Annotated in this window: 45 protein-coding genes; 23 read left to right on the forward strand and 22 right to left on the reverse strand. The window is 71.6% G+C overall.

Going from position 1 to position 57,671, the window contains the following annotated elements:
• The coding region (locus tag ACTOQ3_RS31880; RefSeq protein WP_440087151.1) for an ABC transporter permease at window positions 1-1,043 on the reverse strand (1,043 nt) is incomplete at its 3' end.
• The gene (locus tag ACTOQ3_RS31885) at window positions 1,040-1,930 is read right to left on the reverse strand and encodes an ABC transporter ATP-binding protein (RefSeq protein ID WP_440087152.1); all 891 of its coding nucleotides are present in this window, start codon (window positions 1,928-1,930) and stop codon (window positions 1,040-1,042) included. The genes ACTOQ3_RS31880 and ACTOQ3_RS31885, both read right to left, overlap by 4 nt.
• A 270-nt stretch (window positions 1,931-2,200) precedes the next feature.
• On the opposite strand from ACTOQ3_RS31885, the gene ACTOQ3_RS31890 reads away from it, so the two are divergent.
• The 4 genes from ACTOQ3_RS31890 to ACTOQ3_RS31905 all read left to right on the forward strand — a co-directional run bounded on the left by ACTOQ3_RS31890 (window position 2,201) and on the right by ACTOQ3_RS31905 (window position 5,975).
• A complete protein-coding gene (locus tag ACTOQ3_RS31890; protein WP_440087153.1) occupies window positions 2,201-3,712 on the forward strand; it encodes a sensor histidine kinase in 1,512 nt (503 codons plus the stop codon).
• Complete coding sequence (locus ACTOQ3_RS31895; RefSeq protein WP_440087154.1) at window positions 3,709-4,380, forward strand: response regulator; 672 nt, start codon at window positions 3,709-3,711, stop codon at window positions 4,378-4,380. Before ACTOQ3_RS31890 ends, ACTOQ3_RS31895 begins: the two co-directional genes overlap by 4 nt.
• 233 nt (window positions 4,381-4,613) lie before the next feature.
• Entirely contained in the window at window positions 4,614-5,240 is a 627-nt protein-coding gene (locus ACTOQ3_RS31900; protein WP_440087155.1) for a class I SAM-dependent methyltransferase, read from the forward strand.
• A gap of 123 nt (window positions 5,241-5,363) precedes the next feature.
• Window positions 5,364-5,975 (forward strand): AAA family ATPase, encoded by a 612-nt coding sequence (locus ACTOQ3_RS31905; RefSeq protein WP_440087156.1) that lies wholly within the window; start codon window positions 5,364-5,366, stop codon window positions 5,973-5,975.
• A gap of 124 nt (window positions 5,976-6,099) precedes the next feature.
• Here ACTOQ3_RS31905 and ACTOQ3_RS31910 read toward each other — a convergent pair whose 3' ends face one another.
• Window positions 6,100-6,885 carry a DeoR/GlpR family DNA-binding transcription regulator gene (locus ACTOQ3_RS31910; protein ID WP_440087157.1) on the reverse strand — a complete coding sequence of 262 codons (786 nt, stop codon included), beginning with the start codon at window positions 6,883-6,885 and terminating at the stop codon, window positions 6,100-6,102.
• Window positions 6,886-7,157: 272 nt separating this feature from the next.
• On the opposite strand from ACTOQ3_RS31910, the gene ACTOQ3_RS31915 reads away from it, so the two are divergent.
• Window positions 7,158-8,027, forward strand: a complete 870-nt coding sequence (locus ACTOQ3_RS31915; RefSeq protein ID WP_440087158.1) for an SIS domain-containing protein — start codon at window positions 7,158-7,160, stop codon at window positions 8,025-8,027.
• 82 nt (window positions 8,028-8,109) lie between these two features.
• Here ACTOQ3_RS31915 and ACTOQ3_RS31920 read toward each other — a convergent pair whose 3' ends face one another.
• The 3 genes from ACTOQ3_RS31920 to ACTOQ3_RS31930 all read right to left on the reverse strand — a co-directional run bounded on the left by ACTOQ3_RS31920 (window position 8,110) and on the right by ACTOQ3_RS31930 (window position 11,800).
• On the reverse strand, window positions 8,110-9,258 hold the full coding sequence (locus tag ACTOQ3_RS31920; protein ID WP_440087159.1) for an NAD(P)/FAD-dependent oxidoreductase: 1,149 nt from the start codon (window positions 9,256-9,258) through the stop codon (window positions 8,110-8,112).
• A gap of 73 nt (window positions 9,259-9,331) precedes the next feature.
• A complete protein-coding gene (locus ACTOQ3_RS31925; protein WP_440087160.1) occupies window positions 9,332-10,297 on the reverse strand; it encodes an LLM class F420-dependent oxidoreductase in 966 nt (321 codons plus the stop codon).
• Between the two features lie 114 nt (window positions 10,298-10,411).
• Window positions 10,412-11,800 carry an NAD(P)/FAD-dependent oxidoreductase gene (locus ACTOQ3_RS31930; protein ID WP_440087161.1) on the reverse strand — a complete coding sequence of 463 codons (1,389 nt, stop codon included), beginning with the start codon at window positions 11,798-11,800 and terminating at the stop codon, window positions 10,412-10,414.
• Window positions 11,801-12,250: 450 nt separating this feature from the next.
• Here ACTOQ3_RS31930 and ctaD point away from each other — a divergent pair, with 450 nt between their 5' ends.
• Window positions 12,251-13,918, forward strand: a complete 1,668-nt coding sequence (ctaD, locus tag ACTOQ3_RS31935) for an aa3-type cytochrome oxidase subunit I (protein ID WP_440087281.1) — start codon at window positions 12,251-12,253, stop codon at window positions 13,916-13,918.
• Window positions 13,919-14,050: 132 nt separating this feature from the next.
• Here ctaD and mshB read toward each other — a convergent pair whose 3' ends face one another.
• Entirely contained in the window at window positions 14,051-14,902 is an 852-nt protein-coding gene (mshB, locus tag ACTOQ3_RS31940) for an N-acetyl-1-D-myo-inositol-2-amino-2-deoxy-alpha-D-glucopyranoside deacetylase (RefSeq protein ID WP_440087162.1), read from the reverse strand.
• 73 nt (window positions 14,903-14,975) lie between these two features.
• Window positions 14,976-15,986, reverse strand: coding sequence for a hypothetical protein (locus ACTOQ3_RS31945; RefSeq protein WP_440087163.1), 1,011 nt, complete (start codon window positions 15,984-15,986; stop codon window positions 14,976-14,978).
• A gap of 592 nt (window positions 15,987-16,578) precedes the next feature.
• Here ACTOQ3_RS31945 and mshA point away from each other — a divergent pair.
• Window positions 16,579-17,904 (forward strand): D-inositol-3-phosphate glycosyltransferase, encoded by a 1,326-nt coding sequence (gene mshA, locus ACTOQ3_RS31950; RefSeq protein ID WP_440087165.1) that lies wholly within the window; start codon window positions 16,579-16,581, stop codon window positions 17,902-17,904.
• On the opposite strand, the gene ACTOQ3_RS31955 is transcribed toward mshA, so the two are convergent.
• Together ACTOQ3_RS31955 and ACTOQ3_RS31960 are read right to left on the reverse strand one after the other, a co-directional pair.
• Window positions 17,829-18,611, reverse strand: coding sequence for a tyrosine-protein phosphatase (locus ACTOQ3_RS31955; RefSeq protein WP_440087166.1), 783 nt, complete (start codon window positions 18,609-18,611; stop codon window positions 17,829-17,831). The two genes, mshA and ACTOQ3_RS31955, sit on opposite strands and share 76 nt — an antisense overlap.
• A gap of 67 nt (window positions 18,612-18,678) precedes the next feature.
• Window positions 18,679-20,142, reverse strand: coding sequence for a hypothetical protein (locus tag ACTOQ3_RS31960; protein WP_440087167.1), 1,464 nt, complete (start codon window positions 20,140-20,142; stop codon window positions 18,679-18,681).
• Window positions 20,143-20,623: 481 nt separating this feature from the next.
• On the opposite strand from ACTOQ3_RS31960, the gene ACTOQ3_RS31965 reads away from it, so the two are divergent.
• Window positions 20,624-27,226, forward strand: coding sequence for an amino acid adenylation domain-containing protein (locus ACTOQ3_RS31965; RefSeq protein WP_440087168.1), 6,603 nt, complete (start codon window positions 20,624-20,626; stop codon window positions 27,224-27,226).
• 95 nt (window positions 27,227-27,321) lie between these two features.
• Complete coding sequence (locus tag ACTOQ3_RS31970) at window positions 27,322-27,687, forward strand: phosphopantetheine-binding protein (protein WP_440087170.1); 366 nt, start codon at window positions 27,322-27,324, stop codon at window positions 27,685-27,687.
• Between the two features lie 84 nt (window positions 27,688-27,771).
• Here ACTOQ3_RS31970 and ACTOQ3_RS31975 read toward each other — a convergent pair whose 3' ends face one another.
• A complete protein-coding gene (locus ACTOQ3_RS31975) occupies window positions 27,772-28,596 on the reverse strand; it encodes an MBL fold metallo-hydrolase (RefSeq protein ID WP_440087171.1) in 825 nt (274 codons plus the stop codon).
• A gap of 50 nt (window positions 28,597-28,646) precedes the next feature.
• Entirely contained in the window at window positions 28,647-29,528 is an 882-nt protein-coding gene (locus tag ACTOQ3_RS31980; protein ID WP_440087172.1) for a LysR family transcriptional regulator, read from the reverse strand.
• Between the two features lie 124 nt (window positions 29,529-29,652).
• Between ACTOQ3_RS31980 and ACTOQ3_RS31985 the strand changes: the two genes are divergently transcribed.
• Window positions 29,653-30,354, forward strand: coding sequence for a hypothetical protein (locus ACTOQ3_RS31985; protein ID WP_440087173.1), 702 nt, complete (start codon window positions 29,653-29,655; stop codon window positions 30,352-30,354).
• Between the two features lie 117 nt (window positions 30,355-30,471).
• Here ACTOQ3_RS31985 and ACTOQ3_RS31990 read toward each other — a convergent pair whose 3' ends face one another.
• The gene (locus ACTOQ3_RS31990; RefSeq protein WP_440087174.1) at window positions 30,472-31,365 is read right to left on the reverse strand and encodes a serine/threonine-protein kinase; all 894 of its coding nucleotides are present in this window, start codon (window positions 31,363-31,365) and stop codon (window positions 30,472-30,474) included.
• A 25-nt stretch (window positions 31,366-31,390) separates the two neighbouring features.
• Window positions 31,391-33,355 carry an HsdM family class I SAM-dependent methyltransferase gene (locus ACTOQ3_RS31995; RefSeq protein WP_440087176.1) on the reverse strand — a complete coding sequence of 655 codons (1,965 nt, stop codon included), beginning with the start codon at window positions 33,353-33,355 and terminating at the stop codon, window positions 31,391-31,393.
• Between the two features lie 84 nt (window positions 33,356-33,439).
• Between ACTOQ3_RS31995 and ACTOQ3_RS32000 the strand changes: the two genes are divergently transcribed.
• Complete coding sequence (locus ACTOQ3_RS32000; RefSeq protein WP_362679730.1) at window positions 33,440-34,243, forward strand: PP2C family protein-serine/threonine phosphatase; 804 nt, start codon at window positions 33,440-33,442, stop codon at window positions 34,241-34,243.
• Between the two features lie 153 nt (window positions 34,244-34,396).
• Here the strand turns inward: ACTOQ3_RS32000 and ACTOQ3_RS32005 are convergent, their stop codons facing one another.
• The 6 genes from ACTOQ3_RS32005 to ACTOQ3_RS32030 all read right to left on the reverse strand — a co-directional run bounded on the left by ACTOQ3_RS32005 (window position 34,397) and on the right by ACTOQ3_RS32030 (window position 45,090).
• Window positions 34,397-35,227: a phosphoribosylaminoimidazolesuccinocarboxamide synthase gene (locus ACTOQ3_RS32005; protein ID WP_440087177.1), complete on the reverse strand. Its 831-nt coding sequence runs from the start codon at window positions 35,225-35,227 to the stop codon at window positions 34,397-34,399.
• Between the two features lie 228 nt (window positions 35,228-35,455).
• A complete protein-coding gene (locus ACTOQ3_RS32010) occupies window positions 35,456-35,818 on the reverse strand; it encodes a DUF488 domain-containing protein (RefSeq protein WP_440087178.1) in 363 nt (120 codons plus the stop codon).
• 153 nt (window positions 35,819-35,971) lie between these two features.
• Complete coding sequence (locus ACTOQ3_RS32015; RefSeq protein WP_440087179.1) at window positions 35,972-40,987, reverse strand: DNA repair ATPase; 5,016 nt, start codon at window positions 40,985-40,987, stop codon at window positions 35,972-35,974.
• Entirely contained in the window at window positions 40,984-43,134 is a 2,151-nt protein-coding gene (locus ACTOQ3_RS32020) for a flotillin family protein (protein WP_440087180.1), read from the reverse strand. Before ACTOQ3_RS32020 ends, ACTOQ3_RS32015 begins: the two co-directional genes overlap by 4 nt.
• A 13-nt stretch (window positions 43,135-43,147) precedes the next feature.
• Window positions 43,148-43,762: a hypothetical protein gene (locus tag ACTOQ3_RS32025; RefSeq protein WP_440087181.1), complete on the reverse strand. Its 615-nt coding sequence runs from the start codon at window positions 43,760-43,762 to the stop codon at window positions 43,148-43,150.
• Between the two features lie 566 nt (window positions 43,763-44,328).
• Window positions 44,329-45,090 (reverse strand): PP2C family protein-serine/threonine phosphatase, encoded by a 762-nt coding sequence (locus tag ACTOQ3_RS32030; RefSeq protein ID WP_440087283.1) that lies wholly within the window; start codon window positions 45,088-45,090, stop codon window positions 44,329-44,331.
• 252 nt (window positions 45,091-45,342) lie between these two features.
• On the opposite strand from ACTOQ3_RS32030, the gene ACTOQ3_RS32035 reads away from it, so the two are divergent.
• The 8 genes from ACTOQ3_RS32035 to ACTOQ3_RS32070 all read left to right on the forward strand — a co-directional run bounded on the left by ACTOQ3_RS32035 (window position 45,343) and on the right by ACTOQ3_RS32070 (window position 53,660).
• A complete protein-coding gene (locus ACTOQ3_RS32035; protein WP_440087182.1) occupies window positions 45,343-46,926 on the forward strand; it encodes a peptide chain release factor 3 in 1,584 nt (527 codons plus the stop codon).
• Between the two features lie 114 nt (window positions 46,927-47,040).
• Complete coding sequence (locus ACTOQ3_RS32040; protein ID WP_440087183.1) at window positions 47,041-48,021, forward strand: Gfo/Idh/MocA family protein; 981 nt, start codon at window positions 47,041-47,043, stop codon at window positions 48,019-48,021.
• A gap of 582 nt (window positions 48,022-48,603) precedes the next feature.
• A complete protein-coding gene (locus ACTOQ3_RS32045; RefSeq protein ID WP_440087184.1) occupies window positions 48,604-49,788 on the forward strand; it encodes an amidohydrolase family protein in 1,185 nt (394 codons plus the stop codon).
• A 44-nt stretch (window positions 49,789-49,832) separates the two neighbouring features.
• Entirely contained in the window at window positions 49,833-50,030 is a 198-nt protein-coding gene (locus ACTOQ3_RS32050) for a hypothetical protein (RefSeq protein ID WP_440087185.1), read from the forward strand.
• A 1,001-nt stretch (window positions 50,031-51,031) separates the two neighbouring features.
• A complete protein-coding gene (locus ACTOQ3_RS32055) occupies window positions 51,032-52,033 on the forward strand; it encodes a magnesium and cobalt transport protein CorA (RefSeq protein ID WP_440087186.1) in 1,002 nt (333 codons plus the stop codon).
• Entirely contained in the window at window positions 52,024-52,161 is a 138-nt protein-coding gene (locus ACTOQ3_RS32060) for a hypothetical protein (protein ID WP_440087187.1), read from the forward strand. The genes ACTOQ3_RS32055 and ACTOQ3_RS32060 overlap by 10 nt, the downstream gene beginning before the upstream one ends.
• 297 nt (window positions 52,162-52,458) lie before the next feature.
• Complete coding sequence (locus tag ACTOQ3_RS32065) at window positions 52,459-52,950, forward strand: SigE family RNA polymerase sigma factor (protein ID WP_440087188.1); 492 nt, start codon at window positions 52,459-52,461, stop codon at window positions 52,948-52,950.
• Complete coding sequence (locus ACTOQ3_RS32070; RefSeq protein ID WP_440087189.1) at window positions 52,947-53,660, forward strand: hypothetical protein; 714 nt, start codon at window positions 52,947-52,949, stop codon at window positions 53,658-53,660. Before ACTOQ3_RS32065 ends, ACTOQ3_RS32070 begins: the two co-directional genes overlap by 4 nt.
• Before the next feature lie 116 nt (window positions 53,661-53,776).
• On the opposite strand, the gene ACTOQ3_RS32075 is transcribed toward ACTOQ3_RS32070, so the two are convergent.
• Entirely contained in the window at window positions 53,777-54,232 is a 456-nt protein-coding gene (locus ACTOQ3_RS32075; protein ID WP_440087191.1) for an STAS domain-containing protein, read from the reverse strand.
• A gap of 177 nt (window positions 54,233-54,409) precedes the next feature.
• The gene (locus tag ACTOQ3_RS32080) at window positions 54,410-54,874 is read right to left on the reverse strand and encodes an STAS domain-containing protein (protein WP_440087192.1); all 465 of its coding nucleotides are present in this window, start codon (window positions 54,872-54,874) and stop codon (window positions 54,410-54,412) included.
• A 170-nt stretch (window positions 54,875-55,044) separates the two neighbouring features.
• On the opposite strand from ACTOQ3_RS32080, the gene ACTOQ3_RS32085 reads away from it, so the two are divergent.
• From ACTOQ3_RS32085 to ACTOQ3_RS32100, 4 genes are all read left to right on the forward strand, one after another.
• A complete protein-coding gene (locus ACTOQ3_RS32085; protein ID WP_440087193.1) occupies window positions 55,045-55,386 on the forward strand; it encodes a helix-turn-helix transcriptional regulator in 342 nt (113 codons plus the stop codon).
• A 356-nt stretch (window positions 55,387-55,742) separates the two neighbouring features.
• Complete coding sequence (locus ACTOQ3_RS32090) at window positions 55,743-56,303, forward strand: Chromate resistance protein ChrB (protein WP_440087194.1); 561 nt, start codon at window positions 55,743-55,745, stop codon at window positions 56,301-56,303.
• Window positions 56,300-57,496, forward strand: a complete 1,197-nt coding sequence (locus tag ACTOQ3_RS32095) for an MFS transporter (RefSeq protein ID WP_440087195.1) — start codon at window positions 56,300-56,302, stop codon at window positions 57,494-57,496. The genes ACTOQ3_RS32090 and ACTOQ3_RS32095 overlap by 4 nt, the downstream gene beginning before the upstream one ends.
• Complete coding sequence (locus ACTOQ3_RS32100) at window positions 57,493-57,651, forward strand: hypothetical protein (protein ID WP_440087196.1); 159 nt, start codon at window positions 57,493-57,495, stop codon at window positions 57,649-57,651. Before ACTOQ3_RS32095 ends, ACTOQ3_RS32100 begins: the two co-directional genes overlap by 4 nt.
• Window positions 57,652-57,671 lie beyond the last annotated feature (20 nt).

Genomic DNA, 57,671 nt, shown 5'->3' on the forward strand with positions numbered 1-57,671 from the left:
CAGAAGCAGAACCAGGTCAGGCCGGCGGTGAGCAGGGCGTAGATGCCGGTCTCGATCCACTGGAAGGGCCAGAAGCGCTCCAGGGGCTGGTAGGTCGCCTGCTGCCGGTAACCGAGCCGGTTGATCTCGGCTATGCACCCCCCTGCGGGTAGTCCCTGCGGTGAGCAGGGGCCCGACGTCGTGGAGACCGGGACGGCCCGCACGATCGTCGACGACGGTCCCGAGCCTCCATCTCCGCTGGAGATCGTACGTCCGGACGGATCGACCAGCTTGCTGGACAGGACCCAGGCGCCCGCGTGGCCGGGAACGGCCGACGTCCTCAGGAAGATGTGCAGGGATCCGCCTTGCGGCGCGCCGAGGCCGTCCATGTTCTCCCGGCCCAGCTCGAAGGTCCCGGCGACCGGGGGCATCAGGTGGGGACGGACCAGCAACGGCATGGCGAGCTGGATCGCGACGAAGACGGCCAGGGTGAGGGCCATGGCGGCCAGGGTGCGGCGCACCAGCATGCCCACGGTCACCCCGAGGACGAAGGCGAAGGCCGCGTACCCCATCGGCGCGATGCCGCGCGCGCCGAACACCACGGGAGCCATCTGCGCCATTTCCGGAACGGCCGACTTGTCCAGGGGAGCGGACCACCAGGTCACCGCGAGGCCGCACACGCCGGCGGCGACCACGGCCGCCAGGCCGGTGAGCCCGAGCTTGACCGCCAGCCAGCGGCCGCGGGTGATGCTCTGGTTCCACACCAGCAGGTGCGTGCCCGTCTCCAGCTCACGGGTGATCAACGGCGCTCCCCAGAAGAGCCCGACCAGTGCCGGCAGGATCAGCACGACGAGGGTGAGGGCCAGGAAGAGGAGGTCGTACTCGCCGAAGAACCGGTCGAAGAAGTCGAGGCAGGTGTTGTCCGGGGTGCAGTCCGCGATCCCGGCGGAGTAGCCGGAGGCCAGATTCGGGCCGGTCAGGGCCAGGGTGGCGGTGAGAACCACGAGGGCGGCGGCCACCATCGCGGCCGAGCCGCGGAACTGGCGCCAGGTCAGCCAGATCATCGCCGCACCTCCGCGGCGGCCCGCCGGTTCTCCGCGGTGCGCTTCTCCATGTAGGCCAGGACGAGGTCCTCCAGGCCGAGCCGGCTGACCGTCCAGGCGGGGTCGTGGATCGGGGCGTCGGTACGGACCACGTACGTGCTCTGCCGGTCGGTGTGGCCGGCGGAGACGACGTGCCAGCCGGCGGGGAGGCGGTCGGGATCGCGGCGCGGGCCGGTGAGCCGGTGATGGGCGGCCAGTAACCGGTCGACCTCACCGGCCATCTGGACGCGGGAGTCGGCGAGCACGATCACGTAGTCGCAGGTCCGTTCCAGGTCGGAGACCAGGTGAGAGGAGAGCACGACGCTCAGCTTGTGCGCGACGGCGGCCTCCATCAGCCCCTGCATGAACTCGCGGCGGGCCAGCGGGTCCAGCGCGGCGACCGGCTCGTCCAGGATCAGCAGTTCGGGCCGTTTGGCCAGGCCGAGGGTGAGGGCGAGCTGGGCGCGCTCGCCGCCGGACAGCCTGCCCGCCCGCTGGGTGGGGACGAGACCGAGCCGCGCGATGCGCTCCCGTGCCATCGCGGCGTCCCAGCGGGGGTTGAGCCGGGCGCCCAGCCGCAGGTGTTCGGCGACGGTCAGCCCCGCGTAGACGGGGGTGTCCTGGGCGACGAACCCGACCCTTGCCAGCTGCGCGGGCGTGCCCCCGGGCCGCCCGCCCAGCACGGTGATGTGGCCTGCCGTCGGCTCCAGCTGGCCGCCGGCCAGCTTCAGCAGCGTGGTCTTGCCGGCTCCGTTGGGGCCAACCAGCCCGACGACATGGCCCGCCGGGATGTCGATGGTGCACTCGCGCAGCGCCCAGCGCCTGCCGTATTTCCTGCCCAGTGCCTGGGCTTCCAGGACAGCGGTCACGCTATGTCCTCCTGAGAGGTGATCCGAAAGGTGGTCATGAACAGCGCCTCGGTGCTTCGTCGAGGTCGCGGTCGCGGCTCTGAAGCGGTGTGATGGCGGGAACGAAACTAGGCACTGCCCATACCGGTGCGCGTCGGCCGTCCTACCGAGATCGCGTACCTCCGGAGAACGAGGGGTCACCAGGTCATCCCTGCGATGTACTCCCCAGGACCGTGGACTCCCGTCACAACGGCCGATGCGGGACGGACGGGCAGACGTGACAATGTGCCGGTGGAAACCGGTGAACGACGGCCGTGGTGGCGGCATGTGCTCGACCTGGACGGCGGGCCGGACGAGGACTACCTGGACCGGCGCGGCGTCCGGGACGCGCCGGGGCCGAGGCGCGACGGACCCCCGAGGCCGTCTCGCGGAGCACTCGCCGTCGACGTGGCGATCGCGCTCGTCCTGACGGTCATCGCGGTGACCGTGTCGGTGAGGTATCCGGTGACCGGCCCTGTCACGGATCAGCCCGAAGTGATCGAGTACCTGCGGCTACGGCCTACCGACTCGTCTCTGTCGCCGATGCCCGATCTCCCGGACATGCCCGATCTCCCGGACATGCCCGATCTCCCGGACATGCCTGACTCCCCGGCGGTGCCTGATTTCTCGCTCGGTCATCCACCACCTTCCGGCGTCCTGTCCAACGTCCCGTTCCCACCCTCCGGCAACCCGGCCGGCAACGTGTCGGCCCGGCCCCTGCCCGACAATCCGTCCCCGTTCCTCGTGGCACTGACGACGTTGCCGCTGGCGGTGCGGCGCCGGTACCCGCTCATCACCTTCTGGGTGGTGCTGCTGGCGGCGCGGGCCACACACGACGGTGCGACCTGGATCACCGTCCTGGCCTGCGCCGTCGCCGCGTACGGTGCCGTCGTCCACAGCCGTCACCGAATCCTGGCGATGGGGGGTCTCGTGTGCGCGGCCGGGCTCGCCGGCGCCGGGTTCGGGAACATCACGCCCGCGCTGCCGGGTTGGATGGGGCCGTTCGTCGTCCTGCTGAGCGTCGGTGTGTTCGGGAGCTTCGTCCGTTTCTGGCGACGGCAGCTGGGAGCCAGCCGGCATCGGCTCGCCGAGCTGCAGCAGGCGCAGGAGAACGCCATGCGCAGGGCTGTCGCGGAGGAGCGCTCCCGGATCGCCGCCGAGCTCCACGATGTGGTGACCCACAATGTCAGCGTGATGGTGATCCAGGCCGGTGCGGCACGCAAGGTCATGGACGTGGAGCCGGAGCAGTCGAAGCAGGCTCTGCTCGCGATCGAGTCCGGCGGCCGGGCCGCCATGGCCGAACTGCGCAACGTCATGGGGTTGCTCGCCGGCCCGGGCGGCGAGCGTCTCGACGGGCCCTCCGACGGGCTCGAACCCCAACCGGGGCTCGACCAGCTCGACGCCCTGGTGGAACGGGTCCGCGCCGCCGGTGTGCCGGTGAGCGTCGAGGTGTCGCCGCCCGGGCCGCTGCCTCCCGGGGTCGATCTCGCCGCCTACCGCGTCGTGCAGGAGGCCCTCACCAACACGATCAAGCACGCGGCCGGGGCCGCCGCGTTCGTGACGATCGGTCATGACGGCGACCGGCTGGAGATCGAGGTGACCGACACCGGCGGGGCGCGGAGCGTAGGGCCGCGGACCGGCGACGGCAGGGGGCTGATCGGGTTGCGCGAGCGGCTCGCCGTCTACGGTGGGACCCTGGACGCCGGGCAGATGGCCGGAGGCGGATTCCGGATCAAGGCCCGCGTCCCGTGGAGGACCGCATGACCGAGCGGTTGCGCGCCGTCATCGCCGACGACCAGGCACTGGTACGCACGGGATTCCGCATGATCCTCGCCGCCGACGGCATCGAGGTGGCGGCGGAGGCCGCCGACGGGGAGGAAGCCGTCGCCGCGGTCCGCCGTACCAGGCCCGACGTCGTGCTCATGGACATCCGGATGCCGCGGATGGACGGCCTCGAAGCCACCCGGCGGATCCTCACCGGTGGCGCCGAGGGCACTCGCGTGCTGATCCTGACCACCTACGACCTCGACCACTACGTGTACGCGGCGCTCGCCGCGGGGGCGAGCGGGTTCCTGCTCAAGGACGTCACCCCCGAACACCTGGTGGCCGCGGTACGCCTGGTGCGCTCCGGCGACGCCCTGCTCGCGCCCACCATCACCCGCCGCCTGGTCGAACGTTTCGCCCGCCGCGACAACGTGAAGCCCACCCTCCACCGTGATCTGTCCCGGCTGACGCCTCGGGAACTGGACGTGTTGCGCCTGCTCGCCACCGGCCTGAGCAACACCGAGCTCGCCGACCGGCTGAACCTCAGCGTGGCCACGGTGAAGACCCACGTCGCGCGCATCCTGTCCAAGCTCGGCCTGCGTGACCGTGTCCAGGCCGTGGTGGTCGCGTACGAGACCGGTCTGATCTCTCCCGGCGGCACCGGCTGACGGACGACACCTCCCGAGGCTTGAGTGATCGTCGGAGTTCGGAACGGTACCGGGGGCCGGTTCGTTACAGGGAGACCAGACATCCGGCCGATGTGGCAGGGCGTGACGACAGGCGGACAGAGTCTCAGCAGGATGACGGCGGAGGCACGGTCATCGTCTCGGTAAGGATGATCTTTCGCCGCCTCATGGCGGTGAATGATTTTGCGGAGTCCCCGTTCCGGAAAGGTTGCTCGATGCGTGCTACCACGGATGCCGACGTGCGGCGGGTGTTCGACCGGATGGCGGATCGGTACGACGACCAGATGCGGGTCTGGGAACGGCGCCTGTTTCCGGGGAGCCGTGAGTGGGCCGTCGGGCAGGCGCGCGGCCGCACCGTGGAGATCGCCGTCGGCACCGGGCTCAACCTGCCGCTGTACGGCGCCGACGTCGAGGTGGTCGGGATCGAACTGTCCGAGCGCATGCTGGAACTGGCGCGGCGGCGGGTGGCGCGGGACGGTCTCGGCGAGCGGGTGGAGCTGCGGCAGGGCGACGTGCAGCGCCTGGAGTTGCCCGACGGCCTCGCCGACACCGTGCTGTCCACGTTCACGATGTGCACCATCCCTGACCCGGCGGCCGCGGCGCGCGAGGCCTACCGCGTGCTCAAGCCGGGTGGGCGGTTCGTGCTGGCCGAGCACGGGCCGTCGAGCAACCCGATCATCCGGGCCGGGATGCGGCTGGTGGAACCGGTGTTCGTGCGGTTCGAAGCCGACTACCTCACCCGCGATCCCCGCCCGTTCCTGGAGCAGGCCGGTTTCCGGATCGAGTCGGTGTCCCGCATGACACGCGGTGTCAGCTTCCGGGTGCTGGCCGTCCGGCCGTGACCTGCCGCCCGTCCGCGGGCCGTATATCCGGAACGGCACGCCGGCTGCTCGCGGTCCGTTCCGGGCGCGGATTCCTTGCCGGTCGGCCGATGGTGGAACGCCTGCGGCCGCTAGGGTCGGATCATGGTCGCTGTGCTGGTCAACGGGCTGCCTGGAGCCGGTAAGACGACGCTCGCGCGGACGTTGGCCGACGAGTTGAGGCTTCCGCTGTTCAGCAAGGACGCCGTGAAGGAGTCGCTGGCGGACTCCATGGACGCGATGCGTCCGCGAGACTGCGCGCCGAGGGAGTGGAGCAGGGTTCTCGGCCGCGCCGCCTCCGAGATCTTGTGGACGTTGCTGGCCGACGCGCGTGGCAGGGCCGTTCTGGAGAGCCCGTGGCTGGCCCATCTGCGTCCCGCCGTCGTGGACGGGCTCCGGCGCGCGGAGGTGACCGTGGTGCACGAGGTCTGGTGCGACGTGCCGGTCGAGGTCGCCCGCGCTCGCTTCGCCGCGCGGGCCGCCGGCCGGCACGCCGTACACGTCGGGAGCGGCGGCTCTTTCGATGAGGAATGGCGATTCTGGGAGCGGGTCGCCGAGCCGCTCGGCCTGGGAGTCGTTCACCGCGTCGACACGACGAAGCCGGTCGACGTGCCGGCACTCGCCGTCCGTATCACCTCCACCGGCGGAGAGCCGGTCGCATCACCTCCGTCATCCGAGAGCGGCCGCGGCGGCGGAGGGGCTGAGGACGTTGGGTGACTGTTTCGGATGGTGAGGGTCATGTGGCCGATTTTTAATGATCGGAATGGTCGATTTTCACGCACGAGCGCGCAACTCTGCGACGACCCGGTCCGCGCCCACGGCGACCTGCTCCCCGAACTCCTCAGGCCTGGATGACCTCGATCCCGGCGTCCTCGAAGCGCCGGACCGTCACGGCGGGGGCGTCGCCGTCGGTGACGAGGACGTCGATGTCGTCGCAGGGGCAGATCCTGGCGAACGCCCGCATGCCGAGCTTGGAGGAGTCGGCCACGACGACCACCCGCTGGGCGCGGGAGGCCATCAGCCGGTTGGTCCCGGCCTCGCCCTCGTGGTGGGCGAAGGCGCCCAGCTCGGGGTCGAGCGCGTCCACGCCGAGGATCGCGATGTCGAGCGAGACCTCCCGCAGCACGCCGTCCGCGAGCGGCCCGATCAGCTCGTACGACGCGGGCATGGCGACGCCCCCGACGACCACCAGCTTGACGTGCCTGCGCACGACGAGCTCGTTGGCGATGTTGAGCGCGTTGGTGACCAGGGTGAGGCTCGGCTCGCCGCCCTGCGGGTGCAGGTCGGCGCTCGTCGCCAGGGAGCGGGCGACCTCGGTGGTCGTGGTGCCGCCGTTCAGCCCGACGACGGTGCCCGCCGACACCAGCGCCGCCGCGGCCGTGGCGATCCGGTGCTTCTCCGGCGCGTTCCGCGCCGCCTTGTACTGCAGCGGCAGGTCGTAGGAGATCGCGTTGACGACCGCGCCGCCGCGGGTCCTGGTCAGCATCTGCTGGCGGTCGAGGTGGTCGAGGTCGCGGCGGATGGTGGCCGCCGACACCCCCAGCTCACCGGCCACGGCGTCCACCTCGACCTTGCCGTCCCTCGCCAGGATCGCGAGCAGCGCGTTCCACCGGTCGTGGCTCGTCATGAGAGCTTCCTCCTCGCCGTCCCCGTGCGTCGCCCGCACGCCTCTGGCCGTTCTCGGTCGTCGAGGACCGTCCAGCGAAGCCATGGCCGTTCCGGCGAGGCCGCGGCCGTCACCGGCCGTTCCCGCCGTCCCGCCTGTTCCCGCCTGTTCCCGTCTGTTCCGGCCTGTGCCGCTCCGCGAAGCGTAGCGAGCGTTGAAACAATTACTCTTGCTCATAGATGCTCAAACATGGCATGTTGCAAGCATAAATAAGCATCCATGAGGAGGCGCGCGTGACGTACGTCCTGCGGGAGATCGCCAGCCAGCCCGCGTGCTGGCGGCGGGCGCTGGATCTCGGCGCGGCGAACCCGGCGGGCCTGCCGGAGGCGGGTGAGCGCGTCGCCGTGATCGGCTGCGGCACCTCGTACTACATGGCACAGGCCTACGCGGTCCTGCGCGAGCGGTCGGGGCAGGGGGAGACCGACGCGTTCCCCGCCTCCGAGCTGCCCGCGCGCCGCTACGACCGGCTGGTGGCGATCACCAGATCCGGGACCACGACGGAGGTGCTGCACGCCCTCGGCGCGGCCGGCGACGTCCCGACGGTCGCCGTCACCGCCGACCCCGCGACCCCGGTGACCGGCCTGGCCGGGACGGTGATCGCGCTGGAGTTCGCCGACGAGCGCTCCGTGGTGCAGACCCGGTTCGCCACCAGCGGGCTCGCCCTGCTCCGCGCGCACCTCGGGGAGGCCCCCGCCGACCTGGCGGCCCAGGCCGAGACCGCGCTCACCGCGCCGCTCCCCGAGGGGGCGGTCTCGCGGCGGCAGTTCACCTTCCTGGGCAGCGGCTGGACCAACGGCCTGGCCCAGGAGGCGGCCCTGAAGCTCAGGGAGGCCGCGCTGGCCTGGTCGGAGGCGTACCCCGCGATGGAGTACCGGCACGGGCCGATCAGCATCGCCGACGAGAACAGCCTGGTGTGGTTCTTCGGCGGCCAGGAGGAGCTGCTCGACGACGTCGCCGGCACCGGCGCCCTGACCACGGCCACCGCCCTCGACCCGCTGGCCGACCTGATCCGGGCCCAGCGGCTCGCGGTGGAGCTGGCCCGCTCGCGCGGCCTCGACCCGGACAGCCCGCGCAACCTGACCCGCTCGGTGATCCTCCGGTAGTCATGGGCGAGATCGTCACCGTCACCCCCGGCGGCTGCCGGGCAACCCAACCGGGGTCGCCGGAGCCCCCCGGAGCCCGTGTTCAACGTCGCCGGACGGCGTTCAGGAGCCAGCGGCGGACCACGGCCAGCGCCAGCGGCACCGGCACCGTGCCCGCGCCGAGCCCCACGTCGACCAGCAGGTCGAACACCTCCTTACGGCGGGCGGCGGTGTCGATCGCGGCGTCGATGAAGCCGGGGGACTGGGAGGCGAGGGCGAGCACGTCGGTGGTGCGCAGGTGCCGTCCGAGGGCCTTCCCCAGCCCGCGCCGGTACGCGGGCAGCGGGTCGCCCGCCGCCTGGACGGCGGCCTCCCCGGCGAGCCGGCCGGAGAGCAGCGCGTAGAAGATGCCCTCGCCCGTGAGCGGGTTGATGAGACCGGCGGCGTCACCGGCGAGCAACACCCGCCCGGAACCCGGCCTCGGGCGGCCGGGGGACAGGGGCAGGTGGTGGGCGCGCAGGTCACGGGCGCTCACGTGGGGCAGCAGCTCGGCGAGCCGTCCGTGCAGCACCTGGCGGCCCGGCAGGCCGGTGGCGTGCAGCCGGGGCAGCAGCATGCCGTAGCCGACGTTGGCGGTGCCGTCGCCGATCGGGAACGACCACGCGTACGCGGGCCACCCGTCCCGCTGCATGAAGATGGACTGGACGTCGTCGCCGGCGGGCACGTCGGCGTAGCCGCGCACGGCGATCGCGGTGTGCCTCTCGGGGGAGGGGGAGACGCCGATGAGGCGCCGCACGGTCGAGTTGGCCCCGTCCGCGGCGACGACGGCGCGGGCGGTGACGGTGCCGTCGAGAACCACGCGATCGCCGAGGACGGCGAGCGCGCGGACCTGGTGGCGGCGGACCTCGACGCCCCGGGCGCGGGCGGCGTCGACGAGGCGGGCGTCGAAGACCCTGCGGGGGACGACGTGGTTGGGCCGGGCGGAGGTGGCCGAGACGCGCGCGCCGCCGGGGGAGACCACCGCCAGGCGCTGCGTCGGCCGGTAGTCGGCGATGAGGTCGGGGACGCCCAGCAGGGCGAGCTCGTCGCGCCCGTGGGCGGCGATGCCGTCGCCGCAGGCCTTGTCGCGCGGGAAGTCGGCCCTGTCGAGCAGCAGGACCCGCGCCTCGGGTCTGAGCTGTCTCGCGCGCAGGGCCGCGGCCGCCCCCGCGGGCCCGCCGCCGACGACCACCAGATCCCACACGTCATCCACCCCGGTGAGCCTTCCCCCGTACGTCCGGGGGAACCGCCGCCCCCGCCGCGGATCCCCCGGCGGGGGGCGGCGGCTAGAGGCCGCTCAGGGCGGGGAGCAGTTCCTTCTCCGACCAGTCGAAGAACGCGTCCTGGTGCTCGTGGCCGATCTGGACCAGGGCGACGTGGGTGAAACCGGCGTCGGTGTAGGCGCGTACCGCCTCCACCACGGCGTCCACGTCGGAGCCGCACGGCACCTTCGCCGCGACGTCCTCGGGCCGCACGGTCTCGGTGGCGGCGGCGAAGTTGACGGGCCCGGGAAGCTCGGCCATGACCTTCCAACCGGCCACCGACCAGCGCCACAGCCGGTGTGCCCGCTCCTTGGCGGCCTCCGTGTCGGGGTCGTAGCAGATGGCGAGCTGGCCGTAGACGGGCTTGCCCGTGCCGCCCTCCCCGGAGAACAGGCGTACCAGGTCGGAGTCGGGGTCGACCGCGACCAGCGCGTCGCCGTGCTCGGCGGCGATCTTCCCCGACTGGCCTCCGGAGGCGGCGATCGCCAGCGGGACGGGCTCGTCCGGCAGGTCGAACAGCTTGGCCGAGTCGACGTCGAAGAACTCCCCGCGGTAGGTGACGTACCCGCCCTCGAACAGCTCCCTGATGATCTGCACGGCCTCGCGGAACATCCCGTGCCGGGTGTCGGCCGAAGGCCAGCCCTGGCCTGTCACGTGCTCGTTGAGGTTCTCCCCGGCGCCCAGTCCCAGCGTGAAGCGGCCCTCGCTCAGCACGCCCATGGTCGCCGCCTTCTGCGCCACCACCGCCGGGTGATAGCGCATGGTCGGGCAGGTCACGTACGTCATCAGGGGCAGCTCCCGGGTGGCCTGCGCGGCCGCGCCGAGCACCGACCAGGCGTACGGGGAGTGGCCCATCTCCTCCAGCCACGGGAAGTAGTGGTCGGAGATGACCGCGTAGTCGAAGCCGACCTGCTCGGCGGTGGTGACGTCCCTGACCAGCTGCCTGGCGGGCGTCTGCTCGCACATCATCGTGTAACCGATCTTTGCCATACCCCGCCCCCTACCCGGCTCTCCGGAAGCATCGCCGGAGGAGCCGAAAATCTCGCGGTCCTTTTACGAACCGCCGTCCTTTACGACCCGCCGTCCCTCACGAACCGCGGTGCCCTACGAATCGCCCGCCTTCGACGAGACCCCCGCCTTCGACGCCACGTCCGCCTTCCGGGAGGCGTCCGTCTCCGGCGGTTTCCCGCCCGGGCCGTGGGGGTGTTCGGGGGTGGCGTGGGTGAGCGGGACCTCCGGGCCGCGGATCAGGTCCAGCTGGACGGTCTGGCGGGGCACCAGGAGGTCCAGCAGCCAGCTTCCCGCGATGCGCGCCCGGTTGCGGGGGATGGCCAGCAGGTGGTAGCCCCGGGTGACCGCCTTGGCCACCGCGCCCGACAGCGGCACGCCCAGCGGGTTCGCGGCGGCGCCGGTCCCGCCGAGGTCGACGACGAACCCCAGGTCGTGGTGCCTGTACGGCTGGAGCTCTCCGTGACCGTAGGAGGCGGCGACGTTGCGGGCGGCGCGTTTGCCCTGGCGGCTGGCGTGCTGGGCTGTCATCGCCGTGTACTCACCCGGCCGGGTGAGGTCGGGAACCGCGGCCGCGTCGCCGCAGGCGAAGATCTCCGGGTGGCCGGGCACCCTCAGGTACTCGTCGACGAGCAGGCGCCCCTTCTCGGTCGGCAGCCCCAGGGACTCCACCATCGGGTCGGGGCGCACCCCGACGCACCAGATCAGGGATCTGGTCGTCACGAACTCCCCGTCGGAGAGCTCGACCCCCTCCGCCGTCGCCTCGGACACGCTCGTCCCGGTGCGGATCTCCACGCCTCGCTCGGACAGTGTCCGGTGCGCGATCCGGGACAGGCGCTCGTCCAGCTCGGGGAGGATGCGCGGGGCGATGTCGGCGAGGATCCAGCGCACCGGCTGGTCGCGCAGCCCCGGCCGCCGTTCGCGGATGTGGCGGGTGAGCAGCTGGCCCTGCGCCGCCACCTCGGTCCCGGTGTACCCGGCCCCCACGACCACGAACGTGCACCTGGCCCTGCGCTCCTCGGGGTCGTCGGACGCGTCGGCGAGCTCGACCTGGCGGATCAGGTGATCGCGCAGGTAGAGGGCCTCGGCGATGCTGCGGAAGCCGTGGGCGTACTCGGCGACGCCGGGTACGGGCAGCAGCTTGTTGACGCTGCCGACCGCGATCACCAGGCGGTCGTAGCCCAGCTCGCGGTGGTTGCCCTCGGTGTCGGTGCACTTCACGCGGCGCGCCTCGACGTCGACGGTGTCCACCGTGGCGAGCAGGTGCCGCACCCCGGGATGGTCGCCCGCCAGCGGGACCGCCACCTTGCGCGGATCGAGGATGCCCGCCGCGACCTCCGGCAGCAGCGGCAGGTAGAGGAAGTAGTCGGTCGGGTTGATCAGGACGATCTCGATCGCGCCCTTCGCGATCCGGGAAAGGGTGCGGACCGCGGTGAAACCCGCGAACCCTCCTCCGATCACGACGACTCGCTGTCGCTGGACCATGACGTCGCTCCTTTCCGTACTCCGTTCCCAGCGGCGTGCCCTGTCTGCCCCCGGGTCAAGCACGACGGGCCGTCCCAGGTTGCCCGGACGGCGCGTACCGCGCGGGCCGGGCCCGCGATGCCGGCCGGTGGGGCGGGGGCTGCCAGAAGGCGGACAAGAGGGATTAATCGCCAGGTCATCGCGCGGGCAAGATGACGGCGAGGGCGAGTGGGAGCCGCTTTCCCTGGGGATGGCGGGGGGAAGGCGGTGGGAATCGGATGCCGCGCCGGTTCGGGAACGGTCCGGTTCGTGGACGGACCGACCCTGTGGCCGGGCCGCTTCGTGGACGGGCCGCTTCCGAGGACGTCCGGTTCGTGGACGGGCCGGTTCGCGGGAACGGGCCGGTTCGGGGGCGAGCCGGTTCGAAGGGGGTGGGTCGTGACGACCTTCGAACAGTCGCGCGAGGAGCCGCTGACCTCACCGCTGGCACCGCGCGGGAAGGCGCAGGGCTCGATCGTCGTACGCTGGCTCACGAGCACGGACCACAAGGTCATCGGCTACATGTACCTGATAACGTCGTTCGTCTTCTTCGTGTTCGCCGGGCTGATGGCCATGGTCATCCGCGCCGAGCTCGCCCATCCGGGGCTGCAGGTGGTGAGCCAGGAGCAGTACAACCAGATGTTCACCATGCACGGCACCCTCATGCTGCTGCTGTTCGCCACCCCGCTGTTCGCCGGGTTCGCCAACGTGGTCATGCCGCTGCAGATCGGCGCGCCCGACGTGGCCTTCCCCCGGCTCAACATGGTGAGCTTCTGGCTCTTCCTGTTCGGCGGCCTCATCGCGAGCTTCGGTTTCCTCACCGACGGGGGCGCGGCCGACTTCGGCTGGACGGGGTACACGCCGCTCTCCCGCGGAACCTTCTCCCCGCAGCTCGGCGGCGACCTGTGGGTCGTGGGCCTGGTGATGGCCGGGCTCGGCACAATCCTCGGCTCGGTGAACTTCATCACCACGATCATCTGCATGCGGGCCCCCGGGATGACGATGTTCCGCATGCCGATCTTCACCTGGAACACGCTGCTGACCGGCGTGCTCGTGCTGATGGCCTTCCCGGTGCTGGCCGCCGCGCTGCTCGCCCTGCTGGCCGACCGCCGGTTCGGCGCCCACATCTACGACCCGCAGACCGGCGGGCCGATCCTGTGGCAGCACCTGTTCTGGTTCTTCGGCCATCCGGAGGTCTACGTCATCGCGCTGCCGTTCTTCGGCATCATCACCGAGGTCATCCCGGTCTTCAGCCGCAAGCCGATCTTCGGCTACATCGGCCTGATCGGCGCGACCATCGCCATCGCGGGCCTGTCGATGACGGTGTGGGCGCACCACATGTTCCCGACCGGCCAGGTGCTGCTGCCGTTCTTCTCCTTCATGTCCTTTCTGATCGCGATCCCGACGGGGGTGAAGTTCTTCAACTGGACCGGCACCATGTGGCGCGGGCACATAGTGCTCGCCACACCGATGCTGTTCGCCGTGGGGTTCCTGATCACCTTCCTGCTCGGCGGGCTGACCGGGGTCATCCTGGCCTCCCCGCCGCTGGACTTCCACGTGCACGACTCCTACTTCGTGGTCGCGCACTTCCACTACGTGGTCTTCGGCACCGTGGTGTTCGCGATGTTCGCGGGCTTCTACTTCTGGTGGCCGAAGATGACCGGCAAGATGCTGAACGAAGGGCTGGGCAAGCTGCACTTCTGGACGCTGTTCATCGGCTTCCACACCACCTTCTTCGTCCAGCACCTGCTGGGCGCGCAGGGCATGCCGCGCCGTTACGCCGACTACAGCGCGATCGACGGGTTCACCGGCCTCAACCTGATCTCCTCGGTCGGCGCGTTCCTGCTGGGCGCCTCCACGCTGCCGTTCATCTACAACCTCTGGCACACCGCCCGCCACGCTCCGCGCGTGACGGTGGACGACCCGTGGGGCTTCGGCAACTCGCTGGAGTGGGCCACCTCCTGCCCGCCGCCCCGGCACAACTTCACCTCGATCCCGAACATCCGCTCGGAGCGACCGGCCTTCGACCTGCACCACCCGAGGGTGGCGATGCAGCCGCGCCAGCTCGACCCGGCGGCCAGGCTCAAGGAGGAGATCTGACCGTCCGCGCCGAGCCGGCGCGGCCGGTCGTCACGCCCCGGGGCGGCCGGACGATCGTCCCGGGCCGGACGTGGCCGGCGGCGGCGCGGAACGGGGACCGGGTGCGGGCGGCGGCGGCACGGGCCGGGCGGGTCAGCCGAAGAGGCCGGTCTCGCGGCCGTCCTCGCCGGGCGGGCCCGGCTCTCCCGCCAGCAGCGTGTAGTACTCCACGCCCAGGGCGGGCTGTCCCACGTGGTCGGAGAGCGCGAAGAAGGAGCCGTCCACGCTCAGCTGCGTGCGGTGCGCGCGCAACGCGGTGATCTTGGCACCCAGATGCGCCCTCGCGTCGACCCGCGTCGTCACCTGCTCGCCGGGGACGCCGAAACCGAACTCCTCGACGGAGCCGACCCGCTTGAACGGCCCGGTGCCCACCGCGCGCTCCAGCTCGTCCAGCGGCATGGCGGTGACGTAGAACCGGGAGGGCCGCCACGGCTCGCCCTCGCCGAAGGACGGGTCGGAGGCCTTCTCGAACGCCCGCCACGCCACCCGGTGGGCCTGGATGTGGTCGGGATGGCCGTAGTAGCCGTTGTCGTCGTAGGTGACGACGACCTGGGGCCTGACCTCCCTGACGATCCGGACCAGCTCCGCGGCGGCCTCGTCGAGGTCGGCGCGGAAGAAGCAGTCCGGGTGGTCGTTGGACGGCGAGCCCGTCATGCCGGAGTCGCGCCAGCGTCCCGGCCCGCCGAGGAGGCGGTGGTCGTCCACGCCGAGGGCCGCGCACGCCACCGCCAGCTCGCCCTCGCGGTACGGGCCCAGCCGGTCCTCCCGCCCGGCGGCGAGGTGGCCCAGCTCGGGAGGGACCACGTCGCCCTCCTCGCCCAGGGTGCACGTCACCAGGCAGACGTACGCGCCCTCGGCGACGTACCTCGCCATCGTGGCACCCGTCCCGATGGACTCGTCGTCGGGATGGGCGTGGACGAGGAGAATGCGACGGTCGTACGGCATGGCTCCGTTCCGCCCTCTCTGTTTCCGTGGTGATCGCTGCGCAGGGTTCCCGCCACCGGGCCTTCCACGGGGGTCACCGCGCGTCGACGTACCCGCTCGCGGCGGCCCGGATCCCGGCCTGGAACCGGCTCACCGCGCTCAGGTTCTGCAGCAGCGCGCCGATGTGACGGCGGCAGGTGCGCACGGACATTCCCAGCCTGCGGGCGACGGCCTCGTCGGTGAACCCCTGGGCCAGCAGGGTGACGATGGCGTGCTGTATCTCGTCCGTCGCGCCCTGGTAGCCCAGGTCGGAGGCGGAGTAGGGGGTCGCGGAGTTCCACAGGTGCTCGAAGACCTCCGACAGGAACCCGACGACGGACAGGTCGCGTGCGGCGACCGCCCCCGGCGCCGCACCCGCCTCGCCCGGCCGGGACATGAAGGCGATCTCCCCATCGAAGATCACGAGATGGTTCGGCAGCTGGGGCGTGGTGCGCACGCTGGCACCGGCCGCGACGAGCTTCTTGATGTGTCCCCTGGTGGGCAGGTCGGCGCGGGCGCTGTGCTGGTAGAGCATCCGTATCCGCACCCCCCGCTCCAGCATGGCGAGGTTGCGCGTCAGCGTGTCGTCGAGGTCGGCCCAGGAGGGCGTGTTCGGCTCGACGCTCAGCATCTCGCGTTCGCACGCCTCCGCCGCCAGGTGCAGCGATCCGCGCACGGCCGCGCCGTCGGGCAGCGCCTCCACCGGGTTCGCCGGTTTCCTGGTGCGCTGCACCTCGTCGTATCCGTGCATCAGGGAGTGCATCCGCGTACGGATGCCGGTGATCAGGTCGCGACGATGGTGGATCTCCGTTTCCATCGGCGATATCAGCGACGCGGCGGCGATCTCCGGGTTCACCGGTACGAGGTTGGTCAGATGTCCCGGCTCCGGCCGGAGCAGGTGCAGGCGGGTCAGCCGTTCTATCGCGTCCTCGACGGTGCGGGGGTCGAGGTCGAGCTCTTCGGCGACGTCGCGGGCCGTACCGATATGGCCCCTGTGAAGCGCCCTGAAGTAGACGGAGGCGGTGTCCTCGTCCAGGGCACGTAATTGGTCAGATAGTCCACCCACAAGCCTTATCCCCCTTGCGGCTATTCTTGCCAGAGTGTGCCAGAAAATTGCACAGCATTGCTAGATAGTTGTGAAGAACTGTCTGGATCGCTTTCTTGGCTGCCGTGAGGGACCGGCGGGCCGCGGCGGTCGTCGCCGGGCCTCTCCCGGGGACCGCGGACGTAACCGCACACCAGAGCGCCGGCACCATCGGGGTGGCCGGTTGTTGCCAATGCCCTGCGCCGTGACGCCCCCGTCAACAGGTTGACGACGCCGCGGGCGAGAGTGTCTGATCATTCACAGTTCTCGACCGGCGCGTCCCGCCGAATCGCGACGACCACCCCCGGCCTCCCGTGATCCCGCGACGGCCGGGCACGACTTTCAGGGTTCCGTCCCGGGAGAACGGCGGGGGCGCCGCGTGCGGCAGCCGTACCTCGCCCGGCTTCTCCACGCCTCCGCCGAGATCCCCGACGGCGCGGTCGCCCGGGAGGCGGGACGGCTCGCGCCGCGCCGCCCGGGAACCCGGCGCCGGTGCCGGGTCCCGGTCACCGGAGATTCCCAGCCGCGGGAGCGAAGAACGACGCGCCCCGGGCGAATGCTCGAGCGGAGGTGAATGCCCGTGCCGCGACGCCTTCCCCTTCCCCGGAGGATCGCGACCGTCAGCGTCCTTACTTCCCCGTTCGCCCAGCCGGGCGGGGGCGACGCGGGGGGACTCAACGTCTACATCGTCGAGGTCGCCCGGCGGATGGCGGCGCTGGGCGTCGAGGTGGACATCTTCACGCGCGCCGGCGCGCCCGGCGCGCCGCCGCTGGCCGAGCTCTTCCCCGGCGTGCTGGTCAGGCACCTGGCCGCGGGACCGCCCAGGGAACTCGACAAGAACGACCTGCCGGACACCCTCGGCCCGTTCACCGCCGAGATGCTGCGCGCGGGGGCCGCCAGGGGGCCGGACGGCGGGTACGACCTCGTGCACGCCCACCACTGGCTGGCCGGACGGGTGGGGGCGATCGCCAAGGCGCGCTGGGGTGTTCCCCTCGTGCAGTCCATGCACTCGCTCGGCGCGGTCAAGAACGCGTCGCTCGCGGCGGGCGACGAGCCCGAGCCCGCCGGGCGCATCGCGGGGGAGACGGAGGTGGTGGCCGCCGCCGACCGGCTCGTCGCCAACACCGTGCAGGAGGCCGACCAGCTGGTCACTCTGTACGGGGCCGACCCGGCCAGGGTGCGGACCGTCAATCCCGGCGTCGACCTGTCCCTGTTCCGCCCCGGCTCGCGGGCCGAGGCCCGGCGCGCGCTCGGCCTCCCTCCGGACGCCGTCGTGCTGCTGTTCGCCGGGAGGGTGCAGCCGCTCAAGGCGCCGGACGTCCTGCTGCACGCCGCGGCCATGATGATCCGGCGCGACCCCGGCCTCGCCGGGCGACTCGTCGTGGCGATCGTGGGCGGGCCCAGCGGAGCCGGTTGGGGCCGCCCCGACCACCTGGGCAAGCTCGCCGCCACCCTCGGCATCACCGGCCAGGTACGGCTGGAGCCGCCCCGCCCGCAGCGCCGGCTCGCCGACTGGTACCGGGCGGCGACCGCCGTCGTGGTGCCCTCCCACGCCGAGACGTTCGGCCTGGTGGCCGTCGAGGCCCAGGCGTGCGGCACCCCCGTGGTCGCCGCGGCCGTCGGCGGCCTCCGCACCGCGGTGCGGGACGGGATCTCCGGCGTGCTCGTGGACGGGCACGACCCGGCCGCGTACGCCCGGGTGCTCGGCGACCTCGTGGCCGCGCCCCGGCTGCTGCGGGCACTCGGCGCCGGCGCGCTCGCCCACGCGTCCCGGTTCGGCTGGGACCGGGCGGTCGGCAGGCTGACGGAGGTGTACGCCGACGCTCAGGTGGCGGGGCCGACGAGCCGGGCGCGGGCGGCGGCCAGGTCGGCCTCGCCGAGCCCGGCGCCGCGCAGGTAGGACTCGACGTCGAGCGACTCCACCGTGGCCACGATGACCTCGCGGGCCGTGGTGTTCGCGCGGGCGAGCGCCGCCTGGATCCCGGGACCCTCGTCGGCCTCGCCGAGCTTGGCGAAGAGGGGGCGCAGCCGTTCCGCGCTCAGCTCGTAGTCGGCGGCGATGTCGGCGGCCGGCACGCCCGCGAGGGCGAGCATCAGCAGGGTGACGAGCCCGGTGCGGTCGCGGCCCGCCATGCAGTGCACGACGACCCCGCCGGGCTCGGCGCGGGCGATCGCCGATACGGCGGCGACGCACCGCTCCGCCTTCCGCTCCAGGAAGGGCCGGTAGTACAGGGGAGTGCCGTACAGGCCGGTGAGCCCGGACCAGAACTCGGTGTCCCCCTGGTCGTCCAGCGGCACGCGCACGGTGGTCAGGCCGGCGGGACGGCGCACCGCCTCGCCCCGCCAGTCGCCGTCGTTGCGCAGGTCGACGACCGTGCGGACGCCGTGGTCCGCGAGCGCCCGCCATCCGGCGGGGCTGAGGCGCTCGGGGGCGTCGGAACGGATGAGGGCGCCCCAGCGCGTCTCGCGTCCGTCGGCGGTGCGCATGCCGCCCAGGTCGCGGACGTTGTGGCAGCCGTCCCAGTCGAGGTGCCGGTCCCGCGGGACGACGGCGCCGCCGGAGACCGCCGGCCCTCCGCGACCTCGTTCATCACGTTGAGCGTCCATGTGAGAGCCTCCCGATGTCTCGTCGTGTCACCGCCGTGTCCGCCGTGTCCGCGGTGGCCGTCTCGCCTCAGGTCGCCGGTCCCGCGCCGCCGAGCGCCGGAGGGCTCCCCGCGCACTCCGACGCGGCCCAGACCATCAGGTCCTCGACGTACAGGAGCATGTCCTCCGCGGTCGCCCCCCAGCCGGTCGCGTCACTCCACTGGAGGCTGAACACGGCGCCCGCGGGGCGGTGCAGGACGGTCATCATGTAGCGGGCGCCCAGCGGGCGGGGCGGTGAGAAGGTGACGACCCGGTCGTCCGCGTCGCCGGGGAACCCGTCGTCACCCGCCGGCCACAGCGTGTTGAGGTCGTCCGCGACCCCCTCGTCCATGTAGCTGAACCGGGGATAGGCCACCCCGGTCTTGTACAGGCCGCCGAGGATCTCCTCGCACATCCGCTCCGTGGCGTACGGGTCGGCGTTGGCGAACCGGTGGCCGGACAGCTGCTGGGCGGCGCAGTCCGCCAGCGCCCTGCGGTACGCGGCCCCCGGCGAGTCGGGGCACACGGCGGGCAGGAGCACGGGCATCGTCATGGTGGCCTTGCGCACCGACCGCCCCGCCCCGGCGGAGAAGCGGTTCGCCGAGATCGCGAAGATCCCGGCCCGCGACGACCGTTCCACCGCGCAGACGGCGGCGCCGAAGGCGAGGAGGAAGGCGGCGGAGGGGGAGACGCCCGTCGCCCGCGCTATGGCGCCGGCCGCCGACCCCGCGCGGCGGGACGTCAGCCAGCAGGAGCGGAACTCTCCCTGACCGGACTCGCCGGGCTGTGACGCGCCGGGCCGTGCGTCGCCGGGTCGCCCGAGGGGGGCTCGCGAGGGCGCGAAGGGCACGTGGCCGTCGAGCGCCTTGCCGATCTCGCCCAGCCGCCGCTCCCAGTAGCCCAGGGCCCGCCGCTGGTAGGCCCGCCCGGCGGGGGAGTTCTCGGACAGAGCGACGTCGATCGGCTGCTCGGCGGCGGGGCCGGGGAACGACGCGCGGCCCGTGGCACGCGTGTGGAGGGCGTGCCTCAGGTCGTCGCAGAGGACCCGCATCCCCCACGGGTCGATCGCGACGTGGTCGACGACGAGGTCGATCCGGCGCACGCGCCCGCCCGCCGCGTCCAGGACGGCCCTGACGGGCCACTGCTCGCCGATCCTGAAGCAGGTGCGCCGCCACGGGGTGTCGAACCGCCGCCTGAAGGACGCCTCGTCATCCATCACCTGGATCACGTCGTCCAGCCGGTCGTCGACCGGGCAGACGTACTGGAGGCTGTCCTCGCGGCCCGCGCGGCGGACCAGCGACCGCAGTCCCTCGTGCCGGGCGAGGACGTCGCGTACCGCCGCGACGACCTGGCCGACGGGCAGGTTCCGCCCCGGTACGGCGGCGCAGATGTTGTCCTCGTAGGAGGTGTCCGTGTCGGTGGGGATCCACTGGATCCACTCGTGCTGGGCCCAGGTGAGCGGCCCGTCGCGCACCACCCTCGCGTCCGGAGACCGGCCGGGTCCGATCAGCAAAGCCCCCGCCTTCGAATATCGGAAACCTCTCCCGAGGCCGGACGCCGACAATGACCCGGACGCAACGGCGAGCGGAGGGAGAGAACGTCGTGGGTGAACGCCCGGACCGGGTCCGGCGCGATTCCGCGAGCCGCGCGACCCGCCCGTGAAGCCGCTCGCCCACAATGATCAGACACTCCCGGCGGCGGCGCGGTCAACCTCCCGCCCCCGCCTTCACGGCGTGGGCACCGGCAACTAGTGTCAGGCGACATGATGTCAGCGGTACGCCCGGCGGCGGCGCGGACGGTCCGGAGCGCAGTCAGCGCCTTCGCCGAAGGCGGCACCGATATCCGGCGCTGAATGTCTGCTCCTTGCGGATTTATGTTTTTATCTGACAGTCTTTTGTCGTGATTATGAAGGATCTCCTTTCGGGCTCGCGATCTGCCAGCAGGGAGGCCGTCATGAGAACGGTTCCCGCGCCTCTCCGGCGGGAGGTCTAGGGATGGACATGCTCGCGCGGGACGGGATCACACCCCGGCCCGATGGCATCCGCGAGCTGCCGCTCTCGTACGGCCAGGAGCGCATGTGGTTCCTCGACCGGCTGGAAGGGGCCGGAGGCGGCGGCGCCCACAACGTCTTCATCGCCGAACGGCTCCGGGGACCGCTCGACCCGGACGCCCTGGAGCGGGCGCTCGCCGAGATCGTGGCGAGGCACGAGATCCTGCGGACCCGCTTCCCGAGCAGGGACGGCGCTCCCGTCCAGGTCGTCGACGAGCCACACCCGGCCGGCGACCGGCCGTACCTGAAATTGCTGGACCTGTCGGATCTTCCCGAGACGGAACGTGAGGCGCGGACCACGCGGCTCGTCCGGGAGCAGATCGAGCGGCGGTTCGACCTGGCGGGCGAGCCGCCGCTCCGGGCGGGCCTGTTGCGCCTGTCCGAGCGGGAGCACGCGATCTACGTCGTGTTCCACCACATCGCCGTGGACGGCTGGTCGATCGGCGTGTTCGCGCGCGAGCTGGCCACGCTTTACGGAGCGTTCCTGGCCGGTGAACGGCCGTCGTGGGAGCCGCTGCCGATCCAGTACGCGGACTTCGCGCTGTGGCAGCGCGAGCGTCCGGACGACCTGGCGGACGAGCAACTCGGCCACTGGCGGCGAAGGCTGGCCGACCCGCCGACGCTGGAGCTCCCGACGGACCGGCCGCGTCCCCCGGTCAGGACCTCCGAGGGCGGCTGCGCCCTGCTCCTGCTCCCCGCCGAGCTGGCCGACGCCGTCGACGGGCTCGCCCGGCGCACCCGCACCACGCCGTTCATGGTGCTGCTCGCCGTGTACCTGGTCCTGCTGTCGCGCCGCTCCGGCCAGGAGGACATCTGCGTCGGCACGCCGATCGCCGGACGGGACAGGGACGAGCTGGAGCCGCTCATCGGGCTCTTCCTCAACACGCTGGTGATCCGCGGGGACCTGTCGGGCGACCCGACCTTCGGGGAACTGCTCGTCAGGGTCCGCCGCGCGGCCCTGCAGGCGTACACCAACGCGGCCCTGCCCTTCGACCGGCTGGTGAGCGAGCTGAACGTCCCCAGGGACCTCAGCCGCACGCCCCTCTTCCAGGCCCAGCTCGTCCTGCACGACTATCAGGGCACCGCCCTCACCCTGCCCGGCGTCACCGCGGAGGCGGTCGACCTGGGCGACGCACGGTCGGCGAAGTTCGACCTGTCGCTGGAGTTCGGGCGGCGGGACGGCGACCTCGAACTCTCCCTCGTCTACAGCACCGCCCTGTTCGACCACGCCACGGCCGAGCGGATGGCGGCGCACGTCGCGGCCATGCTGCGCAGGGCCGTCGAGGACCCCGGCACGCGGCTGTCGGAGCTCGGTCTCCCCCCGGAGGCCGAACGCGAACTGGCCCTCACCGTGTGGAACGACACCGCCGCCCCGCGCCCGGAGGCCACCCTCCACGACCTGGTCGCGGGTGAGCCCGGGACGGTCGCGGCCACGTGCGGCGGGCGGAGCCTGACGTACGCGGAACTGGAGACGAGCGTCAACCGGCTGGCCAACCGGCTGCGGCGCGAGGGCGTGCGGCCCGGCGCCGTCGTGGCCGTGTGCGCCACCCGCTCGCTGGAGACGCTGGTCGCGCTGCTGGCCGTGATGAGGGCGGGCGGCGCCTACCTGCCCCTCGACCCGGACTACCCCGCCGAGCGCCTCGCCTTCGTGCTGCGCGACTCGGGCGCGGAACTGCTCCTCACCGAGGAGCGCGTGCGCGGACGGCTTCCCGAGGACGCCTGGAGCGGCGGGAGCGGCGGGAGTACAGCCCGGGTCCTGTTCATCGAGGACCCCCTGGTGTTCGCCGGTGAGCCCGGCACGCCCCCCGTGCCGCTCGCGACGCCGGACGACCTCGCGTACGTGATCTACACGTCGGGCTCGACGGGCCGCCCCAAGGGGGTCGCGATCGAGCACCGCGCCGTGGTCAACCTGCTGCTGGCCATGCGGGACCTGCTCGGCGCCGGTCCCGGTCACGTCTGGCTGGCGCTCACCTCCCTGTCGTTCGACATCTCCGTGCTGGAGTTCTTCCTCCCGCTGGTCACCGGCGGCCGGGTGGTCGTCGCGGGAGGCGCGGAGGCGTCGGACGCGCTCGCGCTGGTGAGGCTCGCCGCCGCGCACGGCGTGACGCACGTCCAGGCCACGCCGTCGGGCTGGCGGGCGCTCCTCGACGCGGGATTCGACGGGCCGAGGGTGACCGCCCTGACCGGGGGCGAGGCGCTGCCGCCCGCCCTCGCCCGCGCGCTGCGAGGGCGCGTGCGAGCGATGTGGAACGTGTACGGGCCCACCGAGACGACGATCTGGTCCACCTACGAGCCGGTGCCCGCCGAGCCCGGGACGGTGGCGATCGGCAGGCCGCTGGCCAACACCCGTGTCCACGTGCTCGACGACAGGCTCGACCCGGTGCCCCTCGGGGTGGTCGGCGAGCTGTTCATCGCGGGGACGGGGCTGGCGCGGGGCTACCTGAAGCGGCCGGGCCTGACCGCGGAGCGCTTCCTGCCCGACCCGTTCGGTCCGCCGGGGTCGCGTCTGTACCGGACCGGCGACCGGGTGAGATGGCTGGCGGACGGGCGGCTGGAGTTCCTCGGCCGGGCCGACGGCCAGGTGAAGCTGCGAGGCCACCGTATCGAGCTGGGCGAGGTCGAGGCCGTCCTGGAGACCCACCCCGAGGTCTCCCGCGCGGTCGCCGCGATCGTCGACGACACCCTGGTGGCGTACGTGGTCGGGGTCCCACCCGCCGCCGGAGAGGACCGTGCCGCAGAAGCCGGAGCAGGAGTCCAGGCCGGAACCGGAGCGGGAACCGGAGCCGCGGCCGGAGGCGTCGAGGTCACCGGTGAGGTGGACCTCGCGAGGCTCCGGGAGCACGTCGCGCGGTCGCTGCCCGCGATCATGGTGCCCGCGGTCGTGGTGCCGCTGCCCGCGCTGCCCCTCACCCCGAACGGCAAGGTCGACCGCAAGGCGCTCCCCGCGCCCGGCAGGCCGTCCGCCGGGCACGGCCGCCCGCCGGAGACCCCCCTGGAACGGCGGGTGGCCGGGATCTTCGCCGAGGTGCTGGGCGTGGCCGCCGACCGGCTCGGCGCCGACGACGACTTCTTCGGCCTGGGCGGGCACTCGCTGCTCGCGGTCAAGGTCACCGCGCGGATCGCGGCGCTGCTCGACGTGGAGGTTCCCGTCAGGGAGCTGTTCGGCCGGCCGACGGTCGCCGGGTTCGCCGAGGTCGTCGGCAGCGCCGTGTCCGGCCCCGCGGACGACCACGACGGTCGTGCCGTCCCGTTGCGTCCGCGCCCCGAGGGCGCGCCGCTCGCGCTCTCGCCCGCGCAGGAGCGGCTCTGGCTCCTGCACCGGCTCGATCCGGACGACGCGGCGTACAACATGTTCAACGTCTGGCGCCTGCGCGGCGATCTCGACACCGCCGCGCTGGAACACGCTCTCCGGGACCTGGCGGCGCGGCACGAGACCCTGCGCACCCGCTACCCGGAGGTGGACGGCGGGCCGGTCGCGATCACCGACCCCGCGACCGGTCCGCTGATCGAGCACATCGACCTCTCCGGCGGGGAACCGGCGGGGGGAGAGCGGCTCGCGGGAGGGGCCGGCCCCGGAACCGCCGGAGGAGAGACCGCAGGAGAGAGCGGCGGGGAACTCGCGGAGAGGGAGCGGGAGGCGCGGCGGCTGGTCGCGGAGCGGACCAACGCCCCCTTCGACCTCACGGGACCGCCCCCGTTCCGGGTCAGCCTGCTGCGCCTGGCAGAGCACGACCACGTGCTCTGCCTCGTCCTCCACCACATCGCGGGCGACGGCTGGTCGCTCAACGTCCTGGCCGACGACCTGGCCGCCCTGTACGCCGCGCACCGGAACGGGACGGAACCCGGTCTCGCCGAGCCGCCGGTGACGTACGGGGACATCGCGTTCTGGCAGCGGAGCCGCGACGACGGGGCGGCGTTCGGCTACTGGCGCGAGCGGCTCGCCGACCCTCCCGTGCTGGAGCTGCCGCTCGACCACCCCCGCCCGCCGATCTCCTCCCACACCGGGGGGTTCCACTCCTTCCGCCTGCCCGCCGATCTCACCGCGCGGCTGGAGGAGGTGGCCCAGGAGTGCGGGGCGACCCTCTTCATGGTGCTGCTCGCCGCGTACCAGGTGCTGCTGGCCCGCCACACCGGCCAGGACGACATCATGGTCGGCTCCTCCTACGCGGGGAGGGACCGCGTCGAGCTGGAGCCGGTCGTCGGCTATCTCGCCAGCACCCTGGTCCTGCGGGGTGACCTGTCGGGAGACCCCTCCTTCACCGACCTCGTGGGCCGTACGCGGACGATCGTGCTGGAGGCGATGGCGCACCAGGAGGTGCCGTTCGAGAGGCTCGCGACGGAGCTGGAGGTGGAGCGCGGCCTGAGCCGTACGCCGCTCTTCCGGACCATGGCCATCCTGCACAGCCAGGACGACGGCACCAGGGACTCCCTCGCCGACCTGGACCTGGAGTTCTTCGACGCCGGATACCGGCAGGCCAAGTTCGACCTCATGCTGGAGATGTGGCGGGACGACGACGGGCTCTTCCTGGTGCTCGGCTACGACGCCGAGCTGTTCGAGGTCGAGACCGCCGCCCGCCTCGCGGGCCGGTTCGGCGTCCTGTGCCGCGCGATCGCCGCCGACCCCCGCCGGGCCCTCTCCGCGCTGCCGCTGCGCACCGACGAGGACGACGCCCGGCTGCGCGTCCACGAGGAGGCGACGGCCCTCCTCCCCGGTCCTCTCGTGCCGGACCTCGTCCGGGAGGCGACCGTCCTGCACGCGGACGCGACGGCGGTGGGCTGCGGCGACGAGACGCTGACCTACGCGGGCCTGGAGCGCCGCGTCGCCGCGCTGGCCGCGCTGCTCCGGCGCCGCGGTGTCGTACGGGAGACGGTCGTCGCGGTCGTGGCGGACCGGTCGATCGACGTCGTCGCGGCGATGCTCGCCGTGTGGCGTGCCGGTGGCGCCTACCTGCCCGTCGACCCCGAACTCCCGGAGGAACGGGTGGGGACGCTCCTGTCCGGCAGCGGAGCCGCCCTCCTGGTGACGGCCCGCCGCCTCGGCGGCCCGCCGCCGGGGGACGTCCCGGTGCTGGTCCTGGACGATCTGGAGCACGAGAGGCCCGAGGAGACCGCGCATCGCGTCGACGGGGACGACGCCGCGTACGTCATCTACACCTCGGGGTCCACCGGGCAGCCCAAGGGCGTGGTGGTGGAGCACCGGGCCCTGGCCGACCGGGTGGCCTGGATGAGGGAGGCGTACGGGCTGGGGCCGGGAGACCGGGTGGTCCAGTTCGCCGCGCTCGGCTTCGACGCGCACGCCGAGGAGATCTACCCCGCGCTGGCCTCGGGAGCGGCCCTCGAACTCCTGCCGGGCGGCGCGGTCACCCTTCCCGAGGTCCTCGCCGGACCCCGGGGGCGCGAGGTGACCGTGCTGGACCTGCCGACCGCCTACTGGCACCGGCTGGTCGACCAGATCGACGACGTGGCCTGGCCGGAACGGCTGCGGCTGGTCATCCTCGGTGGCGAGCAGGTGCACGCCGGAGCCGTGGCCCGCTGGCGGGAGCGGTTCGGCGACCGGGTCCGGCTGGTCAACACCTACGGGCCCACCGAGGCCACGATCATCGCCACCGCGGCCGATCTCGGCTCCGCCGACACCGAGGGACGCCCTCCGATCGGGCGGCCGATCGGCGGCACCCGGGCGGTCGTCGTCGACCCCCGCGACCCCCGTGTACCGCCCGGCGCCCCCGGAGCGCCTCCGCGCCGCACGCCGTCCGAGCTTCCGCACCGCGCGCCGCCCGGCGCCCCGGGGGAACTGCTCCTCGGCGGCGCGGGACTCGCCAGGGGATACCTCGGCCGTCCGGACCTGACCGCCGGGCGTTTCCTCGACGACCCGGAGCTGGGGCGGCTCTACCGCACCGGAGATCTGGTCCGGTGGCGCGCGGACGGCCTGCTGGAGTTCCTGGGCCGCGTCGACGACCAGATGAAGGTCCGCGGGTTCAGGATCGAGCCCGCCGAGATCGAGGGACGTCTCCTCGCCCACCCCGGCGTGCGGCAGGCGGCGGTGACCGCCCGCGAGGACAGGCTGGTCGCCTACGTCGCGGGCCCCGCCGACCCGGCGGAGCTCCGGCGCGACCTCGCCGCGGCGCTCCCGCCGTACATGGTTCCCGACGTCTGGGTGACCCTGGACGAGCTGCCGGTGACCACCGGAGGGAAGATCGACCGTCGCGCGCTGCCCGCGCCCGGCTTCGACCTCGACGAGGACCGGCCCTTCGTGGAGCCGAGGAACGACGCGGAGATCCTCGTGGCGGGCGTCTGGCAGGAGGTGCTGGGTGTCGGCAAGGTCGGCGCGCTCGACGACTTCTTCGCGCTGGGCGGTCACTCCCTGCTCGCCGTGCGGGTCGGTTCCCGCCTGCGCACGGCCGCCGGGATCGACGTTCCCGTCCGCGAGCTCTTCAGGAACCGCACGGTGGCCGATCTCGCGGTCGTGGTGGAGCGGATCCTGATGGAGGAGCTGTCCGCGCTGACGGACGAGGAGGTCGCCCGGATGCTCGGCACGGACGGTTCCTGAACACGCTCACCCCTTCCCCGTGACGACCGGCGGGCCGGGGGAGAACCCGGCACCCTCCCGGGACCGGAACCCGGGTTTCCCACTGGAGGTATCGAATGAGTCACCCAGACGTCGCCGGTCCGGCGGGTCCGGCCGAACCGGTGGAGCCCGCCGGGCAGACCGCGCCGGCCGAGCGGGCCGGGGGAACGACGGGGACGGGCGTCCCCCCTTCCGGGGACTCCCTCCGGACGTGGCTGGCCGGAGCGCTGTCCACGGCGTGTGACGGGGAACCCTCCGCCCAGGAGATCCTCGATTCCGACAGCTCGTTCGTCGCCATGGGGATCACCTCCATCGCCACGATCCGCCTGGTCGACGCCATCGAGGCGGAGCTGGACATCATGATCGACTTTGGCGGTGACACCTGGTTCCTCCAGGATCTGAACGCCCTCACCGCCTACCTGACCGACCTCACCCGCTCCTGAGGGGACCGCCGGACACCGGCCCGGCACCGCGCCGGGCCCGCCCCGCCCGCGTGCTCTTCCGCGGCCGACGCGACCCGGCCGCCGTCAGGGGCGACCCGCGCGGCCGAGGGCGATCCTGGTCGTCTCCTCGGGGTACGGCGACCGGCGTACGGCGTCGGCGGGGGACAGGAGACCCGCGCTCACCCGCTCGCAGAGACGGGCCAGAGCGGAGATCTCCGCGTGCTGGGCGACGACGAACGCGCGGCCGGCCGGGTCGCCGTGACCGGGAACGACGACCGCGCCACCGGGGCCGGGACCCCCGTCGAGCAGGTCGAGCAGCCCGGCGACCGTGGCGGGCCATTCGAGGGGGTAGGCGTCCTCGTAGGCGGGCGGCGCGCCGTTCTCCACGAGGTCCCCGGCGAAGATCACCCCGGCGTCCGGCACGTGGACGACCATGTCGTTGCCGGAGTGGCCGCGGCCGAGGTGGGCCAGGACGACCGGGCGGCCCCCGACGACCAGCCGGGCCCGGTCGGTCACGAGGTGGTCCGGCGGCACGATCTCGGTCCTCGCGATGTCGCCGGCGATGTCCGGGCGTCCCAGATCCCGGTAGTACCGTGCCCACTCGTCCCTGGCCCGGCCGCCGTTCTCGACCAGGTCGGCGCGGCAGCTCTCGTGTGCCCAGACGGGGCGGCCGAGGAACGGCCGGGTGCCGAAGCTGTGGTCGAAGTGCGAGTGGGTGATCGCCACCGTCCACGGGTCGCGGGTGATCCGTCTCACCTCCGCGAGCAGCTCCGCCCCCTGCCGCTCGTCCCCCCGCGTGTCGACCACCAGGCAGCCGCCGTCGCCCATGACCAGCCCCACCGACAGGTCCAGCTCGGCGTACCGCCGCACGAGCACCCGGTCCGCCACCTCGACCCATCGACCTTCCACGGGCCGTATTCTCCCCGATCGCCGGAACCGGCCGGTGAACGACCTCCGGCTCACCGCCCGGGGGGACCGGCCTCCAGGATGGCCTCGGCCAGGGCGGCGATCAGGGGGGAGCGCCGGGTGCTGTCCCAGGCCAGCACGACCGTGCCCAGCGGGGCGTCGGCGACCGGAACGTAGGTGACGTGGGGCCGCGGGAACAAGGAGATGATCGCGGGAGGGAGGAACACCACACCGCGCCCCGCCCGGACGTACTCCACGATCTCCTCGATGTCGTGCACGGCGGGCCCGGAGCGGGGCCGGGTCCCGTCGGGGCGTGGGTCGATTCTCCAGAAGGCGTTCCACGCCGGGTCGGCGTCGGCGTAGTGCAGGACGGGCTCGTCGGCGACGTCGTCGATGCTCAGCGAGGTCTTGCCCGCCAGAGGGTGGTCGGCGGGCAGCACGACGGTGAACGGCTCGGTGTACAGGAACATCGTGCTCAGTCCCTCGGAGACCAAGGGAAGCCGGACGAAGCCGACATCGACGCGGCCGTCGAGCAGAGCCTCGCTGCGGTTCTTCATGTGCAGGCGTTTGAGGTGGATGATCACGTCGGGGTGGCGCTCGGTGAAGCACCGCAGGGCCGGGGCGGTGTCTATGCCGAGCATGAACCCGACGGTCAGGTGGCGCCCGTCCTCGCCGGCGCGGCGCGCCCTGTCCCGGGCCGCGCGGCTGGCGGCGAGCAGCCGCCCCGCGTCGTGCAGGAGCTGCTCGCCCGCGGGAGTGAGGGTGACCTCCCGGCTGGTACGGACGAAGAGGTCGGCGCCCACGTCATGTTCTAGTTGTCTGATCTGCCGGGAGAGCGCGGGTTGTGTGATGTGCAGTGCTTCGGCCGCCCGGCCGAAATGCAGCCGTTCCGCCACCGCGATGAAGTAGCGAAGCTTGCGGAGATCAAGATCCATTCGAGCACCACCCCCGCCCTGATCGCGTTCGCCGATGTCCGGAGGGCATCGATGACGTCAGAACAAGCCTTGGACTTATGGCGAAATCTGATGAAAGATTGGTCCAGACGGTATGAGCGGCCCGATGACCAGCCAAAAAGCCGTCAGGCCTGACCTGTGCCACCTCATTCTCATCGAGTCTGTCGTGCGCGCCGGCGCCGCCGCGGCGAACGCCCCGCCGCCGATCGAGCTCGATGCTCGCGAGACCGGCCTGGTCGAGGTCATCGGGGTCGTCGCAGGTGGGATCTGGTCGTCCGGCCTCGGTTCACTGCTCGGCCCTTACCCCTTCGCCCGCTGCCCAACCGCCCCCGGCCGCGAGACCACGGAGGCGGTCACCGCCTCCGATCAGGGTGCCGACCGGCCGGAACATGGTTTCCGCGCGGCTCCGCGGACACCGCGACCATGCGGTCGGAATCATCAAGATCGCGTTAAGAAAGGGATGTTCGTGAAGAAGGGAAATTCCGCTCGGGCGATCGCGCTCGCCGGTACGAGTGTCACGCTGTGGTTCGGCCTGGGCGTGCTGGGCGCGTCAGGGTGCGCGGCCGTGACCGGTGACGACGCCATGCGGGAATCGACGTCGATCACGGTGGGCAACTGCGACTTCCCGACCTCCGTCCGCCCTGGCAGCGTGTACGTCACAAGCTTCAGCAACTGTTACCTCTGCCTGTACGAAGAGGTCAGCGCGCACGCCAGATACCCCTGGCGCGACTACTACTGCACCTACGACCCCGGCAGCGGCCTGAACGAACTGCATTACGTACCGAAAATGCCGGTAAAGGGAGCTTGAGACGTTGGAACAGAGCACCACGGGAACGCCGGCCGCCGCTCGGCGCCCTCGGCGGGAAAACGCGGGCGAGGACCTGTTCCCGGCCCGCCCGGCGGTGCCACAGGGGCCGCGAACCCGTCAGCCCAGGACCCGGCCGACCATCCGCGCGTACATCCGTCCCGGGCTCGGCACCGACGACGGGTGCAGGAAGCCGGGAAGCATCGGCAGGTCCACCGCGAAGGGCTGCAGCCGCTCGTAGAGGACGTCGGCGCCCGAGGGACGGTTGCCGGGATCCTTCTCCAGCAGGTCGGCGACGAGGCGGTTCAGCTCGTCCGGGACGCCGGGCACCTCCGGCGGGCGTTCCTTCACCTGGCGCTCGAACACGGCGTACTCGGTGGGGCCGGTGAACAGCTGGCGGCCCGTCAGCATCTCGTGGATCACACACCCGAGGGCGTAGAGGTCGCTGCGGGGGCCGGACAGGCCGCGCTGGATCTGCTCGGGCGCCATGTACGACGGGGTGCCGAGGATCTGGCCCACCCGGGTGAACTGGGTCGAACCGGACTCGCGGAGCACGGCCAGGCCGAAGTCGAGGACCTTCACGCTCCCGTCGGGGCAGAGCATCAGGTTGGTCGGCTTCAGATCGCGATGGTAGATGGACAGCGCGTGGGCGGCCGTCAGCACCGCGCAGGCCTGCGCGGCGATCGCCGCCGCCCACGGCACCGGGAGCGGGCCGTGCTCGCTGACCACGTCGGCCACGGTGACGCCCTCGATGAACTGCATCACCTGGAACAGCCGCTGGTCGAAGGTGCCGAAGTCGTACAGGACCGGAGCGCCGGGGTGTTCCAGCCTGGCCAGGATGCGGGCCTCGCGCAGGAAACGCCGCTTCAGCTCCTCGTCGGGGCCGGTGAGGAACTTCAGGAACTTGACGGCCACCCTGCGGTCGAGATGCTTGTCGTGGCCGCCGTAGACGGCCCCCATGCCCCCCTGGCCGAGGGGAAGGTCGTCGAGCACGTATCGGTCGCCGATGACCATCGACCCTCCCCTGGACCTGCGGGCGTCACGCCCCTTGGTCGCACGGCCGGAGATGGCCGTCGACCAGTCCGTCAAAGCCTAGCCGGAGCAGCGTTTCCCCCAGCGTCCGCGTTTCGCGCAGTCTGTCCTCCAGGTCGAACAGCTCGCGGAAGACCGTACCGTACATCCGCTGGTCGGACAGGGGCAGCATGGGCACCCGCGCCCGTCGCACGTCGAGGCGGCTGGAACTGGGATGGATCCTCGCCGCGTCGGCCGAGCGCAGGAACCCGGCCAGGAATCCGGAGTCGAGCCGCTGCGGGTCGACCCGGTAGAGCGTGAGCTGCGGGCCGAGCGCCGCGCCACTGTGGGTGATCACCCTGACCGCGCCCAGCGCGGTGGTCACCACGTCGCCCGGCCTGATCATGACCAGGGCCGGGTCGAGGGTGGTGCGGCCCGAGGGCGGCACGCCCGCCGCGGTGTCGTCGGCGGTCAGCACCGGAAGCGGGCCCTCGTCCGCGGACATCCTCGCCGGCGCCTGCAGGATCGTGATCAGCCCGGCCTTGGCCAGCTCGCCGACCGTGGTGGTCGGCAGGTCCTGCCGCTCGGCGAGCGGCTGGAGGGCGGGAGTGGCGTCCGGCAGCAGGGCCGAGGTCTCCTTGAACCTGGTCAGGGCGTCGGTGAAGTCGCGCAGGAAGTCGAGGCCGCCGTGCTGGGGGCGGTGCCTGGACGGGGCGAGGTCGACCTCGTCGTCGAGCAGGTCGATGATGCGCACCGTCCGGCTCTCCCCGGACAGCTCGGCCTCCGGGTCCTCCACGTACGCGCGCCAGGCGGGCTCCACGATCGACAGGTCCTCGGCGGCGTCCACCACCAGCAGCTGCGACGGCGGACGCCCGCCGTCGGGCCTGCGGAGCATCCACAGGTCGGGGCCGCCGGGCGCCAGCGTCACCACGGCCCGCAGCGCCCCCGTCCTGAGCAGGTTGCCGCGGATCCGCTTGCCGGGACGGCGGCTGGCGGCGGCGGTGGGCATCAGGATCGCCACCAGGCCGCCCGGCCTCACCCGGGCCAGGCAGTGCTGCACCCAGGCCAGCTCCGACTCCCCGCGCGGCGGCAACCCGTACTCCCAGCGCGGGTCGCCGGCGAGCTCCTCGTGTCCCCAGACCCGCTCGTTGAACGGCGGGTCGCAGACCACGGCGTCGGCGGGCTCACCGGCCAGGCGGTCCTCGCGCAGGGAGTCACCGGCGACGATCCGCGCCTCGGCCCCGCGCAGCAGCAGGCGTACGGCGGTGAGCAGCGCGTTCGTCTCGTTGATCTCCTGCCCCATCAGGACGGCCCCGCGTCCCGCCCGGACGCTCGTCCCCCCGCCCGCCGAGGCGCCGCCCCGACCGGCCAGGGAGTCCGCGCCCAGCAGCAGTGTCCCGACGCCGCACGCGGGATCGAGGACGACGCCCCCGTTCCCGGCCGCCAGCCGGACCATGAGCGCGGCCACGTCGTCCCTGGTGACCGGGAGCTGGCGGGAGTGGGCCTCGGCGTAGCGCCCGAACAGGAACTCGAAGACCTCCAGGGGGCCGCGCTCGGCGGCCAGCTCGGCGACCAGCCGGACGAGGGCCAGGTCGTCCAGGCGGAGATCGGCGGAGCCGGGGAGATCCGTCGTCACCTCGGCCACGCGGGTGAGAGACTTCGTGCCATGATCACGCCAGGCGGTGGGCTCGCGGCGCAGGAACAGCAGGAACGCGCCGACCTTGGCCACCAGCTCGCCCAGCCTGAGATCGTCGACCGAGGTGCGCATCCGCTGCCAGACCAGGTCGCCGAGCGAGACCTCGAAGGACTTGCCGTTCGCGCGCAACCACACGGCGATCTCGGGCAGGGAGAACAGCGGGCTGGAGGCGGTGCCGCCCACCGGCTGGGGAAAGTCCTCATGGCGGCGGCGCCAGTTGCTCACCGCTGCCCTGCCGACCCCGGCGAGCCGGGCGATGTCGCCCGCGTTCACGGTGATCTCCTGGCTCTCCTCCATGGTGGGCCACAGTAGTTGACTGTGCCGCAGCGGTCTACAACGACTTTGCTTGTGAAGTGCTTCAACCAATGATTTACTGCCCTCATGGCACTGAACCAACCACTTGCACTGCGCTACGCGGCCCGCTCGGACGTGGGTGTCCGCCGTGAGGCGAACGAGGACTCGGGCTACGCGAGCGCCCGCCTGCTTGCCATAGCCGACGGCATGGGTGGTCATGCGGGTGGAGAGGTCGCCAGCTCACTTGCCGTCACCGCCATGGCGAAGCTGGACGACACTCTGCCCGCCGGCGGTGTCGACCTGCTCGCCGCGCTCAAGGGCGCCGCCAGGGACGTGAACCACACGCTGCGCGACATGAGCGAGCAGGACCCCACGCTGCGCGGCATGGGCACCACCTTGACCGCCATGCTCTGGGACGGCGCCACCTTCGCCCTGGCCCACGTCGGGGACTCCCGGGCCTACATGTTGCGTGACGGCGCCCTTTACCAGATCACCCACGACCACACCCTGGTCCAGTCATTGGTGGACGAGGGGCGGATCACCCCGGAGCAGGCCGCCGAGCACCCGCGCCGGTCGATGGTGCTGCGGGTCCTCGAAGGCACCGGTGACGGCGAGCTGGACCTGTCGCTGCGCGAGGCCTATCCCGAGGACCGCTACCTGCTCTGCTCCGACGGCCTGACCGCCGTGGTCGGTCCCGAGACCCTGTTCAACACGCTGACCGAGATCTCCGACCCCGACGAGGCCGCCCGCTGGCTCATCGACCTGGCCAACCGGGGAGGCGGCCCCGACAACATCACCTGCGTCGTGGCCGACTTCGGGACGCCCACCGACGCGGCTCCGGCGGGCCCGACCATCGTGGGCGCCGCGGTCGAGCGGAGGCTCTCCCTCTGACCCTCTGACCCTCTGACCCGCGGGCCCGATCCCCGGGTCCCGGGTCCCAGGGCTCCGGCTCTCCCGGCCTGGCGGGACCCGAGAGCCGGCCCCCGTCGGCGGACCTTCTCGTCGGCGGGCATCCTCGCCGGGCGGGCTACGAGCCTTGGGAACTCACCAGGTCTTGCCGGTGATGCGCTCGTACGCCTCGATGTAGCGCGCCCGGGTGACCTCCACGATCTCGGCGGGCACCTCCGGGGCGGGTTCCCGCTTGTCCCAGCCCGTGCCGGTGGCCCAGTCGCGCACGTACTGCTTGTCGAAGGAGAACTGCGGGCGGCCGGGCTCCCACTGGTCGGCGGGCCAGAAGCGGGAGGAGTCGGAGGTCAGCACCTCGTCGCCGAGCACGAGCGTGCCGTCGGCGGCCCGGCCCAGCTCGATCTTGGTGTCGGCGATGATGACGCCCCGCTCCGCGGCGAGCTCGGAGCCGCGCCGGTAGACCTCCAGCGTGATCCGCCTGAACTCCTCGGCGGCCTCCGCGCCCTCCCGGGAGACGACGTCCTCGAAGGAGATGGGCTCGTCGTGCTGCCCGAGCGGCGCCTTGGTGCTCGGGGTGAAGATCGGCTCGGGGAGTTTGGAGCCGTCGACCAGTCCGGGCGGCAGCGGCACGCCCGAGACCGACCCGTGCGCCCGGTACTCCTTCAGCCCGCTGCCGGTCAGGTAACCGCGCGCGATGCACTCGACCTGCACCATCTCCAGCCTCCGGCACCGCACCGCACGCCCCTCGAACTCGGCGGGCACGTCGGTCGCCGAGATCACGTGGTTGGGCACGATGTCGGCGAGCTGCTCGAACCACCACAGCGACAGCCGCGTGAGGATCTTCCCCTTGTCGGGGATCGGGGTGGGCAGGATCACGTCGTACACCGACACCCGGTCGGACGCCACGAGGACGATGTCCCCGCGATCCTCGTAGACGTCGCGGACCTTCCCGGAATGAAGAAGCTTCACTGCGTTCCTTGCTCTCGCTCGACCCGGCGGCCGTCTGCGGGCCGCCGGTCGCTGACCGACACCTGCTCACCGTATTCGACACCCGGCGACGCCCCGCGCCCGCCCTGCCGGACGACCGGCCCCGCCCCCGCCCATGTGCCGGGCCCGACCGGGACGAGAACGACGGCGGGGCCGTCGAGGACCGCGGCCGCCCTCACCTCCGCAGGCCGGTGAGGACCACGACATCACTCATCTTCGCAGCAGGTCGGCGAGGACCACGGCCTCGCTGATGTCGGCCTGCCTGGTCGCGGTCAGGAGCGTCACCGTCCGGCTCCTCGCCAGCTCCCGCAGGTGCTCCAGCGCGGCGGCCCGCTCGGGATCCTCGAGTTCGGCCCGGTAGCGGCGGCCGAACTCCTCGAACCGGGCCGGATCGTGGCCATACCACGTGCGCAGCTCGGTCGAGGGCGCCACCGCCTTGCACCACTCCTCCAGGTGCGCCTTCTCCTTGGACAGCCCGCGCGGCCAGATCCGGTCGACCAGCACCCGGGCGCCGTCCCGGGGCTCCGGCTCCTCGTAGACCCGGCGCACCCGTACCTCTGGTTCGGCAGCCATACGGTGACCGTTCCCCGGCGACCGGCGACGGCAGCCACAGGTAGTGGCAAATGTCGGTGTGCGACGGGTCGAGGCCGGTGCATGGCCGGGGTGAGCTCGCCCGGGGCCGGGGTGCCCGCCTCGCGGATCTCGGCGGTGGCCCGGCCCCGGGCCTCACGGTTCGGGGGACAGGCGGTCGGCGGCGTGTTCGATGGCGGTGCTCACCCGGTCGGCCAGCAGGCCGACCGCACCGACCGCGCGGGTCATCGGGTCGTCCTCGGCGCCGCCGAGGGCCTGGGCGCGAAGGTAGGCGGCCTTCACCTCGGCCCACCGCGCGGCCTGTACGGGGGTCATGGTGCCGCGCAGCTCGGCCAGTTTGAGCAGGTTGGCCTCCGCGCCCGAGGTGAGGGTCTGGGCCTCGCCGAGGTAGTGGTCGTCGATCACGGCCTCCAGCTCGGCGTCGTTCATCACCGGGACGACCCGGGCCGCGAGCTTGTTCATGTTCCGGTACGAGCCCTGGAGCTGGAACGGCGGCTCGGTCCGCGACGCGTCCGCCTGGGCGGCCGAGGCGATGTAGGCCTGGTTGTTGGCCAGCACCACCCGCTGGATCCGCAGCAGCTTGCGCAGTACCGCGAGGACCTGTTCCAGCTCCACCGAGGAGTACGGGTGGGAGAGCTGGTCGGCCCGGACCCCCGAGTCGCCGCGCGCCAGCCGCACCAGGAGGCGGATGTCGCCCCGGTCGCGGGTGGAGAGCGGCGACAGGACGGGGTTGGAGGTGAGCGCGTTGTCGATGTAGCTCAGCGCGAACAGCTCGTCGCGCCCCGACAGCACGTCGCCCAGGTTCCACACGTCGGCGCGGTTGGCGAGCATGTCGGGGATGCGGAAGCGCTTGCCCGCCTCGGTGTACGGGTTGCCCGCCATGCAGACCGCGAAGCGCTTGCCCCGCAGGTCGTAGGTGCGGGTCCTCCCCTCCCAGACGCCCTCCATCCGGCGCTGGCCGTCGCACAGGGAGATGAACTTCTGCAGCAGCTCGGGGGAGGTGTGCTGGATGTCGTCCAGGTAGAGCAGGACGTTGTTGCCCATCTCCAGCGCGAAGGAGATCTTCTCGATCTCCTGCCGCGCCGTCGCGTCGGGCGCCTGCGCCGGGTCCACCGAGGTCACCAGGTGGCCCAGGGCCGGGCCGTTGACCTTGACGAAGATCAGCCCGAGCCGGTTGGCCACGTACTCCATGAGGGTGGTCTTGCCGTAGCCCGGCGGGGAGATGAGCAGCAGCATGCCCATCTGGTCGGTCCGCTTGGCGTCTCCCGCCGCGCCGAGCTGCTTGGCCAGGTTGTCGCCGATCAGCGGCAGGTAGACCTCGTCGAGCAGCTGGTTGCGGACGAAGGCGGTCATCACCTTCGGCTGGAACTCCTCCAGCCTCAGCCGCTCGCGCTCGGCCGCGACCAGCTCGTTGCGCCGCCGCTGGTAGGCGCGGTAGGCGGGGACGCGGTGGTCGCGGAAGTGCCGGGTCCTGGCGAGGAACTCGTCCAGGCGCAGCTCCATCGCGCGCCCGGAGACGCGGGGGTGCGCGCCGAGCAGCCCCTCGACCGTGGCGGTCAGCGCCGCCGAGGAGTCGTGCCGCGGCACCTCGCACAGCAGTACGGCCACCGCCTCCACCAGCTCCGCCGATCCGGCCCCCGTCCCCGTACCCGTGCCCGGTTCCCGGCCGGAGCGCGGAGCCGAGACGTCGAAGGCGGAGAGCCACGCCTCGGCCAGGCGGTGGCGTGCGGCGAGGTCGTCGCCGAGCGCCCGCAGGTCGTCCTCGAACTCCGCGCGCGCGGGCCCCAGCGCCCGGTCGAACCGGTCGAGCAGCGACCGCGCCCCCGCGCTCGTCACGAACCCGAACGGCTTGCCCGGCAGCTCCTCGAAGAGATACTCCCCGGCCAGCTCGAAGACACCCGTGTCTCCCGCGTCTCCCGTGTCGCCGTGCAGGCCCCGACTGAAGGACGCGATCGCGGAGCCGAGGGCGGCGCGGGTCTCCTCCACCGCCTCCACCCTGCCGAACAGGGTCCGTGCCCGTACGAGCGACGTCGCCCGGGTGGTCCACGCCGCCCGGGCGGCCTCGTCGGCGCCGAAGGCCCAGAAGAGCTGGGCGGCGGCCCTCGCGGCGGGCGGGTAGCGCAGCAGTCCCGCGCCCGCGTGCAGGCGGAGCGCGGCCTGGAGGATCGCGGTGGCGTCGTGGTCGTGGACACCCCGCTCGTAGCCCTCGTCGTACCTGGTCTCCGCCACCCGGCGGACGATCTCCAGCAGCTCCCCGCCGGTCACCGCGGCCTCGTGCAGCGCGTCCAGGGAGACCGGGGCCCCGCCGGTGTCGGGGGACGACGGCGTTCCGGCCTCGGCGGCGGCCAGGATCGAGGCGGCCAGGTGCTCGCCCCGGTAGACCTCGGGCGACTCCGAGACCGTCAGCTGGTTCCAGAACGGCCGGGTGTCCTCGAAGGCCGCGTCGCGCACCGGGGAGCGGTAGTCGGTCCCGGTGACGGCGAACGCCATCCGGTCCTCGTGCGGGACCAGGGTGAGGTCGGCCGGCTGGGTGTTGACCGCGAACAGGTGGCGGCCGAGCCGGATGGTCTCCCCGCCGTCGGTGTAGAGGTCGAGCCGGTCGCGCAGGGCGCGGCCCGCCTCCTGGCGGGCGGACTTGATCCGGCCCTCGAGCTCCTCCGCGCGCACCTGGTCGCCCAGCGCGCGCAGCTCCCCGGCCACGCCCCTCAGCTTGAGCACCATCGGGTCGGACCCGAAGTAGGTGTTGACCTCGTCCAGCGACGCCAGCCCGGCCACCCGCCGCCGCACGCTCGACAGGATCCGCGTGGCGGAGTCGGCGAGCCGGTCGGCGCGGCGGGCCCGCTCGTCGAGCAGCGCCTGGCGGCGCGAGGAGAACGCCTCGTAGACGTCCTCCCGTTTGGCGGCCAGCTGCCCCAGGAAGTCGTCGAACCCGGCGAAGCGCGACTCCAGGTTCTCCAGCTGGAGCATCAGGCGGCCCAGCTGCTCGTCGCAGCGCTCGGGGGTGTCGGACATCGCCAGCGCCCCGGTGATCGCCTGCCCCAGCAGGGCGTACTCGGCCGCGAAGGCCGCCCGCCCCTCACCGGCCAGCAGCTCCCCGCGCCGGGCCTCCAGCGTGGCGCGGGCGCGGTTGACCCCGCCGAGCACCTCGCCGACCCGTTCCAGGATGGCGGTCCGCACGGTGGCGTCGGCGATGTCGAGCGTGCCGACCACCTCGACCACGATCTCCAGGCCCCGGGCCTGCCGCTCCAGCCGCTCGCCGATCGGCCCGGCCTCGGCCACGGTCGCGATGGCGCCCGCGTCGGAGACCAGCCGCTCGACCTCCGCGTGGTATCCGGCGAAGGCGTCGTCGCCCCGCAGGAATCCCGCCGCGCGCTGCGCGGTGCTGTCCAGCTCGGCCGCCAGCTCCGCGTCGAGCGCGTCGATCCTGGCCGTGTCGACGTGGCGCAGCTCGCGCAGGGTCACCAGGTGTCCCTGCGACCGCCGCAGCTCCGACAGCCGGTCGACCCAGCCCTGCGCCGACCTGGGCGCCTCGCCGCGCGCGTGCCGTACGAGCGCGGTGACCTCGGCGGCGGCGCTCTCCAGCGCCTCGGCGGCCTGCCGGGTGAGCGACTGGACCTTCTCGAACTCGTCCAGCACCTGCTCGGCGGTGGCCCGCAGGTCGGCGAGCGGGCCGCGCAGCCGGTGCTCGCCCAGCCAGTGGTAGTGGTCGAAGACCCGGGCGCAGGAGGCGATCAGCGCCTCGAAGACCGGGACGGACGGCGCCATCTCCTCGACCATCCGCGCCACCGACAGGCAGTCGGAGATGCCCCGTACCAGCTCCGCGTTGCCGATCCGCTCCAGCGGCCCGGTGCCGACCGGACGTCCGGCGGCGTAGAGGTCCGACTGGTAGGCCGTCTGCCAGACCTGCATGGGGTGGACGCGGGTGGGCTCGTCGGAGGTGGCCCTGAAGACGACCAGCGTGCCGTCGTCGAACAGCGAGTACCCGTGGCAGGACAGCGGCGTCTCCACCTGCTTGCGGATCACGTTGTACGGCAGCAGCAGCGACCGCCCCTCGGCGCGGGCGTGGAAGACGTACAGCACGTCCTCGCCGTTGGGGGAGCGGATGACCCGCTCGAACTCCAGCTCGGACACGTCGGTGTCGAACGTCTTGCTGACCCCGGTGGACAGGTGGTAGCCGCCGGGGAAGATGATCCCCTGGTCCTCGGGCAGGCGCTGGCAGGCCTGCCCGATGCCGTCGAGGCGGACCACGCCCTTGGTCCGGGTGTTGAACACCAGGTGCCGCCACTCGGGCTCCTTGTACGGCCGCACCCGCAGCAGGATCAGCGGGCCGATCCTGGCGTGGTGGACCTCCGCGTCGGCGAGGCTCTGCAGCGGCTCCGCGACGGGCTCGCGGTAGACGCCCTCCCCGGTCTCGGTGTTGTTCTCGATCTTGATGGTGAGGTCGCCGCCGACGGTCTCGACGAACACCTCGCCCTCGATCGAGATGTGCGGGTGGCGGCCCATGACGTGATCGTCGCGGGTGGCCGGGATCCACTCGAAGTCGTGCGACGGCGGGAACGTGTGGTCGCGCTCCCCCCGGTCGTCGATGTAGGAGAGCGTGCCGTCCGCCCCGACCTGCCAGCGCAGCACGCGGGTGTCCTGCGGGCCGGTCTGGAAGACGGCCAGCATCTTGCCCTCGACACGGCGGAGCTGGAGCAGCCGGGTCTCCCGGTAGTACCGGTAGAGCTCGGCGAAGTCCCGCTCGAAGCGCGGGTCGCGGAACATCGGCGCGGGGTCGAACCGGAACGCGTTCCCGCCGTTCCCGCCCTCCCCGCCGTCCCGGACGAACGTGTGCACGGAGAAGACGTCCTCGACGGTCGTCTCCGGCTTCATCCCGATGAACACGTTGTAGCCGAAGAGCATGAGCCCGCCGACCGACACGATGTCGCGCGGCACGCAGTTGTTCTCGGTGCGTATCCGCTCGGTGCCGACCAGGCGCAGCTCGGTCCCGCCGAACACCGCCAGGCGCTCGGCGTTGAGCGCGTCGGACTGCCGGGCCAGCTCGGCGGCCTGCTCGGCCAGCCGGGCGCGGAGCACCTCGTAGGTGCCCGCGTCCAGCCCCGCCCCCTCGCCGGGGGCGCCGGTGACGGCCTCCGCCGTGGAGGACGTCACTGCTTGGCGGAACCGGCGGAGTTACCGGCGGAGTTGCCGGAGCCGGCGCCCCCGGCGAGCGCGGCGACGGGGACCTCGGTCGTGGTGGCCGCCTGGGCCTCGCCCAGCAGGCCGCGCAGCCTGTCCGCGTCGGGACCGCCTTCCTTGATCATTTTCATCAGCAGCGCGGACAACGAGAGGTTGCGCACGTCGGCGGTGTCGATCGAGCCGAGGGCCCTGCCCAGGTCGGCGGGGAGGCTCGCCGAGCCGTCCAGGTACGGCCCGGCCAGCGTGCGGGCGACGTCGGAGTTCTCCACGAAGCCGTCCACGGCCTTGCCCATGCTGATCGAGCTCATCAGCCGGTCGAAGAACACGGTGTCGCCGCCGACGATGTCGATGTTGGCCTTGGACAGTCCGGCCGACACCACGGAGGCCTGCGCCTCGGCGATCTTGAGCTGGACGTTCACCCCGGCGAGGCGGATCTCCTTCTCGGCCTCCAGCCGCAGGCGGTACTCCTCGTGGGCGCGGGTCGCGTCGGTGAGCGCGGCCATCGCCGCGGCCTTCTCGGTGAGACCCTCGGCCTCGGCCTTGAGCTTCTCACCGACCGTCGCGGCGGCGGCCAGCGCCATGGCCTGCTCGCCCTCCGCCTCGGCCTTGAGCTTCTCGCGCACCGCGGTGGCCACGGCGTGGGCCCTGGCCTGCTCGCCCTCGGCGACCGCCAGCGCCTTCTCCCGCTCGACGGTGGCCTCGGCGCGGCCGACCTTCTCGATCGCCGCGGCGTCCCGCTCGCGTACCTGCACCTCGGCCAGGCCGACGGCGGCCATCTCGGCCTGCACGCCCTCGGCCATGCGGATCTTGGCGCGGGCGTCGAGCTCGGCCGCCTGCTGCCGCGACTCGGCCAGCACCAGCGCCTCGCGCGCCCGGTGCTTGGACGCGGCCTCGGAGGCCTCGGCCGCCTTGATGTCCTTGACCAGGCTCTCCTGCGCCTCGGCCTCGGCCTGGATGATCACGGCCTGGCGGGTCCGCTCGGCCTCCTCGACCACGCGCAGGCGCTTGATGCTCTCCTCCTGCTCGGCGACCGTCTTCTCCACCACGATCCGCTCGCGGATCACCTCGGCGATCGAGCGCTTCTCGCCCTCCAGCTCCTTGTCCTTGGAGATGCGCGACAGCTCGGTCTCGCGCTCGCGGGCGATGACCTCCAGCAGCCGGTCCTTCTCGATCCGCTCGGTCTCGATGGCGAGGACCCGCTCGCGGTTCTTCGCCGCCACCGCGATCTCGCGGGCCTGGTTCTCCTGCTGGACGCCGAGCTGCTCGTCGGTACGCAGGTGGGCGGCGTGCGCCTTGAGCCGCTCCTCGGCCTGGACCTTGGCGGTCTCCGCCTCCTCGCGGGCGCGCATGGTCTCGACCTCGCGCTTCTGCTTGGTCTCCGCGTCGGCCTGGCGGCGCTCCAGCTCCAGGATGGCCTCCCGCGCGTCCACGTTCTGGCGGGTGATCTCCTTCTCCTCGCGCCGCTGGAACTCGTTGGTCCGCACGTGCTCGATGGCGGTCAGCTCGGTGATCTTCCTGATGCCCTGCGCGTCGAGGATGTTGTTCTTGTCCAGGGAGAGCAGCGAGGTCTGCTCCAGGTAGTCGATGGCCGCGTCCTCGAGGCTGTAGCCGTTGAGGTCGGTGCCGATGACCTGGATGATCTGGTCGCGGAACTGGTCGCGCTGGGTGTAGAGGTCCACGAAGTCGAGCTGCTTGCCGACCGTCTTGAGCGCCTCGGAGAACTTGGCGTTGAACAGTTCCTGCAGCGTCTCCTGGTCGCTCGCCCGCGCGGTGCCGATGGCCTGGGCGACCTTCACCACGTCCTCGACGGTCTTGTTGACCCGGACGAAGAAGGTGATGCGGATGTCGGCGCGGATGTTGTCGCGGCAGATCAGGCCCTCACGGCCGGTACGCGCGATCTCGATGGTCTTCACCGAGATGTCCATCAGCTCGGCCTTGTTGAAGACGGGCAGCACGACGGCCCCGGTGAAGGTGACGTCAACCTTGTTGATCTTCGAGATGATCAGGGCCTTGCCTTGCTCCACCTTGTGGAACAGCCGGCTGATCATGAAGAGCACGGCGATGACGACGAGGAGGACGACGGCGAGGAGAATGCCGAGCCCGGTGGAGATGACGTCCAATGTGGTCCCTCGGTTAAATAGGACGATCAGGGTCGAGTTCCGCGTCGTACGGCATCACCCAGAAGAATTCGCCGGGGGAGTCATAGGCGAATATCAGGGCGACGCTGCCGGCTGCGAAAACCTCGTCGCCGGTCTGCCGTACTTGAACGAGAGCGGAGGAGCCGTCGGCGGACGTGACCTCGGCCTGGCCGAAGGTGCGACCGACGCGGCTCGTGCGGACGACGCACACGCGGCCCACGAAGTCGGCGCGGGAGGGGACGCGCTCCTTCGGGACGAGACGCCGAAGTGACAGGACGACGAGGCGCGTACACGCCCAGGCGCAGACCAGTGCCGCGACCAGCACCGCGACCAGGGCGGGGGTGCTCGTGAACAGCGTGCCGCCCACGAGGCTCGCGAACCACGCGACGACGACCAGCAGCGAGACGGCCACCGCGGCGGGGACTCCGCCGAGTCCCAGACCGCTCAGGAGGCCACCGGCCCCTGTCGCCTCGGACCCGTCACCGTCACCGCCGCCGTCGAACCCGAACACCCCGGACACGACGAGCACCCAGTACGCGATGATCACCAGGAGCAGGAACGTGAACAGGACGGTCGGAAAAGACAGTGCGGCATCGACGAACTGGCCCATCGGCGTGTGAGATCCCCCTGCTGGCATACCGGAACGTGCTCCCCCGAGCACGTGTAGGTGACTATATACAGATAAAGTTTCGTTAAAGGGAATAGTTCCCAAAGCGGAAAAATATCCGCATGGATTTCTCGCCCGCGGGGGCTATCGACGCGCGGGGCTCACCCGGCCGCCGTCCGAGGCGCGGAGGCAGGGCGCGGCGGGGCATGGAGAAGCCGGGGTGGGGAAAACCGGAGCACTGAGAAGCCGGGGCATGGAGAAGCGGAGGAGCGGGAGCGGGGCTCCGCGTCCTCGGCCCTGTCCCGGAGAGCCGTCCCGGGAGGTCAGGCGGGGCGAGTGATCATGTAGGCGAGACCGACGAGGATCACGACGGGAATGAGCCACACGATCGCCTCGATGGCGAACTCCTTGTACATGAGGAACATCCCTCCGGAGCGGTGGTCGGCGAGGAGCGCGGATTTCCGACGATAGCCGCTGTTCCCGGCGGCGACCAGGACCCGTCGCGCACCGGTTCGCCCGCGGCTGAAGACCGGTTCCCGCGAGGGGCCGGTTCCCGCGGGGGGCGGCCGTTACGAGGGGGCGGCCGAGCCGACCACCACCGGGGTGTCCGAGAGTTCCCCCTCGACCACGTCGGCGACCACGCAGGTGATGTTGTCGGGGCCTCCCGCCTCGCAGGCGAGCGCGATCAGCTGACGCGTCACCTCGTCGAGGTCGTCGACCTCGGCGAGCACCTGGCGGAGCCGCTCGGCGTCGACCACCCCGGACAGCCCGTCGGAGCAGAGCAGGTAGCGGTCGCCCAGCTCGGCGTCCCGGAGGGAGAGGTCGAGCTCGAGGTTGTCGCCGCCGTCGAGGACCTGCAGCAGGATCGACCGGTGCGGGTGGCGGGCGGCCTCCTCGGCGGTGATCCGGCCGTCGTCCATCAGCGTCTGGACCAGGGTGTGGTCGTAGGTGATCTGGTAAAGATCGCCGTTGCGCAGGAGGTAGGCGCGGGAGTCGCCGATGTGGGCGAGGGCGACGCGGGAGCCGTTCCAGAGCATCAGGGTCAGGGTGGTGCCCATGCCGGTGAGCGACGGGTCTTCCTCGACCAGCTCGCGCAGGCGCTGGTTGGCCTTGCGGACCCCGGCCTCGGCGGCGGCGGCGAGGTCGCCGGGGCACTCCTGGTCCAGGGACGCGACGGTGGCGATCGCCGCCGAGCTGGCGACCTCCCCGCCCACGTGGCCGCCCATCCCGTCGGCGACGGCGAGAAGCCGGGCGCCCGCGTAGGCGGCGTCCTCGTTGCCTTGCCGGATCCGGCCGACGTCGGAGCCTGCCGTATAGCGCAGCGTGATCATCTGCACATCACTAGATCGTCGAGTTGCACGAGCTGAGCCGCTTTCGGACAGTTGGGATGGGCATAGGGCGAACCGAGATGTTCCACGATCCACTTAACACCATGGTGGCGCAAGCGGCCTGGGGAAGTGTTGCCACATCTGTTGACACCTGTGGTGGCGCGTAAGCTGGTTTCGGTGCCACCCGACCGCCTCTTCAGTGCCCCCGCACTGTGCCCGAAGTACCCCACCTTACGCATCGCTAGGAGATCAGTAATGGCCGCGATCCTTCAGGAGGCGGCTCGTCGCCGCACGTTCGCGGTGATCAGCCACCCTGACGCGGGTAAGTCGACCATGACCGAGGCGCTGGCGCTGCACGCCTCCGCGATCAGCCAGGCGGGCGCGGTGCACGGCAAGTCCGGGCGGCGCGGGGTCACCTCCGACTGGATGGAGATGGAGAAGGCCAGGGGCATCTCCATCACCTCCGCCGCGCTCCGGTTCGAGTACCGCGGCCACATGTTCAACCTGGTCGACACCCCCGGCCACGCCGACTTCTCCGAGGACACCTACCGGGTGCTGGCCGCCGTCGACTGCGCGGTCATGCTGCTCGACGCGGCCAAGGGCATGGAGCCGCAGACCCTGAAGCTGTTCGAGGTCTGCCGGCACCGCCGCATCCCGGTGATCACTTTCGTCAACAAGTGGGACCGGCCGGGACGCGAGGCACTGGAGCTGCTGGACGAGATCGAGGAGCGCACCGGCCTGAAGCCCACGCCGATCACCTGGCCGATCGGCACCGGCGGCTTCTTCCACGGGGTGGCCGACCGCACCGCCGACCGGATCGTCCGCTACACCCGCACCCCCGGCGGCGCCACCAAGGCCATCGAGACCGACCTGAGCGCCGAGCAGGCCCTGGCGGAGCTGGGCGGCGACTGGGAGCGGGCCAAGGACGAGATCGACCTGCTCTCCGCGATCGGCGCCGACCACGACCAGAAGACCTTCGAGGCGCACGAGTCGACCCCGGTGCTGTTCGGGGCCGCGCTGTCCAACTTCGGCGTCGGCCGCCTGCTGGACGCCATGGTCGACATCGCCCCCGCCCCCACGCCCCGCCCGGACGTCGCCGACGACCCGCGCCCGCTGGAGGAGCCGTTCTCCGGCCTGGTCTTCAAGGTGCAGGCCAACATGGACCCCTCGCACCGCGACCGCATCGCCTTCGTCCGGGTCTGCTCGGGCAGGTTCGAGCGCGGCATGGTTCTCGTCCACGCGGCCACCGCCCGCCCGTTCGCGACCAAGTACGCCCAGTCGGTCTTCGGCCAGGAACGCGCCACGATCGACGAGGCGTACCCCGGCGACGTCGTCGGCCTGGTCAACGCCAGCGCCCTGCGTCCCGGCGACACGCTCTACGACGGCCCGCCCGTCGAGTTCCCGAGGATCCCGAGCTTCGCCCCCGAGCACTTCTCCACGGCCAGGGTCCGCGACTCCAGCCGGTCCAAGCAGTTTCGCAAGGGGATCGAGCAGCTCGACGCCGAGGGCGTGGTCCAGGTGCTCCGCTCCGACGTCCGCGGCGACCAGTCGCCGGTGCTCGCGGCGGTGGGCCCGATGCAGTTCGACGTGGTCAAGCACCGGATGGCCGCCGAGTTCAACACCGAGATCCTGATGGACCGGCTCGACTTCGGTATCGCCAGGCTCACCGACGCCGAGTCGGCGCCGTTCCTGGCCCGCCAGCGCGGGGTGGAGGTCTTCACCCGCTCGCTCGACGGTGCCCTGCTGGCGCTGTTCACCGACGAGTGGCGCATGCGCGGCGTGATGCGTGACAACCCCGACCTGGTGCTGAACGCCCTGCTCGCCGACACGCGCGGCTGACCTCCCCTCGGGGAGTGCGGGTCGCGTGACGTGAGGCGGGTCGTATGAGGTGAGACGGGGAGGTCCGGGTGCCCGGGGCCTCCCCGTCAGGCTTTCGTGGTGAGATATGTCGTTATGAGCGCGATTAAGTGGGGAATTCTGGCGACCGGCGGCATCGCCGCGTCCTTCACCGAGGACCTGAAGCTCCTGCCGGACGCCGAGGTGGCCGCGGTCGGATCGCGGTCGAAGGAGTCCGCGCGGGCCTTCGCCGACCGGCACGGCATCCCTCGGGCCCACGGGAGCTGGACGGAGCTGGCCACCGATCCCGACGTGGACATCGTCTACGTCGCCAACACCCAGAACGCCCACTATGACGCCGTACGGACCTGCCTCGAAGGAGGCAAGGCCGTACTGTGCGAGAAGGCGTTCACCCTCAACCGGGCCGAGGCCGCCAAACTGGTCGACCTCGCGCGGGAGCGGGGCCTGTTCCTGATGGAGGCCATGTGGACGCGCTGCATCCCGGCCGTCCGCAAGATCATGGAGCTGGTCGAGGGCGGCGTCGTCGGCCCGGTCCAGACCATTCACGCCGACTTCGGGTTCTCCGTCTCCGTCCCGCCCGAGCACCGGCTCCGCAACCCGGCGCTGGGCGGCGGCGCCCTGCTCGACGTGGGCGTCTACCCGATCTCCTTCGCCCACATGCTGCTCGGCGCCCCCGCCGGGGTGCGATCCTGGGCGCGGCTGACCCCCGAGGGAGTGGACGAGAACACCGGCGTGCTGCTCGGCTACGACAGCGGGGCGGTCGCCCTGCTGTCCTGCGGCATCACCACGCACAGCCCGGTCGCCGCGTCCATCTCCGGCACGCTCGGCCGGATCGAGTTGCCGGGCCCGTTCTTCCGCCCCGACACCTTCACCCTGCACCGCACGGAAGGCGAGCCGGAGACCTTCCACGTCCCCTTCGAGGGGAAGGGCATGCTGCACGAGGCGGCCGAGGCCATGCGCTGCCTGCGCGAGGGCCTGCTGGAGAGCCCGCTGATGCCCTGGCAGGCGACTCTCGACGTGATGGGCGTCATGGACGAGGTCCGCTCGCAGGTGGGTGTCCGTTTTCCTGGTGAATAACTGATCCGGGTGTGTGAGACGTTTCCCTTCCCGCACACCTGAGGTGTTTTCCGGGTGTGCGGGTGGGGCGTCTGCCGGGTGTACCGGGTGGTTGTTGTCGGTGCTCGCTGCGGTGGGCGGGTGTTCCGGCCGGCCGTCTCAGTTGCGTTCCGGCGGTTCCGGCCTCCGGCCTGCTCGGGCGTGGTGGTTGCGGGCTCTTTTCAAGCCGGCCGGAACACCCGCCCACCTCCGCTGTGCGCGTTCCGGCCGTAGGGGGTGCGGGCCGTAGTCGCTCGCTTTCCGGCCGCCCAGTGGTCCCACCGCCGCTGAAGCGTCACTTCGGGACCGTTCGGGGCGGGTCGCCGTAGCTGAAGCGCCCCGTGCACGACCCGGTCCAGGGCTGAGGCGCCGCAGGCCGCCCTGGCTCGTCGATGTCGGATGTACGGGACCCGTGGTGTCCTTCTCAGGATCTTCTCAGGGAGGTTCAGGAGCCTCTCAGGTCGTTCGTGATGTTGTTGTGCCCGCCGCCGTCACCAGACCCGCAACGCCGGGGGAACGGGACGGGGGCCACACATGCCACTTCCCCCCAGGAGCTTCCCGACCATGACTCCTCTCGCGATTCACGCCGGACTGATGTTCGACGGCACGAGCCTGTCCGGCCCCGCGACGGTGTTCGTGGAGGACGGGCGGATCACCGGCCTGGACACCACGGGAGCCCTTCCGCCGGACGGGGTGGACCTGATCGACCTCGGCACGGACACCTTCCTGATGCCGGGACTCGTCGACCCTCATGTGCATCTCGGCTTCGACGCGGGCCTCGACCCGGTGACCGCGTTCACCACCGCCGACGACGCGGAGCTGCTGGCCATGATGCGGACCGCGGCCGGCAGGGCGCTCCGGGCCGGTATCACGACCGTGCGTGACCTCGGTGACCGCGACTACCTGGCGCTGGCGCTGAGCGCGGAGATGGGGCGATGCCCCGGAGGGGGGCCGGAGATCCTCGCCGCCGGGCCTCCGATCACCACGCCCGGCGGCCACTGCCATTTCATGGGCGGCGCGGCCGAAGGGGCCGCCGCCCTGCGCGCCGCGGTACGGGACCGGCACGAGCGGGGCTGCGCGGTAATCAAGATCATGTTGAGCGGCGGCAACATGACGCCGGGCTCGCCGCCGCCACACGAGTCGCAGTACTCGGCGGCCGACCTGCGGGTCGTCGTCGGCGAAGCGCATCGGCTCGGCCTACCCGTCGCCGCCCACGCGCACGGCACGCAAGCGATCAGGGACGCGCTGGCGGCGGGAGTGGACAGCATCGAGCACGCGACATTCGTGACCGCGGACGGCGTCGATGCGGATCCCACCCTGCTCGCCGCCATCGCCGAGAGCGACACCTTCGTGAGCGTGACGATCGGAGTCGTCCCCGGCGACTCACCACTCGTCCTGCCGCCGGAGGTCGCCAGGCGTGTGCAGGCCGTACACGAGGCCCTCAGGGCCCTCTACAGGCTCGGTGCCCGCATCGTGCTCGGTACGGACGCCGGCATCATGCCGGTCAAGCCGCACGACGTGCTGCCGTACGCCGTCGCCCAGTTCACCGCGGAGGGCCCGTCCCCGTTGGAGGCACTCACGGCGGCGACCAGCCTCGCCGCTCAGGCGTGCGGGGTTCCCGAGCGGAAGGGACGGATCACGGTGGGCGCGGACGCCGACCTGCTGGCCGTGACCGGGAATCCCCTCGACGATCTCGATCGGCTCCGAGACGTCCGAGCGGTCTTCCGCGCGGGCATCCGGGTCAGGTGACCCGGCCGGCTCTCCTTTCACTTCTCGGCAGGAAGTGGAAGAGCATGGGTGGGTTTTCGGTCGCCCTGGCGGTACTGGCCCACACCCGCCAACGCATCCACGCCACCGCCACCGGCCGGCGGGTGTTCGTGGGTCTGCCGGCCGGGCTGCGGCAGTTGCTGCGGCGCACCGGCCCGTTGCCCCGCTTCGTGCTGGGCGACAGCGTCGACCAAGCCGTCGCCGACCTGCTCCCGAAGGCGTGAAGCTCAGCCTTTGCTTCCTCGGCACTGAAAATCTGTAGTGGCTGAAGTAGACATTCGTGGTTGGTGGGGATAGAGTTCCTGGCATCGCAAGGAACGGATCCACGAGGGCAGAGCAGGACGTAGGCATCACGACGAACTGCCCGGACGAGCGTGGACAGCTGGACGACAAAGACGACGCAGTGAAGAGGGGCAGAAGGTCGGACGTGCCAGGACCAAGCGGTTGAAGGGTTCCGGCCGTGGACGCGCTGCCACAGCAGTGAAACAAGAGACACCGTCGGACGTGCCAGGACCAGCGCAGGTAGAAAGTGAAGGGTCCCGGCCGTGGACGAAGCAGCTGCACCAAGTGATGCATGAAGTTGAGGAAGCAGCGCCGGCGAAAAGTGAAAGGAGTGTTGAACGCCATCAGGATCGCCCGTTGTCGGCTGCTGTTCGCCGCACGGGTACCGCAGTTCCCCGGATTGGACGGTGGTCTACGGTCACGCATTCGCGATCCCCGCATCCCCGCCCCCATCGGGCGGCCACATGCGGAAGCAGGTAAGTCGGCCCCAGGGCCGGTAGATGGTGTTGAACCTCGTGGGCCCCGGCGCATCATGGCGCCGGGGCCCTTTTGGCATTTCCGAGAAGGTCGTTGGGAAGGTTATGCGGACCGAGCACCGATGGCGTCGGCCGTCCGCGCGGAGCCCGGGCTCTGTTCGCCGGACCGCACCACGGCACTCTTGTGGCCGGCTAACTCGTCCCCGGCGCCTCATCACCTGTGAGCCCGCTCGGTCACCACCGAAAGTGAGCCGGAGCCGAATCTGCGACAGAGCCGTTTGATTGACCCGCCCGGCCACCGCCTGTGGCGTCGAAACACCGAAGCCGCTGCTCAACGCGCGGGCGAGGACGGCCGCCGACACCCGGACCGGACAGTGGCATCACACAGTCCGCATTTGAGGGGGTTTGCGCTTTTCGCTCCAATTGCCAGAACAGGTGAGGCTTTTCGGCTTTCCGGATACGCGAGAATGCCGGATGTGATCGTAGATAAGGCCATCTACTGCGACGGCTTGCGCGAGACCATCAGCGGTGACATCAGCGATGCGGTCACCGCCGCCCGAGCGCGGGGAGACTGCTTTTTGTGGATCGGCCTGCACGAGCCCACCCAGCAGGAGTTCGACCTGATCACCAGCGAGGTGAAGCTGCATCCACTGGCCGTGGAGGACGCCATCCACGCCCACCAGCGAGCCAAGCTCGAACGCTATGACGACACCCTGTTCATCGTGCTCAAGCCGCTGCTGTACCTGGAGGAGACCTCCGACATCGAGGTCGGCGAGATCAACCTGTTTCTGGGCCGCGACTTCGTCATCAGCGTCCGCCACGGCCAGGCCAACCCCCTGAACGGGGTACGCGGACGCATCGAGTCCAACCCCGATCTACTGGCCGCCGGCCCGGCCGGTGTGCTGTACGCGATCTGCGACGAGGTCGTCGACACCTACTCGCGCGTCTCCCACGAAGTCGAAGCAGACCTCATCGCGCTGGAGCATCGCGTGTTCAGCGGCGAGCAGGCCGACGCCACCGCCGACATCTACTCACTCAAGCGAGAGGTGCTGGAGTTTCGCACCGCCCAGGATCCGTTGATCCCGGTGCTGGAAGAGATCGTCAAAGGCCGGGTGGAGCTGTGCATGGCCAACAGAGAACAGTTCCGCGACGTCCTCGATCACCTGCTGCGTGTCGATGCCCAAGTCGATGAGCACAACGAACTGCTCACCAGCGCCTTGAGCGCGCACCTGGCCCTGATGGGCCGTGAGCAGAACCTGGTCGCGATGCAGCAGAACGCCGACATGCGCAAGATCTCTTCATGGGCGGCCCTCATCGCCGTTCCCACCATGATCGCGGGTATCTACGGCATGAACTTCGACTACATGCCCGAACTGCACTGGCTACTCGGCTACCCGCTCAGCCTGAGCGTCATGGTCGTCGCCGTCCTGATCGTCCACCGGCTGCTGCGCAGGAGCGGATGGCTGTGAAAACGCCCAGGTTCCTCCCCCGCGGGCTCTCCGTCGGCAAGCTTCTGCTCGCCGCGGTCATCGCCTGGATCGCCCTGCTGACCCTCATCATCCTGCTCGATCCGGCCGGCTCGGCCCCTGCCCCCTGACTCCACCGCCGACTGCGGACCCCTGGCCCCCTGGCCGAAAATTCGGCAGATATAGACCTACAAGGACTGCCGGGCCGACCGCGGACCCCTGCCCCCATCAGCTCACCGACGTCGAGCGCCTCCTGGCCGACCTCGCCGCGACCGTCCCGGCCGGCTGCTGCCTGGTCTGCGAGCACGGGAGACGGGCCGGTCAATCGATGGCGGCCCAGGACTTTCGACGACGTCCCATGCGCCGTTGGATCAACGACTCGAAGTAAGCGGATCGGCCCGCCTGTGCGTAAGGGGGGTGTGGAGCACATGGAGTTCGAGGACTTCTACCAGAGCGCCCGGGACGCGTGCCTGCGCGCCGTCGTGGCGGCCACAGGGAACCGGCATCTGGCCGAGGACCTGGTCGCCGAGGCGTTCACGCGGGCCTGGCTGTCCTGGCGCACGGTCAGGCGGCATCCCGCGCCGCGCGCGTGGGTGGTCCGGGTGGCGCTGAACACGCGGGTGAGCTGGTGGCGGCGGCGTCGTCACGAGGTCGTCCTGGCCGGTCACGACACCGCCCAGCCGGCGCGGCCTGATGAGCAGGACGTGGACCCCGCCCTGCTGGCCGCCCTGCGGCGGTTGCCGAAACGGCAGCGGGAGGTGGTGGCGCTGCGGGTCTTCCTGGACCTGGACACCCAGACCACCGCCACGACCCTCGGGATCGCTCCGGGAACCGTCACCGCGCACCTGGCGCGCGCCATCGCGGCGCTGCGCGGCGACCTCACCACTGCCACCGCCACCAGCCTGGAGGAGCACAGATGAACGACGACGACGTACTGAACGTGGTGCGCGACTCGATGTCGGGCGTCCGGATGAGCACACCCGCCCATGAAGTGATCTCGGCGGCCCGCGCCCGCCGGCGACATCGCCGCCTTGCCGCCACGGCCGGTGGCGGCGTGCTCGCCGCGGCGGTCGCGTGGACCCTGACGCTCGGCGGTCAACAGGTCAACGCGCCACCGGCGGTGCACGTGCAGATGGCGGCCTTCTCCATCGACTCCAACGCCGACGGCACCGTGACCGTGAAGCTCACCAAGGAGGAGTCCCTGGATCCGGCGACGATGAAGAACGCTCTGGCCCGGGCCGGGGTGCCCGCTGAGGTCACGATCAACAAGTGGTGCGACACCACGCCTCCTGGCGGCCAGGACGGTCTGGAGGACGTCGTCACCATGGACAAGGTCGGCGACCGGGCACCGCAGATGATCATCACGCCGAGCGCGATGCCCGCCGGCACCAAACTACTGATCGGCATCCGCACCCCCGACTACCAGCCGGACAACCCCAACCCGCTCGGCGCGACCATGATCCTGGCCTCTACGGATGCGCCGCTGACCTGCTCGACCGACATCCCCCACCGGCCCGAGCACGGCAAGCACCCCGCCCGCGACAAGCTCAGCGACACGAAAAAGGACGCGGAAAAGGACGCGACGAAGGACGCCGCCAAGAAGGCGAAGGAAACCGCGGAAACGAACTGACCGGTCACCGAGTGCGGCCTGAGCCAGGGCCCGCGGCAGCGTAGGCGGGCCCGCGCTATGCGGCCGATCACAATGAAGGGCGTCGTCGACCGGTCCGGTCACGGCGCCCTCCCCGTTTAGCCGGCAGGGCCTTTCGGCATCGGTGTCGGCGGCGGTGTCGGCTCCGGAGCCGGCCTGATCTGCTGGGGGAGAGGGGGGCGCGGCTCGTGCTGCCGCAGGGCGCACACCGCCTCGGGTAGCGTCAGGCGCACCTCGAAGTGATCCACCATGCGGGTCAGCTCGAAGAGGCGCCGCGCACGCCCTTGCGCGGGCAGGACCACGATCAAGCGTCCCTGGCGCCGCTGGACGTCCTGGCGCATCCGGACCAGAGCGCCCACCCCCACCGAGGCGATGAAGGTCACCTGGGTGAGGTCGACGACCAGCCGCAGGTCCTCGAAGGTGAGCAGTGCCTCATCCAGCGTCACCGCCACGTCCGGGATCGTCACGGCGTCCAGCTCTCCGACCAGGCGAAGCACCCGCACCGACCCCAGCCGCCAGCTCTGCACCTGCGGCGCGGCTCGATCAGCCGGCACGACGCCATCCCCCTCGCGGTCGCATACTGCGCCAACGTGGCCATTGTCCTGGTTGCTGCATGGGGCGTCCGTTTCGCGAGCACTCCAGAGAGGGCTGACTCGATGGCTAAGGCGATTGATCGCGGCCCGAGCGTGAAGATCAGCCGCAGGCCGCCTCGGCACGCCGGCGGGTCGCCGTCATGCGCACTTGTCGAGGACGTCCGCCCGGTCCAGCAGGCCGAGCAGGCGGCGCATGCCGGTCGGCACGCTGATCAGGTGGGCCACGCCGTCGTGGCACAGGCCGGTCAGCATGCGCAGGCCCGCGAGGTCGACGAACTCCAACCGGCCGACGTCGATGATGAGGATGTCCTCGGCGGTCTGGGCCTGGGCCAGGGTTCGGGCGACTGCCTGAGTGTTGGTGATGTCGAGCTCGCCGATCAGCCGGACCGCGCCTCCGGGCGGGGCCGGGTCGTAGGTGACGCGCAGCGTGCGATCGAGGTAGAGGATGGCGTTGACCCCGCGCTCGCCGGATACGACCTGCTCCTGCTGCTCTTGGATGGTCCAGGCTTCACCGTAGGGCGTTCGTCGCGGCCCGCCGGCCGATGAAGCCGGTAGCCGGTGTTGCCGGGCGCGGTGAGCCGACCGGTGCTGCACGACAGCCATGTGATCGATCCCCTTACCTGCTCTGATGCACGCCAACGAACCTGGGCGTCTCCACCCTATGTCGGAAAGAAGATACACGAAAGATGTTTCCGGTATGCTTCTTCCTATGGTGATGTCTGTCCCCGCCTGCTTCCGTGGCGAGCCGCTCTGCGATGCCGGAAGGATGTGACGTGGCCGAGAACAGTTCCGATCAGCCGTCGTCCTCGTGGACCTTTCTGACCCATCATGCCCGGGTCCTGCTGGAGATCGCCCGTGACCCGCAGGCGCGGCTGCGCGACATCGCGGCCGTCATCGGTATCACCGAGCGCGCGGCACAGGGCATCGTGACCGACCTGCACCAGGCGGGCTACCTGACCCGCTCCAAGGTGGGCCGCCGCAACCACTACACGATCAACCCCGACCAGCATTTCCGCTACCCCACCGAGGCGGATGTGCCCATCGGCGTGCTGCTGGACATCTTCGCCCGCCACGACCAGGCTCAGCAGGCCCTCCACGCAGGTCAGGGCCACTAAAGGCGAAGTGGCAGCGAGCGATCGGCTCCATCGCCAACAGAAAGGGCCCCGTCGCCGATCCCGAGCCAGGCGGCCGACTCGACGGACACGGCGACTGAGCACGCCGCGAAATCATCGGCCGGCTGATGCCAACCGCCGCGAGAGTGTCAGTGCGCGGACTGCCAAGCGATACGAGAGCATCAGTAGATGCGTCATGAGAGCGGGGGCAGACGCTGACCACCTGCCTCAGCGCGGGGCATGGACCGCGGTGCATACCCGGGTCGCTGGGTGGCGCTTGCGCCATGTCGCGTCGGCATGACCGAGGGGTCTTCCACTTGGCGTATCGGGAGAACGTAACGGCTGCTACATTCCACGACGTGACGACCCGTGAGATGCAATGGCTGGTATTGGTGATCAAGCTACCCGCCGAACCGTCCCGCCACCGGGTGGCAGTCTGGCGCGAGCTACGCAAAGCCGGCGCGATCACCCTCGGACAGGGCACCTGGGCGGTCCCGGACGTCCCCGCCTTCACCGATGGCATCCGCCGCGTCCTGCAGCTCGCCGACACCGCCGGCGGCCAGGCCATGACGTTGACCGCCACCGGACGCGAACCCCAGGACGCGGCCCGCTTCCAGCAGATGTTCACCGCCGCGCGGTCGGCCGACTGGACGGAATTCTTGGCCGACTGCGCCAAGTTCGAGACCGAGATCGCCAAAGAGATCCGGATCGCCAAGTTCACCCTGGCCGAACTGGAGGAAGAGGAACAGAGCCTGGCGCGGCTGCGACGCTGGCATCGCGACCTGAGCGCCCGCGACGTCTTCACCGCACCGGAGTCGTCCCAAGCCGCCGAGCGACTCAAAGACTGCGAACGCCTCTGCGAGGACTACGCCGAGCGTGTCTTCGCGGAACTACACCGGTCGGCCCCGGAGCAGGCGTGAACCCCTCTGCCGCTGCTCGCCCGGCCTCCCGGGCCGCGATGTGGCCGCTGTATGCGGCCGGTTTCACCACCGCGTTCGGCGCGCACGCCATCGCCGCCAACCTCGGTGGCTTCTCCGCCGACGCCGTCACCTCACTGCTGGTGCTCGGCGGCCTGCTGGCCCTCTACGACGGGGCGGAAGTGCTGCTCAAGCCCTTCTTCGGCAGTCTGGCCGACCGCATCGGCGCCCGGCCGGTACTGCTGGGCGGGCTGGTCGCCTTCGCCGCCGCCTCCGCGCTGTACGCGGTCGCGGACAGCCCGTCGTGGTTGTGGGCGGCCCGCCTCGGCCAGGGCGCGGCGGCCTCGGCGTTCTCCCCGTCGGCCTCCGCGCTGGTCGCCCGGCTCAACCCGGCCGCCAGGCGCGGGCGGGCATTCGGCGGCTACGGCTTCTACAAGTCCATCGGCTACACCCTGGGCCCGCTGCTGGGCGGCGTCCTGGTCTGGGCCGGCGGGATGGGCCTGCTGTTCGCGGTGATGGCGCTGCTCGGCGCGGGCGTCGCCCTGTGGGCCGCGCTGGCCGTACCCGCCATGCCGCCACTGCCGCGCGCCCGCCAGACCGTACTGGACCTGGCCCGCCGCCTGGGTGCGCCCGCATTCCTCACCCCCACCGCAGCCCTCGCGGGAGCGACCGCCGCGCTGTCGGTCGGCGTCGGCTTCCTGCCCGTCTCCGGCGCCGCCGCCGGGCTGGGCCCCGTGGCCACCGGCGCCGCCGTCTCCGTCCTGGCGGCCTGCGCCGCGCTCGTTCAGCCGCTCGCCGGGCGGGCCCTGGACGCCGGCCGCCTCAGCACACGCACCGGGCTGACCGCCGGCCTGCTGATCACCGCGGCCGGTCTCGGCTGCGCCATGCTCCCCGGCCTGGGCGGCATCCTCACCAGCGCGCCGCTGATCGGCGCCGGGACCGGACTGATCACCCCGCTCGGCTTCGCCGCCCTGGCCGCCGCCACCCCGCCAGAGCGCCTGGGCCAGACCATGGGCTCAGCCGAACTCGGCCGCGAACTCGGCGACGCCGGCGGCCCCCTCCTGGTCGCCGGCGTCGCGACCCTGTTCACCCTCACCCACGGCTTCGCCACCCTCGCCGTCCTACTGGCCATCGGCCCGCTGGTGGCGGTGATCACCGCCCTGATCGCCCGCCGCCCGGCCCCCACACCGCCATGATCATCAGGTATCGCCAACGACTCCACGTCTACCGCGGTGCTCGCGTCGTGGTGGCCTTGAGGAACCACCACTCGGTCGCGATCGCGCTGTGGTTCGGCGCGCTCATCGCGCTGATCGCGGTGCGCTTCTGGTCGTTTTGGAGCACCCTCATCTAACTCCACTGAGTACAGGGTTT

Source organism: Streptosporangium sp. LJ11 (genome assembly GCF_051918945.1).
Classification (GTDB): domain Bacteria; phylum Actinomycetota; class Actinomycetes; order Streptosporangiales; family Streptosporangiaceae; genus Streptosporangium.

Bases quoted from the DNA above. Each gene is read 5' to 3' on its own strand.
- ACTOQ3_RS32010 (WP_440087178.1), bottom strand. From the start codon at position 35,818: ATGGCTGCCGAACCAGAGGTACGGGTGCGCCGGGTCTACGAGGAGCCG.
- ACTOQ3_RS31970 (WP_440087170.1), top strand. From the start codon at position 27,322: ATGAGTCACCCAGACGTCGCCGGTCCGGCGGGTCCGGCCGAACCGGTG.
- mshB (WP_440087162.1), bottom strand. From the start codon at position 14,902: ATGCCGTACGACCGTCGCATTCTCCTCGTCCACGCCCATCCCGACGAC.
- ACTOQ3_RS32050 (WP_440087185.1), top strand. From the start codon at position 49,833: ATGGGTGGGTTTTCGGTCGCCCTGGCGGTACTGGCCCACACCCGCCAA.
- ACTOQ3_RS32045 (WP_440087184.1), top strand. From the start codon at position 48,604: ATGACTCCTCTCGCGATTCACGCCGGACTGATGTTCGACGGCACGAGC.
- ACTOQ3_RS32060 (WP_440087187.1), top strand. From the start codon at position 52,024: ATGGCTGTGAAAACGCCCAGGTTCCTCCCCCGCGGGCTCTCCGTCGGC.
- ACTOQ3_RS31985 (WP_440087173.1), top strand. From the start codon at position 29,653: ATGACCAGCCAAAAAGCCGTCAGGCCTGACCTGTGCCACCTCATTCTC.
- ACTOQ3_RS31995 (WP_440087176.1), bottom strand. From the start codon at position 33,355: ATGGAGGAGAGCCAGGAGATCACCGTGAACGCGGGCGACATCGCCCGG.
- ACTOQ3_RS31905 (WP_440087156.1), top strand. From the start codon at position 5,364: ATGGTCGCTGTGCTGGTCAACGGGCTGCCTGGAGCCGGTAAGACGACG.
- ACTOQ3_RS31900 (WP_440087155.1), top strand. From the start codon at position 4,614: ATGCGTGCTACCACGGATGCCGACGTGCGGCGGGTGTTCGACCGGATG.
- ACTOQ3_RS31980 (WP_440087172.1), bottom strand. From the start codon at position 29,528: ATGGATCTTGATCTCCGCAAGCTTCGCTACTTCATCGCGGTGGCGGAA.
- ACTOQ3_RS31930 (WP_440087161.1), bottom strand. From the start codon at position 11,800: ATGGTCCAGCGACAGCGAGTCGTCGTGATCGGAGGAGGGTTCGCGGGT.
- ACTOQ3_RS31910 (WP_440087157.1), bottom strand. From the start codon at position 6,885: ATGACGAGCCACGACCGGTGGAACGCGCTGCTCGCGATCCTGGCGAGG.
- ACTOQ3_RS31990 (WP_440087174.1), bottom strand. From the start codon at position 31,365: ATGGTCATCGGCGACCGATACGTGCTCGACGACCTTCCCCTCGGCCAG.
- ACTOQ3_RS32070 (WP_440087189.1), top strand. From the start codon at position 52,947: ATGAACGACGACGACGTACTGAACGTGGTGCGCGACTCGATGTCGGGC.
- ACTOQ3_RS32040 (WP_440087183.1), top strand. From the start codon at position 47,041: ATGAGCGCGATTAAGTGGGGAATTCTGGCGACCGGCGGCATCGCCGCG.
- ACTOQ3_RS31955 (WP_440087166.1), bottom strand. From the start codon at position 18,611: ATGGACGCTCAACGTGATGAACGAGGTCGCGGAGGGCCGGCGGTCTCC.
- ACTOQ3_RS32055 (WP_440087186.1), top strand. From the start codon at position 51,032: ATGCCGGATGTGATCGTAGATAAGGCCATCTACTGCGACGGCTTGCGC.
- ACTOQ3_RS32035 (WP_440087182.1), top strand. From the start codon at position 45,343: ATGGCCGCGATCCTTCAGGAGGCGGCTCGTCGCCGCACGTTCGCGGTG.
- ACTOQ3_RS32025 (WP_440087181.1), bottom strand. From the start codon at position 43,762: ATGGGCCAGTTCGTCGATGCCGCACTGTCTTTTCCGACCGTCCTGTTC.
- ACTOQ3_RS31895 (WP_440087154.1), top strand. From the start codon at position 3,709: ATGACCGAGCGGTTGCGCGCCGTCATCGCCGACGACCAGGCACTGGTA.
- ACTOQ3_RS31965 (WP_440087168.1), top strand. From the start codon at position 20,624: ATGGACATGCTCGCGCGGGACGGGATCACACCCCGGCCCGATGGCATC.
- ACTOQ3_RS32080 (WP_440087192.1), bottom strand. From the start codon at position 54,874: ATGGCTGTCGTGCAGCACCGGTCGGCTCACCGCGCCCGGCAACACCGG.
- ACTOQ3_RS32100 (WP_440087196.1), top strand. From the start codon at position 57,493: ATGATCATCAGGTATCGCCAACGACTCCACGTCTACCGCGGTGCTCGC.
- ACTOQ3_RS32000 (WP_362679730.1), top strand. From the start codon at position 33,440: ATGGCACTGAACCAACCACTTGCACTGCGCTACGCGGCCCGCTCGGAC.
- ACTOQ3_RS31925 (WP_440087160.1), bottom strand. From the start codon at position 10,297: ATGGCAAAGATCGGTTACACGATGATGTGCGAGCAGACGCCCGCCAGG.
- mshA (WP_440087165.1), top strand. From the start codon at position 16,579: ATGCCCGTGCCGCGACGCCTTCCCCTTCCCCGGAGGATCGCGACCGTC.
- ACTOQ3_RS32065 (WP_440087188.1), top strand. From the start codon at position 52,459: ATGGAGTTCGAGGACTTCTACCAGAGCGCCCGGGACGCGTGCCTGCGC.
- ACTOQ3_RS32030 (WP_440087283.1), bottom strand. From the start codon at position 45,090: ATGATCACGCTGCGCTATACGGCAGGCTCCGACGTCGGCCGGATCCGG.